Raw genomic sequence first — 56943 nt, 5'->3', positions numbered from 1 at the left:
CGCCGGGATCATTGAGTGTGATGTCACCTTTACCAAGGACAAGGAACTGGTCTGCCGCCACGCGCAAGACGACCTGAACACCACAACCAATATTCTGGCAACCGGGCTTGCCGGCCAATGCACGCAAGGCTTTGAACCCGCTCAAGGTGACACACCCGCCAGCGCGGAATGCCGGACTTCGGACATTACGCTGGCAGACTTCAAAACGCTGAACGGCAAGATGGATGCGGCCAATCCGTCTGCGGCGACGGTCGAAGACTATATGAACGGGACCGCACAGTGGCGGACCGATCTTTACGCCAGCACCGGAACCTTGCTGACCCATGCCGAGTCAATCGAGCTGATAAAGTCTCTCGGGGCAAAGTTCACGCCGGAACTCAAGAGCCCGTCTGTAGAAATGCCCTTCGATGGTTTCACGCAGGACATGTACGCCCAGAAACTGATTGATGAGTACAAGGCCGCCGGCATACCGCCGGAGGACGTCTGGCCCCAGTCATTTAACTTGAACGATGTTCTCTACTGGATAGACAACGAACCGGAATTTGGCAAGCAGGCCGTCTTCTTGGAAGGCCGTTATGCGCTGGATGGTTTTGACCCGTCCGCGCCTGAAACCCTGTCCCCGACCATGGAGGACTTGAAGGCGGCCGGGGTCAACTATCTTGCTCCGCCGATTTGGGTCTTGCTGACGCTTGAAGAAGGAAAGATTGTGCCGTCGGCCTACGCCAAGGCCGCGAAAGAAGCCGGACTTGAGCTGATCAGCTGGTCGCTCGAGCGCTCCGGGCCGTTGGACAGTGGCGGCGGCTGGTACTACCGCACCATTGCCGATGCGATCGAAAATGACGGTCAGATGTATGAGGTTGTCGATGTCTTGGCTCAAGACGTCGGGATTGCCGGACTGTTTTCCGACTGGCCCGCGACGACGAGCTACTATGCAAGTTGCATGGGATTGAAGTAACGGCTTTGTCGTCTGATCAAAAGACCAAGAGAGCGTCGGCAGAAAGGCCGACGCGATCTCGGTTTCAACGCACCTGATCCAGAATGCGCTTGCATTCGAGCAGCTCGAAAAGTGTCGATTGCAGCCGGCGAATGTCTTCCTTCGACAGAGCCTTGTCACTCGCAGTGACCGTTTCCGGATCGGACTGGCCGCGCAGCCGCTCCATCAAACGAAACCCGCCGGATTTCGCTGGTGCGGTCTTGTCGACGGGAGGGTCCGGCAACAGCCCTCTCGGCAAAGGCTCGTCGGTTTCGGGCGCCTCTGCAGCGGCAGGAGCGGTTTCCGCGGCCTGCGGCGGTGCCGTAACTTGGACCGGTTTACGCGGCTCGGCGTTTTTCTCATTCAGGCCTGCCAAAACCTGCACCGGAAGCCCATCGGCCTTCCAGACCTGCATCACGAACCGCGGCCCCTGCTCTTTCAGGATCCGCTGCACACCTTTTATGGTATACCCTTCACCATAAAGCAGGTGCCGGATACCGCGCAGAAGCTCGACATCGTCTGGACGATAGTAGCGGCGGCCGCCCCCGCGTTTAAGTGGCTTGATCTGGCTAAACCGGGTTTCCCAGAACCGCAGCACATGTTGCGGCAGGTCGAGGTCGTCTGCGACCTCGGAAATCGTTCTGAACGCGTCCGGGCTTTTATCCTGGGAACTCATGCTTGTTGGGTATTATCTTTATGAGTGGCGCTCGGTCAGAGCATCATTGATGCGTTGTTTCAAGACGTTGCTGGGCTTGAAGACCATAACACGGCGTGGCGAAATCGGCACTTCTTCGCCAGTTTTCGGGTTCCGGCCAATTCGCTCACCCTTGGAGCGAACAACGAAGGAGCCAAAAGAGGACAGTTTCACAGCCTCCCCGGTGACCAGACAATCAGAAATTTCTGAAAGCACGCGCTCTACGAGCTCCGAGGATTCGGTGCGAGACAGCCCCACCTTCTGGTAAACCGCTTCACACAAATCTGCTCGGGTAATAGTCTTGCCGCCCATAACCCCTCCTTGGCGAAAGTATCGATCTCGCTGAAATTGCTAGAAAACTGCCGTGGGGAGCTACGGTATTGTTTCTGGGGGGGGCGGTCAACAGGAAGTAGGGCCCGTAGCACTATTATCAATTCTGAACACTCATACCGAGAATTCAGAAACACCTACCACCTCAGCAAAATCGATCCCCATGTGAAGCCGCCGCCCATGGCTTCCAGCAGAACAACGTCACCCGGTTTCACCCGGCCGTCCTTGACTGCGGTGTCGAGCGCCAGCGGAATGGAGGCGGCCGATGTATTGCCGTGATCCTGAACGGTGGTCACCACCTTTTCTGCGGCAATACCGAGTTTTTTTGCGCTTGCATCAATGATGCGCTTGTTCGCCTGGTGGGGGATGAACCAGGTCAGGTCGTCCGATGACAGGCCCGTCGCGTCAAAGGCGTCTTCGATGACGTCGGTGATCATGCCCACAGCATGCTTGAAAACTTCGCGGCCTTCCATGCGCAGATGACCGGTCGTTTGCGTCGAAGACGGGCCACCGTCGACGTAGAGTTTTTCCTTGTGCCGTCCGTCGGACCGCAGATGGGATGTCAGCACGCCCCGGTCGGACATTTCCCCGTCGCTTTGCTGGCCTTCGAGAACGACAGCGCCTGCGCCATCGCCAAACAAAACGCAGGTTGTCCGGTCTTCCCAATCAAGGATCCGCGAAAAGGTCTCGGCACCGATCACCAAAGCCCGCTTGCTGAGCCCCGCTTTAATGTAGGCGTCGGCCGTGGCAAGCGCATAAACGAAGCCTGAGCACACCGCATGGACGTCGAAGGCCGCGCCATGAAAAATCCCAAGTTCTGCCTGGATCGTAACAGCCGTCGCCGGAAAGGTGTTGTCCGGGGTAGCGGTTGCCAGGATAATCGTGTCGATGTCCTGCGAATCAACTCCGGCACTCGACAAAGCGGCCTTTGCGGCCTTTATGCCGAGATCGGACGTCATTTCGCCTTCGGCGGCTATATGGCGCCTGCGAATGCCGGTCCGCTGCACAATCCAGTCATCGGATGTGTCGACGATCTTTGACAGATCGTCGTTGGTCATACAGTTTTCAGGCAGATAGCTGCCAGTTCCGATTATGATCGATCGGGTAACGCTCACAAATCACCTGTAGAAGTGGTCGCGGTCTCGCCGAAGCGGCCGCGGTGGTAGTGCACAAGGTCCTGCGCGATCTTGTGGGTCAGTTCGTTGCGCACCATGTCATAGGCAAGATCAATTGCGGCCGCATACCCTTCGGCATCCGTGCCGCCGTGGCTCTTGATCACAATCCCATTCAGACCCAGAAAAACGCCGCCATTGACCTTCCGCGGATCCATCTTGGCCTTGAGCAGATCAAACGCGTTCTTGGCAAAGAGATAGCCGATGCGGGACATGAACGTCCGGCTCATGGCAGACCGAAGATATCCGCCGATCTGTTTTGCGGTGCCTTCAGCGGTTTTCAGCGCGATGTTCCCGGCAAAACCTTCCGTAACAACCACATCGACGGTCCCCTTGCCCAGGTCGTCGCCTTCGACGAATCCGGCATAATCGATCGAACGCAGCGGCGTTTCACGCAGAAGCCGTCCTGCAGTGCGGACCTCTTCAAGGCCCTTGACCTCCTCGACACCGATGTTCAACAAACCGATGGTCGGGCGCTCAATACCGAACAGAGCCCGTGCCATTGCGCCGCCAAGAATGGCAAAATCGATCAGTTGCTGGGCATCGGCGCCAATTGTTGCCCCGACATCGAGCACGACAGATTCGCCGCGCGAGGTCGGCCATATAGCGGCGATCGCCGGGCGCTCGATATTCGCCATGGTGCGCAAGCAGAATTTTGACATGGCCATCAGCGCACCGGTGTTGCCCGCAGACACCGCAACTGCCGCATCGCCGGTCTTCACGGCTTCGATGGACCGCCACATGCTGGACCGCCACCGCCCCTGGCGCAGGGCCTGGCTTGGTTTGGTGTCCATGGCAATCGCGATATCGCAATGCTGGAATGTCGAGGCGTCGCGCACACGCGGAAACTTGTCGAGCAACGGTTTGACGACTTTCTCGTTGCCGAAGAGCTGAAAACGAATGTCGGGATGGCGGACAAGCGCGATCTCGGCTCCGGGAATGACCACTTCGGCACCCGAATCCCCGCCCATGACATCCAAGGAAATTGGAATGGTTTTCGCCATCAACCAGGTCTTTTGAAGTCTCGTTCAGAATGAGCTGCATATAAAGGCAAATCGCGCCGAGCCCTAAGACGGGTGCGTAGAAGCCACGAAACGGGGGCGAACATACCTGTTTCGCCGCGCGACACAACAGTTTTCACAGACAGCGCACCGGCTTTTGCCCGGCGGTTCACGCCTCACCCTGCGGCTTCAGCTTGGCGAGCGCTGCAAAAGGCGACGGCGTTTCGGCATCATCCGCCTCAGTTTCCTCTTGCGGCGCTTCAAAGGCCGCACCGGGCTTGCGCGGAAACGGATCTATGGAAAGCGCAAGCTGTTCACAAATGACAGCTCCCAGATCAATCACCCCGTCGATCATAACGTCCGGCGGGTCGAGTGATTCCAGTTCAATCTCGATTTCACCGTCGGCATTCAAATCGCGCGGTCTGCGGGTCTTGCGGGCCACCGCCTCGAACGTGCGGTCGACCTCATCCTCCAGCACGGTGTCAAAGTCTTCCAGGCTCACCACACAGCGCTGCACGATGTGCGCGCTAATCTTACCGGAGACCCGGGCTCCCGCCTTTTTCCACGGAGCGATGGTCAATTCGGCTTTGAGAGACTTCAAATCCGCCAGACCATAGTCCTTGGCAATCTTTTTGAGCGCCGCCGCTTCCGGCTCTACGACCAGTGTCTTCGTGGCGTCTCCGAAACGTTCGGCGTTGATTTTGTGTGAAAACGGAAAGTCTCGAGTGCTCATGCTTTTGCTTCTTGGATTGCGCGTTCCCTGGCCGGCTACGGCGCACCGGCAGAGATGAACTCTTGCGGGTCGGGCCACCTGAATGTGCCTGACAGCACGTCCTTAAGGTCCTGGGCAGCCAGGTTCCTGTCTGCCTGCAGCATGTACTGTGCCAGCGCCCGTTGTGCAATCGGCTCTTCCGCGTCAGGGTAGACGTTTCGGCCGACGGCTGCTTCCAAGCCGTCAAGGTCCCCTTCATTCAACAAGGGAGAATAGGCATCGGCCCGGCCGTAAAACGCTTCCCCCATCACTTTGACTTTTTTCGGAACACGCGTGTCGGTCACGCCCATCTCGCGCAATGAGGCGTCCATGTCGGCGAAAAAAAGGTCAAAAACATTCTGGCCAAACTCCGCTACCTTTTTATCTTCGCCCTGAAGGCGGCGGAAAAACAGAATTGCATGAATGAGGATCATGTCATACCGGCCATCGATTGTGTCGGGCACAACATTGTCGGTGTAAAAAACCGGCTGCCGCGCTTGAGCCACGATCTCGACATAGACCTTGTGTTCAGCATCGTGAGAACGGCGGCGGAAAAGGCCGAAGACCATTTATGACTCCCTACATGTGGTGTTGCCTTGTGCCCTAACCCACGTTAGGGACGTTGCCAAGAGACCTTTGAGACCATGGCCGGGTTGAAGAACCGGCGCTACAGGAAGACACAAATGACGCTGAAGGCCCACGCTGTAATCATTCCGCTTCTCGTCAGCCTGCCATTGGCCGGATGCTTTACACAGACCTACACCCACGGGCATGTGATCACCAACGACATGCTCTCCCAAGTCCAAGTCGGCTCCAGTAAAGAAAATGTAGAACTTGTTCTAGGAACGCCATCAACCACTTCAAGCCTGAACGGCGAAGCCTACTACTACATTTCACAAAAATCCGAGACCACAGCGTTCCTCGCGCCCGACATTGTCGACCAACGTGTTGTGGCAGTCTATTTTGACGAAGACGGGTTTGTCCGGGACCTTGGAAACTATGGCATGGAGGACGGCAAGGTCGTCGACTTCATCACCCGGACCACCCGGACCGGTGGCACGGATTACGGCTTCCTGACGCAAATATTGCGCGGTGCTGCAAACCCGGGCCTTGGACTTTAGGCGTTTTTCGCAAGCGACATGAGAAAAGCCCCGGATCATCTCCGGGGCTTTTTTGTTGACTGCGCTAATCAGTGGGCCAGAACCGCCAAGAGCAAGAGGGCTACGATGTTGGTGATCTTGATCATCGGATTGACGGCCGGACCCGCAGTGTCCTTGTAAGGATCGCCAACCGTGTCGCCGGTCACCGATGCTTTGTGCGCCTCCGACCCCTTCAGGTGGGTCGTACCGTCCTTGTCGACAAAGCCGTCCTCAAAAGACTTTTTGGCATTGTCCCAGGCGCCGCCACCGGCCGTCATCGAAATGGCGACAAAAAGGCCGGTCACGATCACGCCAAGCAACATGGCGCCCACGGCTGCAAACGCATCGGCCGGCGTTGCCACGGCCCGCACGATGAAAAACACCACGATCGGCGACAGAACGGGGAGCAGCGAAGGCACGATCATTTCCTTGATCGCGGCCTTGGTGAGCATATCAACCGCCCGGCCATAGTCAGGTCGTTCGGTGCCCGCCATGATCCCCGGCTTTTCCTTGAACTGGCGCCGCACTTCCTCAACGACAGAACCGGCGGCGCGCCCGACCGCAGTCATGGAGATGCCGCCGAACAGGTAGGGCAGCAAACCTCCAAACAGCAGCCCCGCCACAACATAAGGGTTCGACAGATTGAACAAGGTTCCAACATCGATGCCCTCAAACACAGACCCAGGAGCCGCGTTGGCAGCAAAGTACTTCAGATCTTCGGTGTAAGCGGCGAACAGTACCAGTGCGCCCAGGCCCGCAGAGCCGATCGCATAACCCTTGGTCACCGCCTTCGTGGTGTTGCCAACGGCATCGAGCGCATCTGTTGTGCTGCGCACCTCGGCCGGAAGGTCGGCCATTTCGGCAATGCCGCCGGCATTGTCAGTCACCGGGCCGAAGGCATCCAGCGCAACCACCATACCTGCAAGCGCCAGCATGGTGGTCACCGCGATCGCAATGCCGAACAATCCGGCCAGCGAATGAGCCACCAGGATGCCTGCGATGATGATGATCGCCGGAAGCGCCGTTGCCTCCAAAGACACTGCAAGACCTTGAATGACGTTGGTGCCGTGCCCCGTAACAGATGCCTGGGCGATGGAACGCACAGGACGGAAGCCGGTCCCGGTGTAATATTCGGTCACCCAAATGATCAAACCGGTTACGACCAAGCCGACCAGGCCGCAGTAAAACAGGTGGCGGGCCACAAAAGTGGTGCCGGAAGTGGTGGTGTATTCGGTCCCCTGCCCCAACCAGAAGAAAGTAATGATTGCCAAGGCGACCGCGGAGAGCAGCGCTGTTGCAATGAACCCTTTGTAGAGCGCGCCCATGATCGATTCATTGGCGCCCAGCTTCACAAAAAAAGTGCCGATGATTGACGTTACAACACAGCTTGCACCGATCACCATCGGTAGCAGCATTAGCTCGATCGCTTGCGCCCCGGAGAAGAAGATCGATGCCAGAACCATGGTTGCGACGACCGTTACCGCGTAAGTCTCGAAAAGATCCGCCGCCATCCCTGCGCAGTCGCCAACATTGTCGCCAACATTGTCTGCGATTGTCGCTGGATTGCGCGGGTCATCTTCAGGAATTCCGGCCTCGACCTTGCCAACAAGATCACCGCCAACGTCAGCGCCTTTGGTGAAAATACCGCCGCCGAGACGGGCAAATATCGAGATGAGAGAGGCGCCAAAACCGAGCGTAACCAATGCATCGATAACGACCCGGTCCGTTGGTGCATAACCCATTCCGGCGGTCAGCACAGCGTAGTAGACCGCGACGCCCAAAAGCGCGAGACCGGCGACAAGCAGGCCCGTCACAGCGCCCGATTTGAAGGCTATTTCAAGCCCGGCGGCCAGCGACTGGCTGGCAGCTTGGGCGGTACGCACGTTGGCGCGCACCGACACCATCATGCCGATGAACCCGGCGACACCGGAAAGAACGGCGCCGATCAGAAAACCGATGGCTGCAGTGCCCGACAAGAGCACCCAGGCAAGAACGAAGACGACAGCGCCTACGATGGCGATGGTTGTGTATTGTCGGGTCAGATAGGCTTGCGCCCCTTCCTGGATAGCACCGGCAATTTCCTGCATTCTCGCATTGCCGGCATCCGCTGCCATCACCGACTGAATTGCCCACGCACCGTAGGCAATGGACAACAGCCCACAGACGATGATCACCAAAAGCTCGCTCATAGTTCCTCCCAAGTCTATGACGAGCTGTGGTTAATTGTGTTTGTCAGCTCGCCCCAGAGCAACCGGTCACGTGACCGGAGCATCGACAGGACTCACGATAGCAGCAAACTTTGCTATGGCGTCAAGTGAGCTTTACAAAATGGGCAAATATGACCAAAAGTCAGACAAAGTTGCGGCGCAGCATATTCGTTAGCAATTGCAATATTACAACCACCCAATACTAAACAGTTGCAACGCCTTTTCTTTCATGGGTGAGCAACCACACCAGCAGCGCAAGGCACAGAATAACAAAAGGAAATACCAGCCAGTTGACGGTAGACCAGCCGAATGCATTGAGCAGTGCGCCAGAGGAAAAAGAGGCTGCTGCCACGAAGCCGAAAACCAGAAAGTCATTGGTTGCCTGAACCATATTCCGCTCTTCTGGGCGGTATGTGTCGGTGAGCATCGCTGTTGCGCCGATGAACCCGAAGTTCCAGCCAAGTCCAAGAAGAATCAGGGCCACCCAGAAATGAGCGAGCTCAATGCCCATCAGGGCAACGATCGAACAGCCCGCCAGAAGCGCCAGTCCAATCGCCACAATCCGCTCCTTTCCGTAGCGGGCGATCAAATTTCCGGTGAAAAAGCTTGGGCCGAACATCGCCAGCACATGCCATTGAATGCCAAGCGCAGCATCGGTTTCGGACAGGCCGCAGCCAATCATGGCGAGCGGCGTCGCTGTCATGACGAGGCTCATTAGCGCGTAGGAGCAGATGCCGCACGCTGCAGAAACGATGAAGCGGGGCTGACGCATGATCTGTGCTAGCGGACGGCCTTTTTTATCGCTAGTTTTTGGTTTGGGCGGCTTTGGAATCTGCAGGAACGCAAGCAGGCACAAGGCGATCAACGACAGCCCGGCTTGAGCCAGATAGGTTCCGGCAAACAGGATCGGAGAAAACAGGTCCTTGGTGGCGATAACCGTTTGCGGACCGACCACGCCGGCAAGAACCCCGCCCGCCAGAACCCATGAGATTGCCTTGGGCTTAAAGGCCTCACTGGCAGTATCGGCTGCCGCAAACCGGTATTGCTGCACGAATGCGCCCGCAAAGCCGCCCAACGCACAAGCGAATACGAATAGAGGCAAAGCGTCCTGGAACACGGCGTAGGAGGCCAGAACCCCGGCAAGAACGCCAAGGAGCGCTGCCCCCATGAAACCAAACCGGCGGCCATAGCGCCGCATGATCATGCCAGCGGGCAGTGTTCCAAAGGCGGTTCCCAGAACCATGGCAGAAACCGGCACTGTGGCGAGCGCCTTGTCTTCGCCCAGCATCATGTAGCCAACCAGCGGTCCAGTCGCGATGACAATCGACGCCGACGCCCCGCCTATGGCCTGCGCCAGCGCGAGCAACACGGCATTGCGGCGTGCAAGGCGGTCGTCAATCAAGGGTGACATATGGGTGGTGGCCGACATTCAAAGACTCAAGGCAGGCTTAGGACGGCCCCTTGACTACACCACAGCGCGGCTCACGGCAGCCCCAAATTACCAGGGAGAGGCGCTTGAGGCCTCAAAAATGCAGAAATCCCTTCGGCCCTGTCGCATCAACTGGAACACCGTCGTCGAGCAAGACCACTTGGCCAGACCCTTCGCGCACTTTGCCAATCCGGCTGACCGGACACTGCGCGGCCTCGGCTGCGAGCCGGAACGCGTCGGCTTTTTCAGCGGGAACGGCTGCAAGGATCTCATAGTCGTCGCCGCCGTTCAGGCAGCCGAGAAAGGCGGCAAAGTCTGCTTTGCGCAGCTGATGCATGGCAGGCGAAAGCGGAACCTGATCCAGTCTAATCTCAATATCGACATTTGAGGCTGCCGAGAGATGCCCTGCATCAGCAAGCAGGCCATCCGATACATCCATGGACGCCGAGGCGTATTCGGCAACAACAGGTGCCAAACGTGTGCGCGGCTGCGGCAGAAGATACCGGTTCAGAACATGATCTGCCTGCGCGGATGAGAAGCCCCCCCGCGACGAAAATCCCTTGTCCAACCGAACCTTGAGGCCAGCTGCCGCATCCCCGATCGTGCCGGACACAAACAGCGCATCGCCGTTTGACGCACCCGACCGGCGCACAGCACGGTTTGTGGGCACCTCTCCAATCGCCGTTATGGAGACCTGAAGGCCATTGCCCGACCGGATCGTGTCACCCCCATAAAGCACCAGATCAAACGCGGCTTGATCCGCGCTGAGCCCGCAGCAAAACCGCTGCATCCATTCCGCCGTCCAATCGCGATGAAGGGCAATGCCAAGAAGATAACCGCGCGCGGCGGCGCCCTTGGCGGCAAGGTCAGACAGATTGACCCGAAGCGCCTTGGCCGCGATCGCCTCGGGTGGGTCTTCAGCGAAAAAGTGTACGTCTGCTGCGAGAATGTCCTTGGTCAGAACCAGGTCCATCCCGGGGCTGGGTTCCAGCACGGCAGCATCATCTGTCAAACCTGCACTGCCCGGATGATGCGCAAGCGGTGCAAAATAGGTCTTGATGAGCTCGAACTCTCCTGGCCGCTCCACGGCCATATCAGGCTCCGCCGTCTGCCTTTGCATTGCCCAGGTCTGCCTCGCGCAGATCGTGGGCAAGACGGTCCAGCACCCCGTTTACAAGACCAGGCTCATCACCTTCAAAGAAGGCTTTGGCAACATCGATATATTCGGTGATGATCACTTTCGGCGGAACATCCTTACGGCGCAAAAGCTCAAAGGATCCGCAGCGCAGAATGGCGCGCAGCAAACTGTCGATCCGCTTAAGCGGCCAGTCTTCAACCAGCGCCTTGTGGATGAACGGATCGATCAGCTTTTGGTCCGATACAACGCCGGAGACGATGGATTTGAACCACTGCTCGTCAGCTTCGCGATATTGCTCGCCGTCGAGTTCCTTGCCCAGCCGGAAGGCGGTGAACTCGCTGATGACGTTTGTCATCGGCACTTCACCGACATCCATCTGATACAGCGCCTGAACGGCCGCAAGGCGGGCCACGCCGCGCTTGTTCGCAGGCTTAACGGATCTCGGTTGTGATTTTTCGACCTTTTCGGTCATGTCAGGTCATACTCCCAGGCGTTCGCGCAGCTGGATCATCTCCAGCGCAGCTTGTGCTGCTCCGCCGCCCTTGTTCTTCTCGCTCACCCGGGCGCGGGCCCAAGCCTGCTCTTCGTTTTCAACTGTCAGGATACCGTTTCCGACGGCCAGGTCGGCATCAATCGCAAGATCCATGACCGCACGCGCGGACTCGTTCGCAACAATATCGTAATGGGATGTTTCGCCCCGGATGACACAGCCAAGCAGAACAAACCCGTCGTAAAATGTGCCATCACCTTCCATGGCTGTCAGGGCCATGGACAGCGCTGCCGGAATCTCCAAGACGCCTGGAACCGAAATCCGCTCATAGCTCGCGCCGGCGGCTTCGATCGTCTGAATCGCACCTTCCGCCAATGCATCGGCAAGATCGGCGTAAAAACGGGCTTCAATGATCAAAAGTTTTGGTGCAGCTGTCATGGGATCCAATCAACTTCCTTAAGGCCGCGAGAGGAACCATGCCCACCGCGATTTGTCTAGCCTGATTCCCGCACAGCAGGCCTGCGCGGGGCACAATCACTTATTCTGGTAAATCCGGAGGCTCTGCCTTACGCCTGCTTTGCAAATTCCGCAAGCCGCGCGGCATATCTGGCCATCATGTCCACTTCAAGATTCACCTTGTCGCCGACATTACGCTCCGACCATGTGGTCACATCCAATGTGTGCGGGATCAGAAAAACGGAAAACAGGTTCCCGTCGGCCTCATTCACCGTCAGCGATGTGCCATCTAGGGCAACCGAGCCTTTTTTGGCAATGAAACGTGCCAGTTCGGCAGGTGCCTCAAACTGGAAATAGACACTGTCGGGATGGTCTTCGCGTTTGGTGATGGTCGCCAAGCCGTCAACATGGCCAAGGACCAGATGACCACCCAGCTCGGCTCCCATTGAAAGTGACCGTTCGAGATTGATCTTCATGCCAGGTGCCCAGCGGCCAACTGTCGTCAGCGCGAGCGTCTCTGCACCCGATTCCACCTCGAACCAGTTACGGTTGTCCCCCTTGCCCTTGGCAACAACGGTATGACACGGGCCGCCGCAGGCGATCGACGCGCCGATATCGATCGTGTCCGGGTCGTAAGTCGTTCCAATGCGGGTTTTCAGGCCGGCCGGGATTTTTTCGACACTCTGGATCTCGCCGAGATCGGTTACAATGCCAGTGAACAAGATTAATCTCCACGCCGTCTGAGATACAGGTAGCGGTCATCGCCTAGGCAGCCCGCGTCGATCCGTGCGAATGTGGGATCTGACAGCACAGCGTCAAGTTCCATGCCGGCAAGCGCTGGAACGCTGCCTTCCCCCAACTCGATATTGCCGGTGACAACGCATAGGTCGTCGACAGCCCCAGCCTCCAGGAAAGCGCGTGCGACACGTGCCCCGCCCTCGACCATGACCCGTGTAATTCCACGGGTTGCGAGCGCCCGCAAGGCCGTCTCGATCTCGATATGGCCGTTGTTTGCCGGAACCCGGATCACGAGCACCCCGCAAGCGCTCAACGCCTGGACACGGTCAGGGTCCGCATCATTGCCGCAAATGAGCCAAACAGGCACCTCCGGGCTCGTGCGGGCCAGTTTCGAATTAAGCGGCAAGCGGGCTTCTCGGTCCAGGACCACCCTCACAGGAGACCGTTTGGCCATGCCGGGAAGGCGGCAGGTCAGCTGCGGATCATCGGCAAGTGCCGTGCCAATACCAATCAGAATTGCATCATGGGTCGCCCGGAAGCCGTGGACATGACGCATGGAAAGATCGCTTGAAATCTTGACCTGTCCGGCGCCCTTTTTGCCGATGTACCCGTCCCTGGAGACAGCAAGCTTCAAAAAAACATGCGGCTTTTGCATGGTGATGCGCGACGTAAATCCGTGGTAAAGCGCCTCGCAGGCCGCCTGATGCACGCCGACGGCCACATCGATACCAGCATCTTGCAGCATCTGAACGCCCCGCCCGGAAACACGCGGGTTCGGATCGCGCATTCCAATGACAACCCGTTCGACGCCGGCGTTGATCAAGGCAAGGGAACAGGGCGGCGTGCGTCCGTAATGCGAACAGGGCTCCAGAGTGACAAAACACGTTGCTCCCATCGCCTGATCACCGGCGGCACGCAACGCATTGACCTCCGCATGGGATCCGTTTGCGCTGCCCGGCGGCGACGTGACACCCCGTCCGGCGATGACCGGCTGGCCCGCCTCGTTTTTGCGGACGATCAGACACGCAACCGGCGGGTTGGGCCAGACCTTTCCAAGGCCGCGGCGGGCAAGCCGCTCTGCTGCGGCCATGTATCGAAGTTCGGTGGTGGCATCAAAGGTCATGGCAAGAAATATGCAAAAGGACAGAAATCAACGGAATGGGTCTAAAGGTCTTGCACCGGCTGTTCCTCCGGGCCGCTCAATTCATCCAGCAGCGCCTCGAAGTCCTTGGCTTCCCGGAAGTTTTTATAAACGGAGGCAAACCGGACATAGGCCACATCGTCAATGCCCTTCAGGCCTTCCATAACGTGGTTTCCGATCATTTCTGCAGGAATGTCGCTCTCGCCCGAGCTTTCAAGCTGACGGACAATGCCGCTGACCATCCGATCGATCCGTTCAGGCTCAACGGGACGCTTCCGGACAGCGATTTGAACCGAGCGCATCAGTTTTTCGCGGTCGAACGGGACCCGTCGGCCGGATCTCTTGACCACCATCAACTCGCGCAACTGAACACGCTCAAAGGTCGTAAAACGGCCGGCGCAGGTGGAACACACCCGGCGCCGGCGAATGGTGGTGTTGTCCTCGGTGGGGCGGGAATCCTTGACCTGGGTATCTTCCCCACCGCAATAAGGACAGCGCATTTACATCTCCAGCAAATCAGCGGCTCGTCATGAGCCTTATGCCGGGTATATCGGGAACCGGTCCGTCAGCGCAATCACCTTGGTCTTCACAGCCGCTTCAACATCGGCATTGCCCTCTTCCGGATTGCCGGCCTTGAGCCCGTCAAGCACTTCGCTGATCAAGAGCCCGACTTCGCGAAACTCAGCCACACCGAAGCCGCGTGTTGTTGCTGCCGGCGTGCCAAGACGGATGCCGGACGTGACCATCGGCTTTTGTGGATCGTTCGGAACACCGTTCTTGTTGCAGGTGATGTTGGCCCGGCCGAGCGCCTTTTCCGTGTCGCGGCCCGTCAGCTCTTTCGGGCGCAGGTCAACGAGCATCAGGTGTGTGTCTGTGCCACCAGAGACGATTTCAACTCCGCCGGAACGCAGCGTTTCTGCAAGAACCTGTGCATTTTGGCGGACGGACTTGATGTAGGACTTGAAGCTCGGGTCGAGCGCTTCACCGAAGGCAACGGCCTTTGCAGCAACCACATGCATGAGCGGCCCGCCCTGAAGCCCCGGGAAAACAGCCGAATTGATCTTCTTGGCAACGTCTTCCTTGTTGGTCAGCACCAAACCACCGCGCGGGCCGCGCAGGGTCTTGTGGGTCGTTGTGGTTGCAACGTCCGCATGCGGGAACGGGCTCGGGTGTTCACCGGCTGCTACGAGACCGGAAAAATGCGCCATATCGACCATCAGGTATGCACCGACCTCATCGGCCACTTCGCGAAACTTGGCAAAGTCGATTTGGCGCGAATAAGCGGATCCGCCGGCAATGATCAGCTGAGGCTTGTGCTCGCGGGCAAGTGCGGCCAGCGCGTCATAGTCGATCAGGCCGGTATCGGTGTCGAGACCGTATTGAACCGCGTTGAACCATTTGCCGGACAGGTTTGGCTTGGCGCCGTGGGTCAGATGCCCGCCTGCATCCAGGCTCATGCCGAGGATCGTGTCACCCGGCTTGATCAGCGCGAGGAAAACGGCCTGATTTGCCTGGCTGCCCGAGCTTGGCTGAACATTCGCGAATTCACAGCCGAACAGTTTTTTTGCACGATCGATTGCCAGCTCTTCTGCAATATCGACAAACTCACAGCCACCGTAATAACGCTTGCCCGGGTACCCTTCCGCATATTTGTTGGTCAGCACCGATCCCTGCGCTTCCAGAACAGCACGGGAGACGATGTTTTCAGACGCAATCAGTTCGATTTCATGCTGCTGGCGGCCAAGTTCCTTTTGAACGGCGCCGAACAGTTCGGGATCTGCCTCTGCAAGACCGCGGGTAAAAAAGTCCGAATGTGTTGTCTGGCCAGTTTCGGCATCGGTCAGGGACATGGCACCATCCTTTTCACGGTGTTGATGGGTCGCCCCGGCTTTGGCAGCGGCGGGCGGTCACGGATTGCAGGCGCAAGACCCTGCGTCGTTAGGCCGTGGGACTAGCATGCTTGCGCAAAACAACCAAGGGCCATACCGACGCAGCGCACTCTCAAAAACGACAACCGACGCCCTGCTGAGCTTTTTTAGTTGCCGGCTCTTTCGTTCACAGGTGGCCGCAGCGCCTCTGCTTTTTCAAGCGCTGCATCCAGGGCACCCATGAAAGGTGCATAGTCTGCATGCAGATAGTGAAACAAGGCGTTTTCGCCGATAACACGGATTGGCATAACGTCATCTGGCAGCACATCTCGGCGCTTGAGTGCGGTGATGGTGGTATCGATCGCCAGCACCGCATCAATTTTTCCTGAAACGAAGTGGGACCACATGTTGGGTCCGTCAACGTACCGCACGAAACTGAAGGTATCTGCGTGCGCCTCCGCGTAATTTTCATGCCATTTCCGGCCGATCACAAAACCGATGCGGCTCGAACGGTCCAGCGCCCCGCGACCTTCCCGGGTCCAGACTGCCTGGTGGAATTGCACAATGGGAACGGAAGAGCGCACAAATGCTGTCTGATAGCTGCTTTCAATCACCGGCAACCGATAGAGTTCGCCGTCAACCTTGCCTGCATTAAACGCCAGAACCCCCCGGCGGCCAGGATATTCAACCACGTCAAGGTCACAACCTAGTTGAGCATAGAGCGGCCTGACATGAGCCAGCAAAATACGGTTCAATGCGGTTTCGGCAACGGTGGCGAGCTGACCGGGGCACTCGTGATCATCTGCCGAAGCCGGAACAACCACCCCGGCAAACACAATAAAGGCAGCAAGTAAGCGCATAAACCCAAGCTCTCAAAAATAGAAAACTCCAAAACACAATTCCGATGCCATGAATTATAAAATATTTACTGAACTTACTTTTACGAGCAAAGCCATCTGACGCAACGTATGAAGATCGCCGACAAATAAGAATTCCGGCTTTAGCGTTCAAAAATGGACCGGCAGGCTCGTCGGCCGTAAACCAATGAGCGCGATACCCTGAAACACTGTTCCATCAAGATAATAATTTTCAAAACGTACCTTTTATTTACAGTTTCGCCGATAGGCTCCCGTTAGGTCAGGGAGACTGCATGAAGCTTGCGTCATGGATAACCGATGCGCGGAATTTGCCGACAATCGCGTACAGCCTGGGTCTCTTGATCCTGGGCCTGCTTGCGTCCGGGATCTGGTATTCCACTTCCCTTCTGATTCAGGAGCAGAACCGGATCGGCGTTGAGGTGAACGTTGCCGGACGGCAACGCATGCTCAGCCAGCGCATCGCCATGGTCTCGCAGGACATGCTCCGTTTTGAAACTGTTCTGAACGCGCAAAGCCGGGACGTGATCAAGGGCTGTGCCGATCTTTTGCTGCGAGCCCATGTCGCGCTTTTGAACGGCAAAGTGGACAGGCTTCAGTCTTCGATCGAAGAGGGATTGTCGTGTCGGTCCGGGGCGCCGGATCCGCTCGTCGCGCGTGATATGGACGAGAGCATAGACAGGGCCTTTTACGGCGGGGTGCCATCTCTCGATGAGCTCGTCCGTGAGTATGTCCGTCTTGCCGACGGGATCTCATCTGGCAGTGAACTGTCTGAAAAGAAGATCGAGGATCTGGTCCAGCTTGCGTATCTGACGCTGCCGCAAAAACTCAACAAACTGGTCTACGAGCTGCAAAAGAAGGGCGAAGTTTCGATCGCCTCGCTGTCACGCTTCAGCATGTTCATGTGGATTGCCACGCTGATCGTGATCGCGCTGGAGGTGATCATCATTTTTCGCCCGATGGCCCGGAAAATCAACACGACGATGGAACAGCTTAACACTGCCCTGGCACGGGTGACCCGCCGCGAAGCGGCCCTTGCCGACGCCAATGAGCAGATATTGGAAAGCATCAATTACGCACGCAAAATTCAGGAAGGCATTCTTCCAGACCTCAAGGAAGCGCGGCAAAGCGTCGGCGACATAGCTGTCCTTTGGGAACCTTTACAGGTAGTGAGCGGTGATTTTGTCTGGACCTCGCGCCGCAATGGAAAGCTTTTCCTGTTCATCGCGGATTGCACCGGTCACGGCGTGCCAGGCGCCTTGATCACCGTCGTCGTCGCTGCGGCCCTGGAACAGCTTTTGGAAGAAGAGCAGAGTGACGATCCCGAGACAATTTTGCTGGCCTTGGACGACAGCGTCCGCAAGCGGCTCAAACAAGACATGCCGGCCGACCCGAACGACCCGACGGCCACTGACGATGGCTTTGAAGCCGCCCTTATGATCTTTGACGAGAATGACGCCACTATTTGCTATGCCGGGGCCGGCATTCCGCTGCTGGTCAAGACAGACGAAGGAGTGGAGCGTATTTCCGCTGACCGGCATCGCCTCGCCTACCGCAGCTTGCGCAAGCCGGACGCGTTCAAAGTCACAACGCGCGCCGTTCAGCCGGGCGAGAGCTATTACCTGACAACGGACGGCACCACAGATCATGTTGGAGGGGCTCCGAAAAGAACGTTCGGGCGCAAACGGTTTGCCAATGTCCTGGCGACCACTTCCAATATCGACCTGACGGGTCAGCTTGAAGACCTGGACCGGCAACTGCATGCCTTCCGCGGCAGCGAACCCCCGCGCGACGATTACACCGTGCTGGCAGTAACGCCTCTCACCGACACTTCGCGCGCCCAAAACGCCGCCTGACGAAAGTGAATCCATGCTTGCACAAGACATTTTGACATTCCGGAACGAGCTGCAAAAGCGCAACACCCTGTTTGCCTATTCTGGATATCTGTCCGAAGCACTCCTGTTTTCCCTTGGTGGCACGGTCAAGCAACAGCTCGAAATCAAGAACACCGAGAGCAAAACCGTCCGGCGGGTGTTCTCCGTATTTGTTGAGCAGGTGCAGAACGTGATCCGCTATTCCGACGAAAAAGAGTGGCACACGGACGATAAACGCGACCGGCAGTCGGCAGGCGTGATCGCGGTAGGCATAGAAGACACCCGGTTTTTCGTAATCTGCGGCAACACTGTCAAGCAGTCGGAAGCCCCAAAACTCGAGGCCCGGCTTAACGAAATCGTCAGCATGGATGAACCGGAGCTGCGGCAGCACTATAAACAAAAGCTCCGGGAAGAGCCGGAGGAACAAAGCGAAGGCGGGACAATCGGTTTGCTGGAGATCGCCAGGCGCGCAAGCGCTCCGTTGCAGTTTGAATTCATGACGCTGGACGAGGAACGGCAGTTCTTCGTGCTGAAAGCCTATATTTGAGGGGAGCAGAAGATGGAAAACACCGCTCTCAACATCGACCAGACTCCCCGGTCCCCCAAGGTGTCCTTTGATCCGGCGACAGGCACCCTCGAAGTGTCTGGTGAAAGCTATCCGGAAGATGCGAGCCTGTTTTACGGCCCGATCCTGAAGACGTTGAAAGGCTGGCTGTCGGACGAAGACGGCCCGTCTGTGACTGTTGATATTCGCCTGATTTACTTCAATTCATCCAGCGCCAAAGCGATCATGAACATGTTTCAGATGCTGGAGGAAGCCGCCGAGGATGGACGCTCCGTTACAGTAAATTGGCACTATGACGCGGATGACGACGCCATGGAGGAAATGGGTGAGGACTTTTCCGAGGATTTCGAAAGTGCGACGTTCAACCTGAAACCGGATCTCACTGCCTGATGAAGTCGGTGCCCAAACGAAAAGAGAAATCGATGGACGCAGATCCGCACGGTCTCAGCACACCTGAAGCCGAACAGGATCAGGCCATGCTCAAGGCCGGCGGCAAGGACGAAGCTGACTTTACTCTGTTTGACGAAGAAGACCGCATCCTTCTGGATGCAGAAGCAGCTCTCGATAATCTCACTCACGCAACCGGTTTGGTGAAGTCGCTCTCCCGCGCCTACAAGCGTGCCGTGCGGGATCAAAAACGCATGGTGCGTCTCTGTGACCGGATGCAGGAAGAACTGATTTCGGTCAAAGAAAAGCTGCAAGGCGAAGTCAAGGCGCGCGCCGAACTGGCTGAACAATTCCGGATCATGGCCACAACAGATGCTCTGACCGGGGTGTTTTCCAGAGGGCATTTTCTGGACCTGTGCGGCTACGAAGTGAACGGCCGCAAAAGAACGCTTGAACCGCTAGCGATAGCCGTTCTCGACGTTGACCATTTCAAGTCAGTCAATGACACGCATGGTCACGCCGGCGGTGACAAGGCGCTTCAAGAGATCACCGAGACACTGCGCTGCAATTTGCGCCCGAGCGATTCGATCGGTCGGATCGGCGGCGAGGAATTTGGCATCCTGATGCCCGCGACACATGCTGAAAACGCGGAAAGGCTGGCAGAACGTCTGCGGCGGCTTGTTGCGGAAACCCCCATCGAGACCGAAAAAACCACATTCAAGGTGACTGCAAGTTTTGGGGTGTGCGCGCTTGAGGGTGCGTTGCCGGACCGCAAGGCCGGCGAAGCGGATCCGGTCGCGAAAATCATAAATGCAGCCGATGAAGCGCTCTATGAGGCAAAGGAAAACGGCAGGAATCAGGTCATCCTCACACGAATGCCCGCCAGTGATTAAGTGGCCAGCGCGTTAAAGACTGCCGGTCTGCCGTAATTGCGGCCAAAGCCTCAAAACGTTCCGAAACCCCGCCCGTCCTGTTTACGGAACGGGTCAACATCCGATTTCTCGCGTTGCAGGCGGCGCTGCAATTTTCGCAAGGCGATTTGTTCCAGATCACGCTGAGGCGCTTGCTGCGGTCCGAAAACGACCACTTCAATCCCGGTCGCGCCATCAATCGCGGCAACCCGGATCTGTTGCCCGACTTGTTGAAACTCGAAATAGACTTCGCCCGCGCGCGGTGTGTTTGAAGACATTCTGGCCGACCTAATGACGATCCCCTGAGTATAGGGCCGACTGCGGCCAAAAAACAGAAGAGGCGGGAAATCATCCCCGCCTCTTCCTCGCCAAATCGCTTCGTATCAAAGCCTAAAGGCGCGCCTGCGTGTCAACCGGCGCTGCGCTGTACAGATCATCGCGGTTGTAGATGTCTTCGCGGAAATGCACCACGCCATCGGAATTCGCCCACGCAGTTACGTAGGTCATGTAGAGCGGGATGGTGGATTTCAGTTTCACATCTTCCCGGGCACCCGTGCGGATGACCTCGTCAACCCGGGCCCGGTTCCAGTCCGGAGTGGTGGACTGCAGAAGCCAGGTCACGAGTTCGCGGACATTTTGCACGCGTACGCAGCCGGACGAGTGGAACCTGTAGTCGGACCCGAACAAGCTTTTTGACGGTGTGTCATGCAGGTAGACCTGATGCTTGTTGTGAAAGTTGATCCGGACCGAGCCGAGCGAATTGATTTTGCCCGGATCCTGGCGGAACCGGTACTTGGTGGCCTCGTCCGTGTTCCAGTCGATCTGCTGCCAGCTCAATTCATCACCGCTGTTCCAGTCAAGGATCCGGATATCATTCTTTTGAAGATACTGCGGATCCTCCTTCATTTTCGGGATGAGGTCCTTGCGGATAATCGAGACCGGAACTGTCCAATAGGGATTGAAGTTCAGTTCATAAATCTTGCTGGTCAGGATCGGCGTCTGGCGGTCGATCTTGCCGACCACCGCGGTATGCCGAGACCGCACCTGGCCGTTTTCGACAGCTTCGATTTCAGCAGCCGGAATATTGACCATCACATAGCGGTCGCCGAGAAAGCCGGACATCGAACGCAACCGGACCAGGTTGGTTTCCAGCTGACGCAAACGAACCTGAGCGGGGATATTCAATGCTTCGATGGTGCCCTGCCCCAGAACCCCGTCGGGGATCAGGCCGTGCCGCAACTGGAACCGTCGCAGACCAGCATCCACGTAGGAGTCGAACGTGTTGGACATACCTGCGGTCTGTTCCAAATCGCCGGAGGCCATCAGACGCTGGCGCAGTTCAACCACGCGCTTGTCCCGGGCGCCAATGCGGATTGGGCGGCCCTCGGTAGAAACTGTGCCCCAACCACCCATCTGCACGATGCGCGAATATTGGTCGATGGCGACCGCAATATGGTTTGCGGTTTCAGGCGACAGCGTGGGCGCGCCGGATTTCATGGCCTGAAGAGATTCAACCGTCGATTGGAAATTGTCTTCCCATTCGACCCGTTGATTGTAGTTGCGAAGTGCTTCGAGAGGAGATTCGGCCAAAGCCACGCCCGGCGCGATCACACTGGCGGACAGGGCTGCAAAGGCAAGCAGCGCAGACCGGCTGCATTCCTTAAAGGAGCCCAAGACAGTTTGAAGGAAATCCGGCTGTTTCCGGAAAGTGACCATGATCAACCTCGTTTCACCCGTATTTGCTGCGCAAAGGTCCGGCAACACTCGCCGTATTTTTCCTCAACGCCAATCCCGTTTGCGCCTTTTTTGGACCACTATGATTAACAAATCACATTCAGACCCGAAAGGTGCGCAGAAACCGTTGCGTTCCGCCATCAACTTTTCGCTAGGGTAAGCCCCGCTTAAGACACCGCAATGTGTCGAGATAATGTCGCGGCCTGCCAAACGGTTTCCTTAAAGGGATCTTCCAACAGGAGACAGACAAATGCAAAACGCCGCCCCGTCTGCCCCGGAGCGGCGTTTTTGTCATCTGGAACTGTGCCTTGCTTAGAGGCGATATAGGATCTGGTCGGTCCAGAAGCGCTCAAGACGGCGCAGTGACTTGTTCAGAACAACAAAATCCTGAGGACCGATCTCACCGACCTGTTCGACCGACAGGATGTGGCGCTCATAAAGATTATTGACGATCTTGGCGACTTCCTGGCCCTTGTCGGTCAGGCTCACACGAACCGACCGGCGATCCATGCGCGAGCGCTGGTGGTGAATGTAACCTGTCTCGACCAGTTTCTTGAGGTTGTAAGACACGTTGGACCCGAGATAGTAGCCGCGCGTGCGCAACTCTCCAGCGGTCAGCTCAGCGTCGCCAATGTTGAACAAAAGCAAAGCCTGGACGCTGTTCACATCGGAACGGCCCATACGGTCGAATTCATCTTTGATTACGTCAAGAAGTCGTCTGTGGAGCCGTTCAACGAGCGTAAGGGCTTCCATGTAGAGCGGCTTAAGCTCCAACTCGCCTTCGCTTGATGCCACTCCATCGACTGCCCTGGTTGCGGTGATCATCTGTCTGCGCCTCTGTTTCCTGTCATTCGGTGGATATTTGTTTTTCCTACCTTGATGACGAATTTACAGAGATGCTTCTAAAATACGTTTAAAAGACACGCTGAATCATTAGTTAATCTTCAAAAACAATCCAGACGTGCCTTTTTAGATTTTGTTTACTACGATCCGCGCAAGTATTTCACGATCGCAGAGAAGTCTGTGCCCTCGCCTCCGGAGTTGCAAAACAGCGCATAAAGCGCGGCCGCCTGCGCCCCGAGAGGGGTCGCAGCCCCGGAACTTCCAGCGGCCTCCTGGGCAAGTTTCAAGTCCTTCAGCATCATCTCTGCGGCAAAGCCCGGCTGATAATCCCGGTTGGCGGGAGATGTCGGAACCGGCCCGGGTACCGGACAATAGGTTGTCAGCGACCAGCATTGACCGGACGCCGTTGAGGAAATGTCGAACAGCTTTTGCGCATCAAGGCCCAGACGTTCCGCCAGAACAAAGGCTTCGCTGACACCGATCATCGAAATGCCAAGCAGCATATTGTTGCAGATCTTGGCGGCCTGACCGTTGCCGCTGCCCCCGGCATGCACAATCGTCTTGCCCATAATGTCGAGAAACGGCCTGGCCGCTTCAAATGCAGTGTCAGAACCGCCAACCATGAAGGTGAGCGTACCGGCTTCAGCACCGCCAACGCCGCCTGAAACCGGCGCATCGACCATATGTATGGCTTTGTCCTTGGCCGCGACGGCAACTGCGCGGGCGCTGTCGACATCAATGGTGGATGAATCGATCAGGACCGTTCCCGGTTTCGCGGTTTCGAGAATACCGCCCGGCTCCATGTAGATTTGCCGGACGTGTTTGCCGGCTGGCAGCATGGTGACGATGACATCCGCATCCCGGGCGAGCTCGGCAACGTCCGATGCGCGTTTGCCACCAAAGCTCTCCAGTTTTGAAAGCGCGGCCTCTGACAAATCAAAGCCGGTCACTGCGTGCCCGGCTTTTAGCAAATTGGCCGCCATCGGCCCGCCCATGTTGCCCAGACCGATAAACCCGATCGATGTTGCCATGGTTTCCTCCCATTTTTGATTGTTCAAAACCGCAAACGACGTCTGCCCGCGCTTTTTAGGACGCTAGGTGTCCCGCGCCTCGCGTTCGGTGAGATATAAAAGCAAGAGATAAATCGCGATGGTCAGCAGATAGAAGGCAATCTCGTAAGGGCGCCGGCCAAACATGTCGGCGAAAGCCGTGTGCATCAAGATCTGGCATCCGGCGCGGAAAAACCACATCACGGTGCCCCAGGACACCGTCAGCCAGAGGCCGATTGCTGCCACGAGGTCCAGGACGGCGAAAAACACGGTTACGGTCTGCCAGCTGAGCGGCATGTCCCAGAACCACGTATCCCGCCAAGGCACAATCCCGATGATGCGCGCCCAATGAATGATGCCGCCGCCCAGCAGCAGCAAGGCCATGCACCGCAAATAGAGCACCATGACGGCGCTCCAGGGCGGACGGCTGCGAAGCAGGTCGGCAAAACTCGTGATCATGGCGCAACCCCGTTGCTAAAGCGGCAAATCACCGCCTTCAGGCTCCTCGAAATACGCTGACAATTCTGCGCTGTCCACCTCGTTCAATCCGGCCGGGGACCACTTTGGGTCGTGGTCCTTGTCGACCAAAACAGCACGAACGCCTTCAAAGAAGTCATGCCCCTGCAGGATCTTGGATACGATCCGGTATTCCAGCGTCATGCACTCTTTAAATGAAAGGTCTGCGCCGCGCTGCATTTGTTCAAAGGCAATGTGAACGCTGGTCGGCGATTTCGCGCGGATCGCATCAGCGGTCTTGCTTGCCCATTCACTTTCATCCGCTGCAAGACACGCAAGTATGCTGTCCACGGACGCCCCGCCGAAAGCGTCTTCGATCAAATCAGCCCGGCTCATCAGGCCAGATTCGCCCGGATCCTGGTGATGTGCACCAATCAGCGCTTCGGTGACGTCCTCTTTTTCGAGATCGGCTAAAAGATCGCTCAACCCGGATCGCTTCACAGTATGGGTTAAGATGCCGGTCGCAAAGGCGTCTGGCTGTTTCAAGCGACCTGCAGTCAAGGCGCAATAAACACCCGTGCGCTGTGGCATGCGCGGCAGAAAATACGTTCCACCAACGTCGGGAAAGAAGCCGATGCCGGTTTCGGGCATTGCAAAAGTCGTGAATTCGGTTCCGACCCGATAGGTGCCATGAACCGAAACGCCCACGCCGCCGCCCATGACGATGCCGTCAATGACCGCGATGTATGGCTTGGGATAGGATTTGATCTTGGCGTTGAGCAGATACTCATCCCGGAAGAAGTCGGTCAGATGGTCTGTCTCACCGGCCCGGCGCGCGTCATATATGCTGCGGATGTCGCCGCCGGCACAAAACGCCTTTTCACCTGCCCCGGTGATCACGACCCGGTGGACATTGCTGTCCTGTGCCCATGCGTCGAGTTTCGCGGACAGATCCTTGACCATGTCATGGTTCAAGGCGTTCAAGGCTTTGGGCCGATTCAGTGTGACAAATCCGGCATGGCCGCGGATCTCGAACAGGATCTCGTCGCTCAAGGCAAATACTCCAGGTGACGGCGGGAAAAGTGGTCAGTCTTTCAACAGCTGGCGGGCAATGATGAGCCGCATGATTTCGTTGGTGCCCTCAAGAATCTGATGGACACGCACATCGCGCAGGAAACGCTCAATCGGGTAGTCACGCAAGTACCCGTAGCCGCCATGCAGCTGCAAAGCTTCATTGACCACATGAAATCCGGCATCAGTGGCCAGCCGCTTTGCCATTGCGACCAGCTTGGTTGCATCCGGCGCCTTGCGATCGACCTGACACGCGGCCTTGTGCAAAAGCAGGCGCGCAGCTTCGAGCTCGGTCGCCATGTCAGCCAGCCTGAACTGAAGAGCCTGGAACTCGGCCAAAGGCTTGCCGAACTGCTTGCGCTCCTGCAGATACGCTATGGAACGGTCCAGGCAGAATTGCGCCGCCCCCAAGGAGCAGGCGCCGATGTTCAAGCGCCCACCATCGAGACCGGCCATGGCAATCTTGAAGCCATCACCCTCCTCTCCGATCCGGTAGTCTTTCGGGATCCGGCAATCCTGAAAATTGACTTGTGCAGTCGGCTGGCTTTTCCAGCCGAGCTTAACTTCCTGAGCGCCGAAGCTCAGACCTGGCGTGTCCTTTTCGACCAATACGCAGGAAATGCCGGACGGCCCGTCGCCGCCGGTGCGCACCATCACGACATAAACGTCAGCGGCTCCCCCGCCTGAAATGAAGGCCTTCGAGCCATTCAGGACATAGTGAGTGCCGTCGCTCTCCGCCTTTGTGCGCAGGCTGGCCGCGTCCGATCCGGATCCAGGTTCGGTCAGGCAATAACTGGCAAACTTGGTCATGGAACACAGGTCCGGCAGGAATTGCGATCGCAGCGCCTGGCTGCCGAAGGTATCGATCATCCAGGCTGCCATGTTGTGGATCGAGATGTAGGCTGCCGTGGAGGTGCATCCCTTGGACAACTCTTCGAAGATCAAGGCGGCGTCCGTGCGGGTCAAAGCCGAGCCGCCAACGTCATCCCGCACATAGATCCCGCCGAAGCCAAGGCTTGCCGCCTTTCTCAAGGTATCGACTGGAAAGGTGCTGTTTTCGTCCCAGTCCTTGGCGAACGGCTCCATTTCATCGCGCGCAAACCCTGCGGCCATGTCCTGAAACGCGCGCTGTTCTTCTCTAAGCGCAAAATCCACGTTTCGTCCTCCCACTCGGCACCGGCAGGCAATTTTGAGGATGCCTTGTCAAAAAGAAGGCTTAGTCACTTTTGACGTGAACGTCAATCAAGCGGAATTTACACAACGTTTTTCGTTAGATTGCAGATACTTGGTTGATGGTTTTCTGCGTGCTAATGTCCGCCCAACTTCACTTGCCAAGGTCTTTTTCACATGTCGTCTCACATCCGCCCCGCCTCCCTGACTCCCAAAGACATGGACGATCTGCTCGGCGGCAGGCGTATGCGGCGCAACCGCAGGACGGACTGGTCCCGGCGGCTGGTGCGCGAAAACCAATTGACCGTTGACGACCTGATCTGGCCACTCTTCGTTGTGGCTGGCACCGGTGTGCGTGAGGCCGTCCCGTCCATGCCGGGGGTCGAGCGGGTCTCGGTGGATGAGGCCGTCCGGGACGCGGAGAAGGCCGCCCGTTTGGGCATCCCGACAATTGCCGTGTTTCCAAATACCGACCCGGACTTGCGCGACCCCATCGGATCGGAAGCCTTGAACGAAAACAATCTTGTTTGCTCCGCCTGCCGCGCGATCAAGCAGGAAGGGCTGAACATAGGCCTGATGACCGATGTTGCGCTGGACCCCTACACCAGCCACGGTCATGACGGCGTTATGGAGGGCGATGCCATCCTCAATGACGAAACGGTCGTGCAGCTCGCCAATCAGGCGGTGCTGCAGGCTCATGCCGGCGCCGATATCATCGGACCGTCCGACATGATGGACGGGCGCATTGCCGCGATTCGCCAAACGCTGGATGAAAACGGCTTCCGCGATCAGCAGATCATGTCCTACTCCGCGAAATACGCTTCGGCGTTCTATGGCCCGTTCCGCGACGCAGTCGGCACCAACGCCACGCTCATTGGCGACAAACGTACCTATCAAATGGATCCAGCCAACACGGACGAAGCGATCCGGGAAGCGGAACTCGACATTCACGAAGGCGCCGACATGATCATGGTCAAGCCCGGCATGCCCTATCTCGACATCGTGCGACGGCTGAAGGACACGTTTTCGGTGCCAACCTTCGCCTATCAGGTATCGGGCGAATTCGCCATGATCGAAGCGGCGGGCGCCAATGGCTGGATCGACAAGGACCGCGCCATGCTGGAGAGCCTGATGGCCTTCAAGCGCGCTGGCGCGGATGGAATTTTGACTTATTTCGCGCCCAAGGTTGCCGAACTGTTCCAGCGCGGAGCATAACCGGTGGCACCCAACAACGCGTCAGTCTCATCCGGCACCGGGACCGTCTGTGAACACGCGGTTCGGCGCGCAGCGGAACTGCTTGAAGGCGCTGTTCTCAAAACGCCTTGCCTTCCAGCGCCGCGCCTGTCGGAACTGACCGGTGCGGATGTGTTCGTGAAATATGAAAACATGCAGGTGACCGGCTCGTTCAAGGAACGCGGCGCCCTGATCAAACTGCTGTCCCTCCCCGAGACGGAAAAAAGCCGCGGCGTGATTGCCATGTCCGCCGGAAATCACGCGCAAGGCGTTGCCCGCCATGCACAGCGGCTCGGCATACCGGCAACCATCGTCATGCCGGTTCTCACGCCCTTCGTGAAAATCGCCTCGACCCGGAGCTTTGGAGCAAACGTGATTTTGGCCGGGGACACGGTGGATGAGGCCAAGGCCGAAGCCGACCGCATCTCCGCACAGGAGGGACTGGTTTGGGTTCACCCCTTCGATGACCCGCATGTGGTCAACGGCCAGGGGACGGTCGGGCTGGAGATGCTGTCGGATGTTCCCAACCTGGAAACACTCGTCGTGCCGATTGGCGGTGGTGGCCTGATCGCCGGTGTCGCAACCGCCGCCAAGGCGGTCAATCCGGCGATTGACATCGTGGGAGTGGAAACCGTGCTGTACCCCGGCATGTGGGGACATTTTTACGGCAAGGACGTGCGCTGCGAGGGTGCGAGCATCGCGGAAGGTATAGCTGTGCGCGATTTCGGCCAGTTGACCCGCAAGATCGTCAAAGACACCGTGGATGACATCATACTGGCCAAGGAAAGCACGATCGAACGGGCCATCAATCTCTACTTGACCTACCAGCGCACCATCGCTGAAGGCGCGGGAGCCGCCGGTCTGGCAGCCCTGCTCACCGATCCGGAGCGTTTTCGCGGCCGCCGGGTCGGGCTGGTTTTGTGCGGGGGCAACATTGACCCGCGCCTCGTCTCCTCCATCGTGATCCGGGAACTTGCCCGCGACGGACGGTTGGTGTCCGTGCGCATCGACACTCCGGACCGCCCGGGTGTCCTCGGTGAAATCGCCGGAATTATCGGTGGTTTGAAGGGCAATGTCGTTGATGTTGCGCACCACCGGCTGTTTTTGAACGTTCCGGCAAAAGGCGCGACCTTGGACGTAACGTTCGAGGCGTTTGATGCCCAGCATGGCACCGAAATCGTCGATGCCCTGCGCACCAAAGGCTACACGGTGCGCCATCTGGACGTCACCGAGTCCATTGAGCAATAGTGCCCGAACATTTGCATTTTTCAGGTGTCTTCCCACATGGAAGGTGTCACCGAGCAGAGGAATCATCATGTCCGCCGACTATTCGAGCACCGAAGGCCGCCAGAACGTTTTTGATCCGGCGATTCGGCCCGATCTTTACGAAGGTGTGCGCACCCGGCGGATATTCGCGTTCTTCTTTGATGCGATTTTCATCACGATCCTGATCGCCCTCGCCGCGATCATCGTCGGCTTTATGGGCATTTTCACCCTGGGGCTGGCATGGTTTGCCTACCTGTTTCTCGGACAGGCAGTAGCGCTTTTATACGTTGCCTTCACCCTTGGCGGCCCGAACGCGGCAACGCCCGGCATGCGCGCCATGGGCCTGGAAATGCGGCTTTGGTATGGAGCACGGCCTTACCCATTGCTGGCCGTCATGCATGCCTTGATTTTCTGGTTTTCGGTAAGCCTTTTGACCCCGTTTATTTTGCTCGTCTCGCTGTTTTCGGACCGCAAGCGATTGCTGCACGATATCGTTCTTGGCACCGTGGTTGTGAATTCCGCGGCTTTGGATCGGTGAGATAAGCTGCTGAATTTGCTCGATTCAAACCGGGCATCCCTGTGAATCTTTCCCCGCCAAATTTGAATGGGCGCTTCCTTTTCCGCCGAAGCATGTTTTAGAGTGCCGCTTCCGGCAGGCAGCCGAGCTGGAAACGGGCAGGTTTATGCAGTCAATTGATATCGCGATGGCGCTGACCTTTTTGGTGCTGGCGTCCACTGTGGTTCTGTATGCAGTTGAAAAATACGCGATTGAGCTCGTTGCGCTCGGGTCGGTGGCAGCCTTCGTGGTTATTTTCACCCTTTTCCCGGTCGAAACAGGCAGCGGGCGCGTCACCACAGACGATTTCCTTATCGGTTTCGCCAACCCTGCCCTGATCACGGTGATCTGCCTGCTGATCATTGGCCAGGGCATGTTCCAAACGGACGCCCTGGAACCAACCGCGAAATACATTGTCAAATGGACGCGAGGCCGCTCCGCACTGGCAATCCTGCCTGTTCTGGTCGTTGTCGCGCTGCTGAGCGCGTTCTTGAACAACACGCCGGTCGTCGTGATGTTTCTGCCGATCCTCAGCGCTGTTGCGGCAACACTGGGCCGGTCGGCAGCACGCGTGCTCATGCCCCTCTCCTTCATGGCGATCCTCGGCGGCATGACGACCTTGATTGGCTCTTCGACCAACTTGCTGGTCGCCAATTACGCCGCACAACATTCCGATTTGAGACTAAGCTTTTTCAGTTTCACGCCGATCGGCCTTATGATCGCCGCCGTAGGCGCCGTTTACGTGCTGGGACCGATGCCGAGGTTGCTTAAAGCCCGCAAGACGATGGCGGAAGAAATTCAGGGCAGTTCCGGAAAACAATTTATCGCCCAGATCGCGATCGGCTACGGCCATCCGCTTGTCGGTGTGGAATCCGTGTCCGGCATGTTTCCCGCCCTCAAGGACATGACGGTCCGGCTTGTGCAACGCGGCGAGCAGCCCATTCTGCCCCCTTTCGAAAACCTTGTGCTGCAGCCCGGAGATACGGTGATTGTCGCGGCCACCCGAAATGCGCTTGCAAATGCGCTTGCGCGCCGGCAGCCGATCATGGACCCGGGTGCTGACGGCCAGGCGGACACAACGGAAAGCCAAGTGGCCCAGGCCGGAAGCAGCATGACACTGGCCGAGGTTGTTGTGGCCCCAGCGTCCCGTCTGATGGGAAGAACCTTGCCGCAGTCTGGTTTTTACCCTGAGACAGGCTGTGTGGTGATGGGGATCCAGCGGCGCAGCCGGATGCCCCGTATGGCCATGAATGACATCCGTCTTGAAGCAGGCGATGTGCTTTTGGTTGCAGGAAATGACGATCGGATCGGGCGCCTTCGCGGAAACCGCGATGTCCTGCTTCTGGACTGGTCGACCGCTGAGGTTCCCCGCAAGGTTTATGCCCCGCGAGCACTGGCGATTTTCGCCGCGGTGGTCGGCTTTGCGGCAACAGGCCTTGTTCCGATCGTCACCTGTGCGATCGCCGGGACCTTTGCGATGGTCGCGTTGGGGTGTTTGAATGTGCGTCAGGCGCTGCGCGCTGTGGACAGCCGTATCTTCATGCTTGTTGGCGCATCACTCGCCGGCGCCGTCGCCCTGGAAACAACCGGCGGCGCCAATCTCATTGCGAGCGGTCTTGTTGAGGGACTGGCCGGGCAATCTCCCGCTGTTCTTCTGTCCGCCCTGTTCTTTATCGTGATGGTGCTGACAAACTTTTTGTCAAATAACGCAGCGGCAGTCTTGTTCACACCCATTGCCCTCAACATGGCCAATCAGCTCGGCTTGCCACCGGAAGCCTTCATTGTGTGCCTGATCATTGCAGCAAACTGTTCTTTTGCAACGCCCATCGGCTATCAGACCAACCTGATTGTGATGGGCCCCGGCCACTACAGGTTTTCCGATTTCCTACGTGCCGGCGTACCGCTTGCGCTGATTTTATGGTTGACGTTCTCCCTGGTCGCGCCATGGTATTATGGTCTCTAGGCAGACATTCGAGATCCACGGACAAACGGTTTGACGCGGCACCCAACTGAGCACCCGCAATTTTATCTGACCGCACCCGCCCCTTGCCCCTATCTGGACGGGCGCCAGGAGCGCAAAGTGTTTACCCACCTGATCGGCCACCATGCCGCAGCGCTGAATGATGTCCTGACCCAGGGGGGGTTCCGGCGCAGCCAAAACATCGCGTATCGCCCGGCCTGCGAAAACTGCCGGGCCTGCGTATCCATCCGTGTACGCGTCGCGGACTTCAAATGGACGAAATCGTTCAAGCGCACCTGGAAACAGTTCAAGGATGTTGTGGGCGCGCGTCTGCCGGCCAGCCCATCGGCCGAACAATACGACCTGTTTCGTGACTATCTTCAATCGCGCCATGAAAACGGCGGCATGACCGAAATGAGCATTCTTGACTATGCCATGATGGTCGAGGACACGCATGTCGACACGATGGTGCTTGAATACCGCCGCCGCGGCCCGGACACCTTCATGACCGGAACCGGCGAAGGGCCCCTTTTGGGCGTGGCCCTCAGCGATCAGCTCGCCGACGGGCTTTCGATGGTCTATTCGTTCTACGAACCGGGCCCGGAAGGCGATGGCCTTGGAACCTATATGATTCTCGAACACATCGAACGCGCACGGCGCATGCGGCTTCCCTATGTCTATCTCGGATACTGGGTCGATGGCTCGCCAAAAATGGCTTACAAGGCCCGCTTCCAGCCCCAGGAACACCTTAGCGGCGACGGTTGGATCGAGGCTGAATAAGCCCTAGAGCTTCTGAGAATCCAGATAACGCCGGATGTCTGCAAACACGGATTTGAACATCTCGGGCGTCAAGCGCCCTGTATTCGTGTTGTATCTCGAGCAGTGATAGCTGTCGAACAGCTGCAGGTTCCGGACCCCAAGATCAAAAGAGGCTCCATGCGCAAACGGATAGCTTGCCCGGCGCAGGGACAGAGTGCTCAAGAAAGTGTCATGGGCGATCCGCCCAAGCGCGAGTACGGTTCGCACGCTGGCGTTCTGCTCCAGGGTCGACAGCAAAAAAGGCCGGCAGGTCCTGATTTCGGGACCTGTAGGTTTGTTTTCAGGCGGTAGGCAACGAACCGCGTTGGTAATCATTGCGCCATGCAATGTAAGCCCGTCTCCGGGGTCTGCATTGTACTGCCCCGACGCAAAACCGAATTCCAACATGGTTTCGTACAGCAAGTCTCCGGCATAATCGCCGGTGAACGGCCGCCCTGTCCGGTTTGCCCCTTTCAGCCCGGGCGCAAGCCCGACGATCAGCAATTCCGGCGGATCGGCGGATGCAAAGCTGGGAACCGGCGCATTAAACCAATCCGGATACGCGGTGTTCAAATCGTTCCGCAAGGACACCAATCTGGGGCACAGGTTGCAATTGAGCGGCGGGTCGGCCGGCACAGTTCCGGCAACAGACGTCATGACCACAGACCTGATCAGTAGTCATCATCCTCATCGTCCATGTCGTCGGACACAGCCGGACGCATGGGACGTTCCGCGGGATCCCGGCCGATCTTGTTGGCCAGTGTCGCCAAATCAATGAAATGGTCTGCCTGACGGCGCAGGTCGTCGGCGATCATTGGCGGTTGCGTTTTCAGGGTCGACACGACACTCACCTTGCGGCCCTTGCGCTGAAGGGCTTCGACGAGCGAACGGAAGTCGCCATCACCGGAAAACAAAACCACGTGATCAACATGATCAACAAGCTCCATGGCATCCACTGCCAGCTCGATATCCATATTGCCCTTCACCTTCCGGCGTCCGGCGGAATCGATAAATTCTTTCACGGGCTTGGTGATTACCTTGTAGCCGTTGTAGTCGAGCCAGTCGATCAATGGCCGAATAGAGGAATATTCCTGGTCTTCGATGAGTGCTGTGTAGTAGTAGGCGCGCAAAAGATAGGCTTGCCCTTGGAACTCCTTCAAAAGCCGTTTGTAATCGATATCAAAACCGATTGCTTTTGCTGTTGAATAGAGATTGGCGCCGTCAATAAACAAAGCTACTTTTTCACGTGCATCAAACATCTTCTTTGAAACCTTTCACGTTGAGCCGATTCCTCCCCGGACGTTAAGCGGCACGCCATACGTCGGCGCTCACATCACAAATATTTTGTGATGCGATCATATAGTGCCGTTTGGGAAATCAGCGACCCGTAATGTCAATCTTTTATCATACCCAACCCGGGTTGGCCTTATTTTGTGGCCTTTGCCGGACCGTTTGGGTACACCAAAGCACCCTGTTTCTGCAATGTATAAAGCCATTGCCGAAACACCGGAATACAGTGCAGAACCGCTTTTCTGTAGATAAGCCATTTGCGGCTCGGGGGTTGCTTTCATCTGGTCCCACTATTATACGCTGATCAATCAAGGTTCCCTAACTTATGGAGACGTCGTATGGCGCGCGTGACCGTCGAGGACTGCATCGACAAGGTCGAAAACCGGTTTGAGCTGGTTTTGCTGGCCGCTCATCGCGCTCGCATGATCTCAAGTGGCTCCCCGCTCACTGTTGAGCGGGACAACGACAAGAACCCCGTTGTTGCCCTTCGAGAAATTGCCGAGCAGACCGTGAGCCCGGAAGACATGAAGGAAGATCTGATTCACTCTCTGCAGAAATATGTGGAAGTGGACGAACCTGAAGCTGATGCCGTTCCGCTGGTGCCTTCGTCTCAGCCGCAGCAGCAAACGACCCAGGTCAATCAGGTTGACGACAGCGCGGTCGAATTCGACCGTATGTCCGAAGAAGACCTGCTTCGCGGCCTTGAAGGCCTTGTACCGCCGGAGCGGACTGACGACATCTAAGCTGAGACTCCAGCCGGGGACGAAGGCGTCCCCTTGTTGTTTTAAGTTGAACCGGGCGCACCAACGACTGCGCCCTTTGGTTCCGGCTTGAGGTATGGTCGGTTCCAGCCATGATGCGCCAATACGAACTCGTCGAACGGGTCAACCGCTACAATCCTAACGCTGACGAAGCCTTGCTGAACAAGGCCTACGTCTACGCGATGCAAAAGCACGGCCATCAGCGCCGCGCTTCGGGCGACCCGTATTTTTCGCATCCGCTGGAAGTGGCCGCCATTCTGACCGATCTGCGGCTGGATGACGCCACCATCGCCGTTGCCCTTCTTCACGACACGATTGAAGACACGGACGCCACGCGCGCCGAAATCGACAAGCTTTTCGGTGAGGAAATCGGCAAGCTTGTAGACGGATTGACCAAAATCAGCCGGCTGGATCTGGTCTCGCGCAAAGCCAAACAAGCGGAAAACTTCCGCAAGCTTTTGCTGGCCATCGCCGATGATGTGCGGGTCCTCCTCGTCAAGCTCGCCGACCGGCTGCACAATATGCGTACGCTGGAGCATATGCCTGAGCACAAGCGCGGCCGGATAGCGGAAGAAACCATGGAAATCTATGCCCCGCTCGCCGGGCGCATGGGCATGCATGATTTGCGCGAAGAGCTTGAGGATATCTCGTTCAAGACACTCAACCCAGACGCCTATGAAACCATCGCGGAGCGGCTGCACGGGCTGCGCGAACGCAATGCAGGCCTGATCACCGATATCGAAAACACATTGACCGAACGGCTCGCTGAACGCGGTATGGCAGCGGTGGTGCGTGGGCGGGAAAAGCGCCCCTACTCGATATTCCGGAAGATGCAGCAAAAATCACTCGGGTTCGAGCAGCTGTCTGATATCTACGGCTTCCGTGTCACGGTCGGCACCGTTGAGGCCTGTTACCGCGTGCTGGGCGTCATCCACACGACATGGCCAACCGTGCCGGGCCGGTTCAAGGACTACATCTCCACCCCCAAACAGAATGATTACCGGTCGATCCACACCACGATTGTGGGCCCGTCCCGGCAGCGCGTGGAGCTGCAGATCCGCACAATCTCGATGGACCGGGTAGCGGAATACGGCATCGCGGCCCATGCGCTCTACAAGGACGGCGAAACCGGTGGCCGGGACATTTCCCAGCACACGGAAGATTGCCGCGCCTATGACTGGCTGCGGCGGACCATCGATCTGTTATCGGAGGGCGACACGCCCGAAGAATTCCTGGAGAACACCAAACTGGAACTTTTCCACGATCAGGTGTTCTGCTTCAGCCCCAAAGGACGGCTGATCGCCCTGCCGCGCGGTGCCACACCGATTGATTTTGCCTACGCGGTTCACACCGACATCGGCAACACATGCGTCGGCAGCAAGATCAACGGCAAGATCATGCCGCTGGTCACGGAACTGAGAAACGGCGATGAGGTGGAAATCATCCGTTCGCCGGCTCAGACCCCTCCTCCCGCGTGGGAGGCAATCGCCGTCACCGGGAAGGCCCGCGCAGCCATCCGCCGCGCAACGCGTGAATCCGTCCGCAAGCAGTACGGTGCGCTTGGCGAGCATATTTTGAAGCGTGCCTTCGCGCGCGCGGACAAGACCTATTCCGAAGACCTGCTCGAGGCGGCGCTCAATGATCATGCGCAGGCGTCGGTGGCAGAACTCTTGGCATCGGTCGGGCGCGGCAATATCAGTGCGCAGTCGGTTCTGAAATCCGCGCATCCCGACTACCAGGATGAGCGCGCTGCTCCTGCACAAACGACCAATGAAGAAGGCTGGTTTGGACTGGAAAAAGGCGCAGGCCTCAAGTTCCGAATTCCCAATGCCGCACAGGCCGCTGCGACATCTGCCGATCCAAATGAGCCGGGCGAGACCGGTTTCGGACCGGCGCTTCCTATTCGCGGGCTGACAGGCGACATACCCGTATCCTTTGCCCCTGACGGGGGTGCCGTTCCGGGGGACCGGATCGTCGGCATTCTGACGCCGTCGGAAGGCTTGACGATTTATCCGATCCAATCACCGGCCCTGAAGGAATTCGATGATCAAACCGAAAGATGGGTTGACGTCAGATGGGATATTGATGTCAACAATCCCGAGCGTTTTCCCGCGCGGCTGTCGATTTCTGCCGTAAACGAGCCTGGATCCCTTGCTACAATTGCTCAGATCATCGGCGAAAACAGCGGCAATATCGACAACGTGAAAATGGTAAGGAAAGCGCCAGACTTCCATGAGATGGTCATTGACCTTGAAGTATGGGATTTGAAACACCTCAACCGGATCATCAATCAACTCCGGTCGAAGCCGAACGTGTCGAGCGTCACACGCGTCAATGGCTGACACCGTTTACAAGGATACTTGCATATGACACGCGACGAAGTGCTGGACCTGTTTCGGGAGGCAGGCGCAATACTTGAAGGGCACTTCATTCTGTCATCTGGCCTCAGGAGCCCTGTGTTCCTGCAAAAGGCGCGCGTCTTCATGCATCCCGACAAGACAGAAACACTGTGCAAGGCACTGGCCGACAAGATCCGGGCAGCCGGTCTTGGCGAAATCGACTACGTCATCTCTCCGGCCCTTGGCGGGCTGATTCCGGGCTACGAGACCGCGCGCCACCTGAACGTTCCGGCCATGTGGGTCGAGCGCGAAGACGGAGAGTTCCGGCTGCGCAGATTTGATTTGCCGAAAGGGGCCCGGGTTGTTGTGGTCGAAGACATCGTCACCACAGGCCTGTCGAGCCGCGAGACCGTTGACGCGCTGAAGTCCCTTGGCGCCGAGGTTCTGGCCGTTTCCTGCCTGATCGACCGGTCCGCTGGAGAGGCCGACACCGGTGTGCCGCTGATCGCTCTGACCGACTACAAGGTACCATCCTACCCGGCCGACAGTCTTCCACCGGAATTGGCTGCAATTCCAGCTGCAAAACCCGGCAGCCGCGGGCTTTCCTAGCTTTAACCGGCCTCTTTCAAGGACCATCAGCACGCCATGCTGTTTCGCCGCCGAGACAAACCAACACGACTTGAACGGATCCGCGTTGCGGTTTGGCCGCGGCACAGCTGGGTCCGTTCAACGCGGTATTTTAGCAAACGTGTGCTGCGCCTGTCCGCGACACCCCATGCCATTGCATTGGGCTTTGCCTCCGGTGCCTTTGCCTCGTTTACCCCCCTGATCGGTTTTCACTTTCTGATTTCGTTCGCGCTTGCCTATCTTCTGCGCGGCAACATGATTGCGGCGGCACTAGGAACATCCGTCGGAAACCCGCTGACATTTCCGTTTATTTGGGCATCGACATTCAAGATCGGGCAGATGATCCTGAGCGGAAAGACCTCAGATGCGAACGCCCAAGAGGTTCACGCGCAGTTCCAGGAGCGACTTCTGCAAAACTCGCTCGATACATTGCTGCCGATGCTCAAGCCGATGGTGGTTGGCGCGATCCCGCTCGGTTTGATCGTTGGAACGGTTTCCTATGTGGCGGTCTACAAATCGGTGGAGGTGTATCAGAGGCGCCGGAAGCAGACCATTGCCGCCAAACGCGGGCCGTTGCTGTTCAGAACTGCAAAAACCAAAGACCAAGACGGCGATTGACACCATCGCCTCACAAGCTACACCGGACTTGACGGCAGCCCTACAAGACGGACCCCCCCAATGATCCTTGGAATCGGCAGCGACCTGTGCGACATCCGGCGCATCGAAAAAACGCTCGCCCGCTTCGGTGACCGTTTTACCAACCGGGTTTTCACGGAAATCGAGCGGCAAAAATCGGATCGCCGGGCCGAGCGGGCAGCATCCTATGCGAAACGGTTTGCGGCCAAGGAAGCCTGTTCAAAAGCGCTTGGAACCGGGCTGCGTATGGGCGTGGCTTGGCGTGAAATGGGCGTAGTCAATCTGCCAAGCGGAAAACCGACTGTCGCTCTGACGGGCGGTGCCGCAGACCGCCTCATCTCCATGACGCCAAATGGCTTTACGGCTCGCCTCGATCTCACAATTACCGACGACTATCCCCTGGCACAGGCATTCGTCGTTATCACCGCGTGGCCTTCCGATTGGCCCGAGCCACCGCAAGTTGATTGAGCAACTGTGTTGAATGCGCTGGCGCACGTTGCCAGTGCGGAAACGAGGGGATAAAGAGGGGGCGCAGCGGGGGCTGCAGCGCGGCGGGAATCAGGGGAAGGCACAGCCCGGTTCCGAACCGTCTGCCGAAAACATGTTGAAGGACAATATGAGCGTGAGTGACAGCAAGAAGTCCAAGGACGGCGGCGTCCTTGAAACCGTGAAGATCATCGTCCAAGCCCTGCTGCTTGCGTTGGTTGTCCGCACCTTCCTGTTCCAGCCGTTCAACATTCCGTCAGGCTCGATGAAGGACACGCTGCTGATTGGCGACTATTTGTTCGTGTCGAAATACAGCTACGGATATTCGCGCTACTCGTTCCCGTTCGGTCTCGCACCGTTTTCCGGCCGTATTTGGTCGGCGGAGCCCGAACGCGGGGACATTGCGGTTTTCAAGCTGCCACGGGACAATTCCACCGACTACATCAAACGGGTCATCGGCCTGCCCGGCGACAAGATCCAGGTGCGCGAAGGCGTCGTCTACATCAATGACGAGCCGGTCAAACGCGAACAAATCGACGATTATATCGAGCCGACGCCATTTGGTGGAGTGCACCGGGTCCCGCGGTACCGTGAAACCCTGCCCAACGGCGTGAGCTACGACACGCTCGACATCAATCCGAACAGCACCTGGGATAACACCCGCGTTTATGAAGTGCCGGAAGGCCACTATTTCATGATGGGCGACAACAGGGACAATTCCATTGACAGCCGCGTCCTTTCCTCGGTTGGCTATGTTCCGTTCGACAACTTCATCGGCCGGGCCGAAATCCTGTTCTTCTCGGTCAAGGATGGCGATCCGGCCTGGCAGATTTGGAAGTGGCCCTGGAGCGTCCGCTGGGACCGGCTCGGCAAGACCCTTTAGACCTTTAAGGATCACGGCATGACCCGTGAAAGAAACGGAAAGGCCTTCCGGACTCTGCTCGCCAACGTCGGGCATGAGTTCAAGGATCCCAATCTGCTGCATCGCGCACTCACCCACGCGAGTGCTCTTGCGCCTTCTGAATCCGTACAGGGCAGCTATCAACGGCTCGAGTTTTTGGGCGACCGGGTGCTTGGTCTGGTGGTCGCAAGCATGCTGCACGCCCAGTTTCCCAAGGCCGATGAGGGCGAGCTTGCCCGCCGCTTCAATCAGATGGTCCGCCGCGAAACCTGCGCTGAAATTGCCGAGGAAATCCAGATCGGTGACGCCATGCAAATTGGCCAGGCAGAAGCCCAGACCGGGGGCCGGAAAAAAGTCGCGCTTTTGGCTGACATGTGCGAAGCGGTGATTGCAGCCATTTATCTGGATGGCGGCTTTGAAGCGGCAAAGGCATTTGTAGAGCGCCTTTGGAGCCCGCGTATGCTATCGTTCAGCGGTCCTCTGCGCGATGCCAAGACAACGCTTCAAGAGTGGGCGCAATCCCGTGGTTTGCCGACCCCGCATTACGATGTGTTGTCGCGGGATGGCCCGGATCATGCTCCGCGTTTCGTCGTTGGCGTCACCGTAAAGGGGATGAAACAAGGGCAAGGACGCGGCGGCTCGAAACGCATGGCGGAGCAGGACGCGGCCGAAGCAGTTTTGCGCCGGGAAGGCGTTTGGAAAGAATAGAAAGACCTGATTTGTCCTCACAAGACGACAATTTCGACGACAACGCCGAAGAACTGCGGCCGGCCCGGTTCGACATCCCCCTGCCCGATCCATTGGACGCGCCCCCTGCGGATGGCCGCGCCGGTTTTGTGGCCCTTATAGGGGCTCCGAATGCCGGCAAGTCCACCTTGATCAATCAGCTGGTCGGCACGAAGGTGTCGATCGTGACCCACAAGGTTCAGACCACCCGTGCGATCATCCGCGGCATTTCCATGCACGGCAAGTCGCAGATCGTATTCGTCGATACACCGGGTATTTTCAAGCCGAAACGACGTCTTGACCGGGCCATGGTCGACACGGCCTGGGGCGGCGCACGCGATGCGGATCTGATCGCCCTTTTGATCGACGCCCGCAAAGGCATTGACGAAGAAGTCGAGGCGATCGCCGAACGGCTGTCAAAGCTCACGACGCCCCGCGTTTTGATTCTCAACAAAATTGACCTGGTCAAACGTGAGAAGCTTCTCGACTTGGCGCAAAAGGCCAATGCGCTTTTGGCGTTCGACGAAACATTCATGCTATCGGCGCTCAACGGCGACGGGGCCGAGAACACACTCGACTATTTCGCCAGATCCGTGCCGGAAGGTCCGTGGTTGTTTCCCGAAGATCAGCCGTCCGACTTGCCGCTTCGGGTGCTGGCCGCGGAAATCACGCGTGAAAAACTGTTCGAACGCCTGCACCAGGAACTCCCGTATATCTCGACGGTCGAGACCGAACGCTGGGAAAGCCGCAAGGACGGCTCTGCGCGGATCGAGCAGACCATCTATGTGGAGCGGGACAGCCAGAAAAGCATCGTCCTGGGCAAGCGCGGCCAGACAATCAAAGCGATCTCGCAGGCCGCCCGCGAAGAGCTTTCGGACATCATCGAAGCCCCGGTGCACCTCTTCCTGTTCGTCAAAGTCAGGGAAAACTGGGCCGACGACCCGGAACGCTACCGCGAAATGGGCCTTGAGTTCCCAAGCTAACCGGAGAGGGTCCCAGGCACGGTGGAGTGGACAAGCCGCGGGATCGTTCTTGGCACCCGCAAGCACAGCGAAACAGATGTCATCCTGGAAGTCATGACCCCCGACCGGGGCCGGCATCTCGGGCTCGTGCGCGGAGGCCGCTCAAAGCGCCACCGCCCTGCCCTGCAACCGGGCAATGAGCTGCAGTTGACCTGGAAAGCGCGCCTGTCACAGCATTTGGGCGCTTTTACGATTGATCCGGTCCGTTCCCGGGCCGCGGAATTGATGGCCTCCTCGCTGGCTCTCCACGGTGTGCAGCATCTCGCCGAACTGCTGCGCAGTCTTCCAGAACGCGATGCCCATCAGCGTCTCTACGAAGCGCTACAGGTGGTGCTCGACCACCTCGGCGATGCCGAGATCGCAGGGCCACTGATCGTCCGTTTTGAACTGGCGCTGTTGGAAGAACTCGGTTTCGGCCTGGACCTTTCAGCTTGCGCCGCCACGGGCCGCATGGATGATCTGGCCTATGTGTCGCCAAAATCGGCACGCGCCGTTAGCCGGGAAGCCGGGCGCCCGTATCACGACAAGCTCTTGCCCCTACCGCCCTTTCTCGCCGACGGCCAACGCCAGCCAGGCAGTGAGATCCCGTTTCACGACATTCGCGATGGGCTCACGCTGACTGGTTTCTTTCTGGAACGCAACCTGTCAGCAAATGACAGCCGGTCTGCCGGTGGGTTGCGGACGCAATTGCAATCCAGCCTGGAGGCGCATTTCCGCAAGCACAGGCCGTGGGAGTTTCTTTGAACACCACAGGTGCGTTGTTTGGAAACCGCTGTCCAGACCTTAGGAGGCCTTGACCACGTCCCCCTTCAACACCGGGCGATAGTCCGCAACATAGCTCCCGACCTCTTCGGCCTTGATTGGCTTGGAAAAGAAATAGCCTTGTATGTACTCTGCTCCGAGGTTTTGGAGCACGAGCAATTCCTCTGCGGTTTCAACGCCTTCGACCACACAGCTTATGCCCATGTCGCGGCTGAGGTTCAGCAGCGATTTGACAATGCCATAGCTGGTTGAGTTGGGACGGATATTGCGCACAAAACTGCGGTCGACCTTGATTTTGTCCAGTGGCAGCAAATGGATGTGTTTCAGGCTTGAATAGCCGGTGCCGAAGTCGTCTAGCGCAATGCCAATCCCGACTTCCTTCAACACTTCAATTGCCGCTTTCGCCTGCTCGAAGTCCCACATCACTGCGGTTTCGGTGATTTCCACTTCCAGCCGTGAGGCGGGAAACCCATGCTTCTTAACAAGTTCGAGCATCTGATAGATGAAGCCCTTGGAGGATAGGTTCGACGGCGACAAGTTGAACGACAAATGCAGGTCCGACGGCCATCTGTGAACCTCTTTGAGCGCCTTTTCCAACAGAAGCAGGGTCAACCGGTTGATCAAGCCGGCACGCTCTGCAACCGGAATGAAAAGTCCTGGCGGCACCTGCCCGAGATCCGGACTGTTCCAGCGTGCCAAACACTCCAGACCGGTCACCGTGTTGGTGCGGATGTTCATTTGGGGCTGGAACGCGCAGTAGATTTCATCGGTGAGATCAGGCGCCAAGAGCGCGCGTTCGAGGAGCACAGTCTGGCGCATTTCATCCGCCTGTGCGTTGCCGAATACGGCAAACGGGCATGACGGATCGCGCTTGGCGGTCTGGAGCGCGTAAAGCGCCTGCTCATGCAGTTCCGTTGACGTGGTGCTGGTCTGTGGCCACACGGCAACTCCTACATAGCCGGAAATCCGCACCGTTCCTTCCGGAAGCTTGAAACCGGTTTCAAATACGTTCAGTACCCGCCGGCCTCTTTGTTCGGCGTCTGCGGGCGACGAGGCTGTGTCGATCACCACCGCAAACTCATCGCCGCCCAGCCGCGCTGCGATGCCAACGCCCGGTACCGAGTGTCTCAGCCGGTTGGCGATTTCAACCAAAAGGCTGTCACCAACCTCATGGCCGTAAATGTCATTGATCGGCTTGAAACCACCGAGATCAAACACGCAAACGGCGATCGGCCTTGCCTCACGGCGGGCTTTTTCATACCGATCGGAGAGCTCGGCGAAATAAAGCCGCCGGTTCGGCAGCCCGGTCAGGGGGTCATGCTTGGCCAGCCAGTCATTCTCGGAATTCAGCCGCTGCAGCTCGGTATTCTTTTTTTCAAGCTCTGCCTGCTGATCATGCAGTTTCTGGCCTGCCAAAACCAGACGCACAAAATCCTTGTAGTGAAAGTTTGAGATCGCGACAGCGACCAGGGACACCACAATTCCGCACAGGGCAAAGTAAATGAAAACACCATCGCCAGCCCAGGCGAAATACGAAAAATAAACTGGATTGACCACCAACGCGTTCATGATCGTCGCCGATCGCAAGTGCAGCATGCAAAACGTGCAGGCGACGTTACAAATGCCAACCGTAAAAACGATCTGCCCTTGAGCAAACGGATCACCGTAGGGGAACAAGGCCATGGCCCAGGCACCGTAAAGCACCGGGTTCAGCACAGCCATCCGGTTCGCACTGCGCAAACGCCTCAGCGCGTGGGTCGGATCTTCAGCGCTGGCGAACCCGGTGGACCAGATCGACAAGCGGTAAATCGCAAAGGCCGTCACAGCTACGGGGTAGTAGAGCACAAGTGCCAGTGGGGCCTGCCCCCACATGTTGGCAACAACCGTCCAGCCGCCAAACAGGCATACAAAATAAACAAGCGGAATCTGCCGGTGCAATGCCCGAAACTGCGCGAGCGTCAGTTCTGGATTACCGGAAGGAACCATGAAAAACCCGGAAAGGGTCCGATAAAGTCCGTGCACGTCAATTGCGCCCCAATTTCTGCAGCTTTTCAGCAGAACCCGTGTATTTAGCCGATGGCCTTCACGTTTTCGCCTGAAAGATACATATAAAAATTTGAAAAGCTCTTAATTCGAGTTGAAAAATACCGTAAATATTTAAAATCAGACTGTTAAACGGCTAAACGAAAACTATCAAACTCTCATTGCCTTAGAAAACGCTGGCGGCATTGAGACCACCTAACGCTTTGGCAATCAGCCTTTGACAGTAGACACCAAAGACTGCGTGTGGCTGACCCGCGGGCCGCCTCGGGGATGGCGAGCAAAAAACAGTTGAAAGCGGTGGGATAACCGCCGCAGCACGTTCGGGAAGATTGAGAAAAACCGCGCAAAACGGTAGTTCTGCCGGGATGGGAAAAGAAGTGACACCGCCGGAAGGCGTCGAAGGGATTGAGCTGCGGGCAGCGCTTGAAGAGCGCTATCTCGCCTATGCGCTTTCAACAATCATGCACCGCGCCCTGCCTGATTTGCGCGATGGCCTGAAACCGGTTCACAGGCGCCTGCTCTATGCCATGCGGCTGCTGAAACTGGATCCCGGTTTTGGCTTCAAAAAATGCGCCCGCGTCGTCGGTGATGTCATCGGTAAATACCACCCGCATGGTGACCAGGCTGTTTATGACGCCCTCGTCCGGCTGGCCCAGGATTTTGCACAGCGTTACCCCCTAATTGACGGTCAGGGCAACTTCGGCAACGTGGACGGCGATAATGCCGCGGCCATGCGGTACACCGAAGCCCGGATGACCGACACAGCCAAGAGGCTGCTCGACGGTCTTGACGAAAACGCGGTCGACTTCCGGGAGACCTATGACGGGGAAGATAAGGAACCGATCGTTCTTCCCGGCGGGTTCCCGAACCTTTTGGCCAACGGTTCATCCGGCATTGCCGTCGGCATGGCAACGTCCATTCCGCCGCATAACGTGCATGAGCTATGCGAGGCGTCGCAGCATCTCATCAAGAACCCGTCGTGTGAGGCCGAGGAGTTGTTGCAATTCGTCAAGGGGCCCGATTTTCCCACTGGCGGCCTTCTGGTTTCAGATGCAGCTGCTACGCGGGAAGCCTACCTGACCGGCCGCGGCAGTTTCCGCGTGCGAGCGCGGTGGGAGGTTGAGGATCTTGGCCGCGGTCAATGGGCGATCGTGGTGACGGAAATCCCCTATCAGGTTCAAAAGTCACGCCTGATAGAAAAGATCGCGGAGCTTTTGACCGCGCGCAAGCTGCCCCTTCTTGAAGATGTTCGCGATGAATCGGCCGAAGATATCCGCGTCGTTTTGGTTCCGCGCTCGCGCAATGTCGACGCAACGCTGTTGATGGAATCGCTGTTCAAGCTGACTGATCTGGAAAACCGGTTTTCCTTGAACATGAACGTGCTGTCCGGCGGCAAGGTGCCGATGGTGATGGGGCTGAAGCAGGTCCTGCGCGAATGGCTGGACCACCGGAAGGACGTCTTGATCCGGCGCTCGGAACACCGGCTTGGCCAGATCAACCACCGGCTTGAGGTTCTTGAGGGCTATCTGATTGCTTATCTCAACCTTGATGAAGTCATTCGCATCATTCGCGAGGAAGACGACGCCAAGGCCGAGCTGATCAAGGCTTTTGAACTGACCGACGTTCAGGCCGAAGCCATTTTAAACATGCGCCTGCGGTCCTTGCGCAAGCTTGAAGAACTCGAGATCCGCAAGGAACATGACAAGCTAACGGAAGAAAAAGACCAGCTTGAAAAGCTTCTGGGGTCCGACGCACGCCAGTGGACGAAGATCAGCAAGGAAATTGCCGACATCGCCAAGGTTTACGGGCCAGAGACAGAATTGGGCCAGCGCCGGTCCGGTCTGGTGGAAGCACCGGACCATGACTTTGGCGATATCCAGCAAGCGATGATTGAAAAAGAGCCGATCACCGTGATTGTCTCGGAAAAAGGCTGGATCCGGGCGTTGAAGGGCCATCAGAGCGACCTGAGCACGCTGTCCTTCAAACAAGGCGATGCCCTCAAACTGTCGTTCCATGCAGAAACCACAGACAAAATTCTGATTTTCTCGACCGGTGGCAAATTCTTCACTCTGGGCGCCGACAAATTGCCCGGTGGACGCGGGCATGGTGAACCAATCCGCCTGATGGTGGAAATGGATGAGGCGCAGGACGTTGTCAGCGCTTTTGTTCACAAGCCCGGACGAATGTTGCTTTTGTCCAATGACGAAGCGCGCGGTTTTGTGGTCGGCGAAGACGACGTGATTGCCAACACCCGGAAAGGCAAGCAGGTCCTCAACCTGTCTGACGGCAATGAAGCCCGGCTGTGCGTTGAAGCCAGCGGTGATCAGGTTGCGATTATCGGCGAGAACCGCAAGCTGTTGGTCTTCCCCCTCGGCCAGATCGCGCAGATGACCCGTGGCCGTGGCGTCCGGCTGCAGCGTTACCGGGACGGCAAGGTGTCCGATATCCGCGTCTTCAAGGGCGAAGACGGCCTGACTTGGACCGACAGTTCCGGGCGCTCCTTCACCCGGACCCTGGACGACCTGATGGAATGGCGCGGCGATCGGGGTCATGCAGGGCGTTTACCGCCCGCTGGCTTCCCAAGGTCGAACAAGTTCAGACCCACCCGGCTCTAACCACATCCGAGCGGGCGGCATTGGCCGCCCGTTTTCGTCAGCTCGCCTCTCGACCTTCCACTCCAACCCCGGCATTCTTGAAACTGGAAGAGTTTCGGGGGAATCATGATCAACGCGTTTTCATTCAACACCAGCAATCGGATCGTGTTTGAAAACGGCAGCGCCTGCGCCTTGGCTGACCATGCCGGGCACCTCCTGGGTGAGCGGCCGTTCGTTGTCACCGACGAAGGAATTGTTGCCGCAGGGTTGATAGACCAACCCCTCGGGTTCGTAACAGAAAGCGGGCGTCAGATTGCCGTGTTCGACCGGGTTACGGCCGACCCGGCGGTCTCTGTCATCATGGCAGCATGTGACGCGGCCAAGGCACACGCGCCCAGCTCGATTATCGGGTTCGGCGGCGGATCTTCTCTGGATGTCGCAAAACTCGTTGCCTTGCTTTGCAAGTCGCATGAACGTCTGGACGACATTTGGGGCATTGGCAATGTCGCAGGCGACCGCCTTCCGCTTGTTTTGGTGCCTACGACTGCAGGCACCGGATCGGAAGTGACCCCAATCTCGATTGTCACAGTCGGAGCCGATGAAAAACGCGGTGTTGTGTCTCCCGTTCTTCTGCCGGACCTTGCGTTGCTCGACCCATCGCTCACATTTGGCCTGCCCGCGCATGTAACGGCGGCGACGGGCGTCGACGCCATGGTGCATGCCATCGAGGCCTATTCATCGCGCAGTGCAAACAACAACCCCGTGTCCCGAGCACTCGCTGTTGAAGCCTTGAAACTGCTCGGCGGCAGTATCGAAACCGCCGTTTACACTCCTACGGATTTAGACGCGCGCGGCGCCATGCTGCTGGGATCCATGCTTGCGGGTATGGCATTTGCAAATTCGCCAGTTGCCGCAGTGCATGCCCTCGCCTATCCGATTGGCGGCACATTTCATGTCCCTCACGGCCTTTCAAACGCGCTTGTCCTGCCGCATGTCCTCAAATTCAATGCACCGGCGGCGCACCAGCCTTATTCAGATATGGCGCCGCATGTGTTTCCAGAGCTTGCCGAAACCGTCGACACGGAGCAGCGCGCGATAGCATTTGCAGAGCACCTGCAGGACCTCACCCGCAAACTCGGTCTTCGCACGCGGTTGACAGATGTCGGCATCACCGCCTCTGACCTCCCGAAAATGGCCCGTGATGCGATGAAGCAGACGCGTCTCCTCGTGAACAATCCCCGCAATCTCTCGGAAGCCGATGCGCTTGCAATTTATCAGGCCGCCCTATGACCGCAGCATCGGAAAAACCAGCCCGGCCCACACCTTTAGCGCGCGGACACTTTCGCGCGTTCCGAAAAATCCCGACCAGGTGGATGGATGTGGACATTTATGGCCATGTCAACAACGTGCAATATTTGAGCTTCTTCGACACCGCGGTGAACGGCTGGTACATCGACAAAGGACTGCTTGATCCACGCAGCTCGCAGCAGATATTTCTCGTTGTTGAAACCGGTTGCAACTATTTTGCCGAACTTGTCTATCCCGAAACAGTCGAGGCTGGACTATTGATCGAAAAAATCGGTTCTTCGTCCGTAACTTATCGGGTTGGCCTGTTTCGCGAGGGACACGGCAACACCGCAGCGCACGGGCGTTTCGTTCATGTGCTCGTTGATCGCCAGACACGGCGGCCGACGCCGATACCGGCACATTTCAAGGCGGCTTTCGATGAGCTCTCCAGCTCACGCGAAAAACCTTGACGGCTAATCAGTGTTCACAGGTTGTCCACACCCTGCCCCCAAGCCGTGCACAAGTTGTTCCGCACCCGACCTGCCGCCAGTGACTAACCGAGGTTTTTCATGAGGCGTGATTTTTCACGCTGCCAATCGCGTTTCTTTTCGGTCTCGCGCTTGTCGTGGACCTTTTTTCCGCGCGCGAGTGCGATCTCGAGTTTGGCGCGCCCTTTGTCGTTGAAATAGAGCTTCAGCGGAACAATCGTTTTGCCTTCCTTCTGGACCGCGCCAGCAAGCTTGCCGATTTCGCGCTTGTGCAAAAGGAGTTTACGCGGTCTGCGCGGCTCGTGATTAAACCTGTTCCCTTGAAGATACTCTGGAATATAGACGTTATAGATCCAGATCTCACCCTGGTATTCGGCCGCGTAAGATTCGCCGATATTCGCCTTTCCCGTGCGCAGGGACTTGACCTCCGTCCCCTTCAGCTCGATGCCGGCCTCCAGCGTATCCTCGATCTCGTAGTTGAACCGGGCCTTCCGGTTATCGGAAATGATTGCCCGACCCGGAGGCCCATCCTTTTTGGGGGCCATTTCTTGTTATCCTTGTTCAGTATCCGCGAAACGCCGATTGCACACTGATCAGTTGATCAATCCGGCATGGCGCATTGCTTCTTGTATTTCTATCTGTGTCTCACCCGAGACCGGCACAAGAGGAAGCCTTACTTCGTTTTCCATGCGGCCAAGCAAGGATAAGGCATATTTCACACCGGTCGGGTTCGGTTCAATGAACAAGGCGCGATGCAGCGGAGCGAGCTTATCCTGATACGCCAGGGCCTTGACAAAATCGCCGGCCAGGCAAGCTTCTTGGAATTCGTGCGACAGGCGCGGTGCCACATTTGCTGTCACCGTGATGCAGCCCACCCCGCCGTGAGCGTTGAAGGCCAGCGCCGTAATGTCTTCGCCCGACAATTGAACGAAATCAGGTCCGCAGAGGTGGCGTTGACGGCTGGTTGTCGCGAGATTGGCCGTCGCATCCTTGACACCAATGATGTTTTCACAGGTCTCATAGAGTTCAGCCATGGTCTCCGGGTGCATATCGATCACCGAACGCCCTGGAATGTTGTAGATGATGATCGGCAAGCCGACGGCATTGCTCACCGCTTTATAATGCGCCTTCAAACCGGCCTGATTTGGCTTGTTGTAGTAAGGTGTCACAACGAGCAAGGCATTTGCACCGGCTTTTTCGGCGAACTGCGCCAGGTCAATCGCCTCGGCGGTGTTGTTTGAGCCCGCCCCTGCAATGACCGGAACCCGGCCATTTGCCGCTTCGACACATAGTTCGACAACGCGCTTATGTTCGTCATGGGTCAGTGTTGGGCTCTCCCCGGTTGTTCCCACGGGGACCAATCCATGACTGCCTTCTGCGATTTGCCATTCCACAAACTCTTGAAACCGTTTCTCATCAAGCGCTCCGTCCTTGAACGGCGTCACAAGCGCTGGAATCGATCCCTTGAACATCTTCGGTTTCCTTAAGATTTTTAGTCGTTTTGTGGCAGACTGTGGCTGGCTGGACCGGCAACATAATGCTTGGCGGAACGCGGAGCAATGGCAATACAACGCAGAAACAAAGAACAGACGGTTCTGGAACAAGATTCGTGTGACGGATAAGGATCTCTCCCGACTGGCGGGAGTGCGCGCGGCATCATAAGTTCAGAAATAACAACCAATAAGACACATTTGAGGAGGAACAATCTATGGAGGTAGCCCTCGATAAGGCGGAACATCGGGCATCCGGTCCGGCAAATACATCCAGCCGCTTTTCCTGGAAAAGCAGGGATGGTCTGACCTTGTCCGGCTGTATCTGGGAACCTGCTGCCGGCACAACAGCCCCAAAGGTTCCTGTTTTGTGTCTTCCCGGACTGTCGAGAAACACGCGTGATTTCAATAGGGTTGCCGATTTCCTTCAGAAACAAGGTCATAGGGTAATAGCGCTTGACTACCGGGGGCGCGGACAGAGCGACTGGGACGCAGACTGGCAAAACTATGCCCTGACCGTGGAAGATGGCGACATCGACGACGCCATTGCGAAGCTTGGCCTGGACAGATTTGCCGTCTTGGGCACGTCCAGGGGCGGACTTCATGCCATGATGATGGCCCAACGCTACGAAAAACGCCGCTTAGCCGCTGTGATCCTCAATGACATCGGCCCTCACATTGAAATGCGCGGCGTGCACCGTCTTGCGGCAACCATTGGCCGCAACATGACGTTTGCTGACAAGCACGCCCATGCAGCGCTGATGAAACACAATATGGAGCATCAATTCCCAAGGCTGTGCGAACAGGATTGGCTGGACTGGGTCGACCAACTGGCGAGCGGGTCAGACGGCAAGTGGAAACTCGATTACGACCCTGCTCTGGGGCATACGCTGGCAACCCTGGACGAGGGCGCGCCCTGGCCTGACTTGTGGCCACTCTACAAAGGTCTTGAAGGCATCCCGGTGCTGATCATACATGGCCAAACGTCCGATCTCCTGACTGCAGAAAGCTGTCAGAAAATGCTGGATGAGCTTCCCGGCGCCAAACTGCATGTAGTGCCTGACGAAGGCCACGCCCCCCTGTTGTGGGACAGGCCCACACAAAGCGCGATTTCCAATTTTATAGAGACGGCGGAAGCTAAAAACCAGCAAGCGGCAACAGGAGAATCCTAGCCCTCAGGGGCTCCGGTTCTGCATGGGCCCTGCAGGACATTATCCCGCCAGCACGGTGCGGGCCGGCGTCGGTCCTCCGCCTTGTGCTGGCTGGTGCTCCCAACAAAAAACCCGGCGTTTCCGCCGGGTTTTTCATCTAACCTGCAATCAGGTAAGATTAGAATGTCCGCTGAAGACGGATACCTGCACGCCAGTCTTCGACGTCAGTTGCTGTACCGTCGTAATCGGTGTCAGCGTAACCCATGTCAACACCGACCGCGAAGCCGGAAACCGGGGAGTACTGAACCGAACCGTCGATTGCCCAGCGGGTTGCGCCGTTGATGGTGCCGCCGCCGTCGATGTCGGACCAGGAACCGTCAAGTGCAAGACCGATGGTCTCTGTTGCCTGGTGGTAGATACCAGCAGACAGCGAGTAACCGGAAGACGTGTCGGAAGAACCGGAACCGATCACAAAGTCGTAATCAGCAACACCAGCAGCGTTTCCGATGTAGTCCAGTTTGCCGTCGGCATACTGAGCCTGGAAGAAGATGTTGGAGTCGGAAGACAGCATCGGCAGGTTGAAGACAACACCAGCGCCGATGGCCCAGCCAAAGCTACCGGACTTGGAAGCGCTGATCGGACGTACGTCGTAAACAGCACCGCTCAACTGAGCAGAACCCCAACCCTGGTCAACACGCAGGTTGGCAACCAGGTCAGGCCAGCGCTGGCCAGCGTAGATTGCTGCGCTGCTCTCGGTGAAAGTGGAGTCTTCCAGAGCAACTGTTGCGGAGAAACCGTTGCCGAATGCAGCGGTGTAAGCAAGCAGGTTGGTCGTGGTATCAGCCCAGTCACGCGTGATCACACCGATGAAGGCCTGACCAGTAGCGAACTGGAAGAAGGATGTTGTACGACCAGCAGTGATGCCGCCCCACTGGATGTAAGCTGCTTCGAGGAAGAAGCTCTCAGAAGGACCGGTGTCGCCAGTCATGTACATGGAAGTGTATGTACGCAGCAGGCCGAACTCGGTGTTTGTGCGGCTGTCGAGGTAGACATAACCACGTGCGCGGAACGTAATGTCGTTCGCGGTGCGGTCGCCCCAGGAACCATTGTCGGCGAAGTTGGTGGTCTTGTATTCTACGCGAACACGGCCGCCAACGCGCAGGCAGGTTTCGGTGCCTGGGATGTAGTAGAAGCGTGAGCCGTAAGCGTCACAGACGCGAACGTAATCGATCGGCTCCGGAGCAACCGGAAGATCGGCTGCTTGGGCGGTTGTAGCGGCAGCAGCTGCTGCGGCGCCGAGCATCAAGCTCTTGAGTTTCATTTCTGACCTCCAATCAGTCATTTCTAGCCAACATTCCGAGGCGGTCGCCCAAATTAGAATGTTTTGTCCCCGCGAAATTCTCTGCGTTTGCTTCCTGCCGGAGGTTGGAATTCCGTGGTGGGCAAAGCAGTGCGGCCCGAAGCCGCTCGCAAAGTGACCATACGCATCCCGATCATTGGTTCAACAACGAAACTGCCCTTGGGTAGGTTGAGCAGCCTATTTGCAATACCGGTGTTGCGACAATGTCACAGCTTTGGTGAGGTTCTTAAGAAATGAGTAAGAATTGAAGGCCTGAAAGCACGCAGATTACCGGATATGGCGGGAATCTAAAGAAGAATCGCCCCATGCCGTAGAATGGGGACGGCCCGATGGTTTGGTGCCACCGGGCCGCTAGACTGATCGAAGGTCAGAAACAGACTTTCGTCAGAGCTCTAAACCGTCAGACGGATTAGAATGTGCGCTGAAGACGAACACCGAAGCGGATATCGTCCTGGTCGCCAGCACCGTCGGTGTCTGTGTTCGCGTAGCCCATGTCGGCGCCAACTGCGAAGCCGGAAACCGGGGAGTACTGAACCGAACCGTCGATTGCCCAACGGGTTGCGCCAGCAACGTTGCCGCCGCCGTCGATGTCGGACCAGGAACCGTCAAGTGCAAGACCGATGGTCTCTGTTGCCTGGTGGTAGATACCAGCAGACAGCGAGTAACCGGAAGACGTGTCGTTCGAGCTGCCGACAGTTGCGTCGTAGTCAGCAACACCTGCAATGTTTCCGATGTAGTCCAGTGCGCCGTCAGCGTACTGAGCCTGGAAGAAGATGTTGGAGTCGGAAGACAGCATTGGCAGGTTGAAGACAACACCACCGCCGATGGCCCAGCCGAGGCTACCTTCGTTCGCAGCAATCGCCGGACGAACTTCGTGGAGAGCACCGCTCAACTGTGCAGAACCCCAACCCTGGTCAACACGCAGGTTGGCAACCAGATCAGGCAGGCGCTGGCCAGCGTAGATCGTGGAGCTGCTTTCGGTGAAAGTGGAGTCTTCCAGAGCAACTGTTGCGGACAGGCCGTTGCCGAATGCAGCGGTGTAAGCGAACAGGTTGGTCGTGGTGTCAGCCCAGTCGCGAGAAACAACACCCATGAAGGTCTGACCGGTAGCGAACTGGAAGAATGAAGTTGTACGACCAGCGGTGATACCGCCCCACTGGATGTAGGCAGACTCGAGGAAGAAGCTGTCAGACGGGCCGGTGTCGCCAGTCATGTACATGGAAGTGTATGTACGCAGCAGGCCGAACTCGGTGTTTGTGCGGCTGTCGAGGTAGACGTAACCACGTGCACGGAACGTAACGTCGTCCGCAGTGCGGTCGCCCCAGGAACCATTGTCGGCGAAGTTGCTGGTCTTGTATTCTACGCGAACACGGCCACCAACGCGCAGGCAGGTTTCGGTGCCCGGGATGTAGTAGAAGCGCGAGCCGTAAGCGTCACAGACGCGAACGTAATCGACTGGCTCTGGAGCAACCGGAAGATCGGCTGCCTGTGCAGTGGTTGCAGCAGCTGCAGCTGCAGCGCCGAGCATCAAGCTCTTAAAGTTCATTTCTGACCTCCTAAGTCAAATTCTTTTGCGGCACAGACCTAGTCCGAAAGGAACCAAAACTGCACCTGTCCCCGCGATACGCCCAATCATTCGATTGCATAACCAAACGGAATGTTTCGGGATCAGCTAACCGCTGTTCGCAGGCTGCAAAAAACCAGAATCGGCTGACCGCTTCAAGCTGAAAGCGCGCCTGCAAAACGCTTCCCGGCACACTGTTGCAGAGATTCAACATATTGAGTTTTCGTGATATTTTTACGTTAAGGAAGTTTTTTTACATGAGTCATTTTTTTCAATGAGTCAGATTTGATCAAATAGACGAACCCAGAAAGAGACGATCTCAAAAATATATTATAATTTATTTGATATGAAATTTTTCAAATTTGCGTATTCGTAGCTTTGATTCCAAACCTCTCTCTTAGTGAGAAAATTCTGCACCAGCGTAAGTTTGATTTTTTGATCGCTAAAAATCTCGACCTAACCAAAAGTAAGCTTGTAAAAATCAGACCCCACGCCGTGCCGCCTGTCGGCGATGCGGTGGAACAGACACGCGTCAACTGCAAATCGAAAGTGTTTTTTGGATGTAAACCGGCTTCAGCGGATGTTGATCAGCACTGATTCACTGGCACCCGCTGCGTCGATGACCGTCAAATCAACGAATCCCCCGCTTTCAGGCTGAAATGTGAATCGGTGCCGGACATCCTGAAGTCCGGTTGGCCTGCCATTCACCAGCAGGCGAAACGGCCGTAAACCGCCTGTCAGCTTCACGATTACCGGTTGCCGGCCCGTATCTTGCGACACGCCTGCAAGGATTTCGGCACCATCTGGTGGATAGAGAATGCGCAATCCGTTTTGATCGCCGGCAAACGTGTTCCGGCGCACGCGCGCGTATCGGAGTGGTTCCGGCAGTGCCTGTCCCGCCCCTACCGGCAACCCCGGTGGCGCATGAGGGAGTGGAACCGGTTCGCTCCCCATCCGCCGGAACACCCCAAACAATAGCGGTGTTGCAGTGGTCGCGCCGGTAGATCCCGGCACCGGGGTGCCGTCCACACGTCCGGTCCACACGCCGACAACAAACCGGCCGTCAAAGCCTATGGCCCACGCATCGCGATGACCGTAGGCCGTACCAGTCTTATAGGCGATTGCCCGTGTTTCAGCCGCAAGGGGCTGCGGCAGTCCTGCCAGGATGTCGCCAACCTGCCATGAGGCGATTCGAGACAAGACAGGTGCTCTGTTACGAGCCGACGCCTCACTGCCACCCGCACCGTCCCTGTTGATTCTCGGTTGAACCGGCGTCCCGCCATTTGCAACGGCGCCATAAAGAACTACGAGATCTTCAAGCGTCAGTCCAAGTCCACCGAGCGCGGTGGCGAGGCCCGGTGCCTTGCGCACCGACATATGCGGACGAACGCCTGCCCGTTTGAGTCGCGCCATCAATCGGGCGGAACCAACCGAATCAAGGAGCTGAACTGCCGGCGTGTTCAACGACAGCTGCAACGCCTGCCGGACCGATACGGTGCCCTGATAGGCTTGATCGAAATTGGTCGGGCGGTATCCGCCGAAATCTATCGGCCGGTCCTCAATCAAGCTGTCGGGATGCGCGATCCCCTGTTCGAATGCCAATCCGTAAATCAGCGGTTTGAGCGTCGATCCCGGAGACCGGACAGCCTTGGTCATATCCACATGTCCAAGACGGCCTTCATCCAGCAAATCTGGCCCGCCGGCGGCGACGCGGACAGCGCCTGTTTTGTGATCCATGACAACCACAGCCGCAGACACCTTGTCACCGAGCGTTTGAACCCGCGCCTTGAGGAGATCTTCGACGCTGGCTTGCAGTGCCCGGTCCAGCGTCAGCCGGTGCACTGACCGAGCAGGATGTTCCAACACCGCATCGCGGCTTTTGTGCGCGGCGATGAGCGGCATTCTGCGCCATTTTTCCGGCAAGATGTCCCTTGCAGCTGCCGCCGCCTCGTCCGCTCGAATAACACCCGCCTCGGCTGCCCTGTCCAACACCCGCTGCCGGGCGCGGCGCGCTGCTCCGGGAGACCGGTCGGGACGCCGTGCTTCCGGAGACTGCGGAAGGGCAACGAGCAACGCGGCCTCCGCCAGTGTTAAACGCGATGGCTCCTTGCCAAACCACACCAGACTTGCGGCCCTTACACCCTCCAGATTGCCGCCGAATGGCGCCCTGAGGGCATAAAGCGAAAGAATGTCCTGTTTCGACCGTCCACGTTCGAGGGCCAGCGCACTGATGACCTGATCATATTTTGCATTCAGCGTCTTTGTCGGGGACTCATTCAAAAGCCGGGCGGTTTGCATGGTGAGGGTCGACGCTCCAGAGACAACACGTCCCCGGCTGACGCCCTGCCACAGCGCACGCGCCATGGCTGTCCAATCGACGCCCGCATGGTCGTAGAACCTTTTGTCCTCATATGCGATCAGCAGTTTGAAGTAGACCGGGTCGATCTCATCGAGTTCGACCGGAAGGCGCCATTTATCATCGGTGGTCAAAAACGCCCGCAGCAAACGATCATCCCGGTCCAGAACCACCTTAGAAACCGGTAGCGGCCCTGATGCAATGACCGCCTGGCGGGCCTCAATGTCACGGTTGATCTTGGTCAGCACACCCGCGGCCGCAAGCAGCCCAACCGAGACAACGGCGCCACCCAAAAGGGCGGCGATGCGTTTTGCTGACCTGGTTTTGCTGCCACGTGTCACGACCGGCGCCCCTACCGATCCCGGTCAAGGATCGTCATGCGTCCGGTCGCCGTATTGGCCCGCCTGTCCGGACGGTACATGTCCTCGACCGAAGCCGCCGGATGCAAGTAGTCACCTGGTGTTACGGCACGCGCCAAATAGGCGAAATGCATTTCGTCGCCGCCCGATCGAGTCTCGTCAACCGCCACCTCGAAACGGTCTGCCTTGAACACCGCATGCTCCGGCTGATCGATGGTGGCCAGAAAATCAAGGCCACCCAGATCCCCGGAGCGGACCAGACGCGGATTGTCGATCGCAAGACCAGCCGGAATCCGATCGACGATCATCAACCTGCCCGGCGTATCGGACAGCGCCCGCACTGTTACCACAACGGCGATCCGCGTGTTCAGCGGCACGGAAGATGACGGCAGCGGGGTGCCTTCGAGATCGTAGAGCGTGCGCTCG

At 57.5% G+C, this 56943-nt stretch carries 56 protein-coding genes (2 of these 56 running past the window's edge); 24 read left to right on the top strand and 32 right to left on the bottom strand.

Going from position 1 to position 56943, the window contains the following annotated elements; translation table 11 throughout:
* Positions 1–955 carry the 3' portion of a glycerophosphodiester phosphodiesterase family protein gene (locus tag JM93_RS00820; protein WP_145340164.1) on the top strand. The gene continues 257 nt to the left of window position 1, outside the view, so only the last 955 of its 1212 coding nucleotides appear in the window; its start codon lies off the left edge, out of view; it ends in the stop codon at positions 953–955.
* A 64-nt stretch (positions 956–1019) separates the two neighbouring features.
* On the opposite strand, the gene JM93_RS00815 is transcribed toward JM93_RS00820, so the two are convergent.
* The 6 genes from JM93_RS00815 to JM93_RS00790 all read right to left on the bottom strand — a co-directional run bounded on the left by JM93_RS00815 (position 1020) and on the right by JM93_RS00790 (position 5490).
* Complete coding sequence (locus JM93_RS00815; RefSeq protein ID WP_145340163.1) at positions 1020–1649, bottom strand: MerR family transcriptional regulator; 630 nt, start codon at positions 1647–1649, stop codon at positions 1020–1022.
* Between the two features lie 18 nt (positions 1650–1667).
* Positions 1668–1979 carry an integration host factor subunit alpha gene (locus JM93_RS00810; RefSeq protein WP_145340162.1) on the bottom strand — a complete coding sequence of 104 codons (312 nt, stop codon included), beginning with the start codon at positions 1977–1979 and terminating at the stop codon, positions 1668–1670.
* Positions 1980–2134: 155 nt separating this feature from the next.
* The gene (locus tag JM93_RS00805; protein WP_145340161.1) at positions 2135–3112 is read right to left on the bottom strand and encodes a beta-ketoacyl-ACP synthase III; all 978 of its coding nucleotides are present in this window, start codon (positions 3110–3112) and stop codon (positions 2135–2137) included.
* Complete coding sequence (gene plsX, locus JM93_RS00800; RefSeq protein WP_145340160.1) at positions 3109–4173, bottom strand: phosphate acyltransferase PlsX; 1065 nt, start codon at positions 4171–4173, stop codon at positions 3109–3111. The genes JM93_RS00805 and plsX overlap by 4 nt, the downstream gene beginning before the upstream one ends.
* Positions 4174–4339: 166 nt before the next feature.
* Positions 4340–4903, bottom strand: a complete 564-nt coding sequence (locus JM93_RS00795; RefSeq protein ID WP_145340159.1) for a YceD family protein — start codon at positions 4901–4903, stop codon at positions 4340–4342.
* A 35-nt stretch (positions 4904–4938) separates the two neighbouring features.
* Complete coding sequence (locus tag JM93_RS00790) at positions 4939–5490, bottom strand: ubiquinol-cytochrome C chaperone family protein (RefSeq protein WP_145340158.1); 552 nt, start codon at positions 5488–5490, stop codon at positions 4939–4941.
* 114 nt (positions 5491–5604) lie between these two features.
* On the opposite strand from JM93_RS00790, the gene JM93_RS00785 reads away from it, so the two are divergent.
* A complete protein-coding gene (locus tag JM93_RS00785; protein ID WP_145340157.1) occupies positions 5605–6042 on the top strand; it encodes an outer membrane protein assembly factor BamE in 438 nt (145 codons plus the stop codon).
* Between the two features lie 68 nt (positions 6043–6110).
* On the opposite strand, the gene JM93_RS00780 is transcribed toward JM93_RS00785, so the two are convergent.
* From JM93_RS00780 to JM93_RS00735, 10 genes are all read right to left on the bottom strand, one after another.
* Positions 6111–8249 (bottom strand): sodium-translocating pyrophosphatase, encoded by a 2139-nt coding sequence (locus JM93_RS00780; protein ID WP_145340156.1) that lies wholly within the window; start codon positions 8247–8249, stop codon positions 6111–6113.
* Positions 8250–8469: 220 nt separating this feature from the next.
* Complete coding sequence (locus tag JM93_RS00775; protein ID WP_145340155.1) at positions 8470–9696, bottom strand: MFS transporter; 1227 nt, start codon at positions 9694–9696, stop codon at positions 8470–8472.
* 94 nt (positions 9697–9790) lie between these two features.
* On the bottom strand, positions 9791–10789 hold the full coding sequence (gene thiL, locus JM93_RS00770; RefSeq protein ID WP_145340154.1) for a thiamine-phosphate kinase: 999 nt from the start codon (positions 10787–10789) through the stop codon (positions 9791–9793).
* 1 nt (position 10790) lies between these two features.
* On the bottom strand, positions 10791–11306 hold the full coding sequence (nusB, locus tag JM93_RS00765; protein WP_145340153.1) for a transcription antitermination factor NusB: 516 nt from the start codon (positions 11304–11306) through the stop codon (positions 10791–10793).
* Between the two features lie 6 nt (positions 11307–11312).
* Positions 11313–11762, bottom strand: a complete 450-nt coding sequence (gene ribH / locus JM93_RS00760) for a 6,7-dimethyl-8-ribityllumazine synthase (protein ID WP_145340152.1) — start codon at positions 11760–11762, stop codon at positions 11313–11315.
* A gap of 128 nt (positions 11763–11890) precedes the next feature.
* Complete coding sequence (locus JM93_RS00755) at positions 11891–12505, bottom strand: riboflavin synthase (RefSeq protein ID WP_170230522.1); 615 nt, start codon at positions 12503–12505, stop codon at positions 11891–11893.
* Entirely contained in the window at positions 12505–13641 is a 1137-nt protein-coding gene (gene ribD, locus JM93_RS00750; RefSeq protein WP_145340150.1) for a bifunctional diaminohydroxyphosphoribosylaminopyrimidine deaminase/5-amino-6-(5-phosphoribosylamino)uracil reductase RibD, read from the bottom strand. The genes JM93_RS00755 and ribD overlap by 1 nt, the downstream gene beginning before the upstream one ends.
* A gap of 41 nt (positions 13642–13682) precedes the next feature.
* The gene (gene nrdR / locus JM93_RS00745; protein ID WP_145340149.1) at positions 13683–14159 is read right to left on the bottom strand and encodes a transcriptional regulator NrdR; all 477 of its coding nucleotides are present in this window, start codon (positions 14157–14159) and stop codon (positions 13683–13685) included.
* A gap of 36 nt (positions 14160–14195) precedes the next feature.
* Entirely contained in the window at positions 14196–15509 is a 1314-nt protein-coding gene (glyA, locus tag JM93_RS00740) for a serine hydroxymethyltransferase (RefSeq protein WP_145340148.1), read from the bottom strand.
* A gap of 185 nt (positions 15510–15694) precedes the next feature.
* Positions 15695–16387 carry an ABC transporter substrate-binding protein gene (locus tag JM93_RS00735; protein WP_145340147.1) on the bottom strand — a complete coding sequence of 231 codons (693 nt, stop codon included), beginning with the start codon at positions 16385–16387 and terminating at the stop codon, positions 15695–15697.
* 290 nt (positions 16388–16677) lie between these two features.
* Between JM93_RS00735 and JM93_RS00730 the strand changes: the two genes are divergently transcribed.
* Genes JM93_RS00730 through JM93_RS00715 form a run of 4 tightly spaced genes read left to right on the top strand, consistent with a single transcriptional unit; the run spans position 16678 to position 20121 of the window.
* On the top strand, positions 16678–18258 hold the full coding sequence (locus tag JM93_RS00730) for a SpoIIE family protein phosphatase (RefSeq protein ID WP_145340146.1): 1581 nt from the start codon (positions 16678–16680) through the stop codon (positions 18256–18258).
* 13 nt (positions 18259–18271) lie between these two features.
* A complete protein-coding gene (locus JM93_RS00725; RefSeq protein ID WP_145340145.1) occupies positions 18272–18823 on the top strand; it encodes a SiaB family protein kinase in 552 nt (183 codons plus the stop codon).
* 12 nt (positions 18824–18835) lie between these two features.
* Positions 18836–19231 carry a DUF1987 domain-containing protein gene (locus JM93_RS00720; RefSeq protein ID WP_145340144.1) on the top strand — a complete coding sequence of 132 codons (396 nt, stop codon included), beginning with the start codon at positions 18836–18838 and terminating at the stop codon, positions 19229–19231.
* Between the two features lie 32 nt (positions 19232–19263).
* Positions 19264–20121: a GGDEF domain-containing protein gene (locus JM93_RS00715; protein WP_170230457.1), complete on the top strand. Its 858-nt coding sequence runs from the start codon at positions 19264–19266 to the stop codon at positions 20119–20121.
* Positions 20122–20171: 50 nt separating this feature from the next.
* On the opposite strand, the gene JM93_RS00710 is transcribed toward JM93_RS00715, so the two are convergent.
* The 7 genes from JM93_RS00710 to JM93_RS00680 all read right to left on the bottom strand — a co-directional run bounded on the left by JM93_RS00710 (position 20172) and on the right by JM93_RS00680 (position 26447).
* Positions 20172–20417: a DUF6898 family protein gene (locus JM93_RS00710; RefSeq protein ID WP_145340142.1), complete on the bottom strand. Its 246-nt coding sequence runs from the start codon at positions 20415–20417 to the stop codon at positions 20172–20174.
* A gap of 112 nt (positions 20418–20529) precedes the next feature.
* On the bottom strand, positions 20530–21855 hold the full coding sequence (locus tag JM93_RS00705; RefSeq protein WP_145340141.1) for a L,D-transpeptidase family protein: 1326 nt from the start codon (positions 21853–21855) through the stop codon (positions 20530–20532).
* A gap of 330 nt (positions 21856–22185) precedes the next feature.
* Positions 22186–22698 carry a transcriptional regulator LdtR gene (gene ldtR / locus JM93_RS00700; protein WP_145340140.1) on the bottom strand — a complete coding sequence of 171 codons (513 nt, stop codon included), beginning with the start codon at positions 22696–22698 and terminating at the stop codon, positions 22186–22188.
* 158 nt (positions 22699–22856) lie between these two features.
* The gene (mmsB, locus tag JM93_RS00695; RefSeq protein ID WP_145340139.1) at positions 22857–23747 is read right to left on the bottom strand and encodes a 3-hydroxyisobutyrate dehydrogenase; all 891 of its coding nucleotides are present in this window, start codon (positions 23745–23747) and stop codon (positions 22857–22859) included.
* A 63-nt stretch (positions 23748–23810) separates the two neighbouring features.
* Positions 23811–24224 carry a DUF6163 family protein gene (locus tag JM93_RS00690; protein ID WP_145340138.1) on the bottom strand — a complete coding sequence of 138 codons (414 nt, stop codon included), beginning with the start codon at positions 24222–24224 and terminating at the stop codon, positions 23811–23813.
* 15 nt (positions 24225–24239) lie between these two features.
* On the bottom strand, positions 24240–25274 hold the full coding sequence (locus JM93_RS00685) for an enoyl-CoA hydratase/isomerase family protein (protein WP_145340137.1): 1035 nt from the start codon (positions 25272–25274) through the stop codon (positions 24240–24242).
* Positions 25275–25307: 33 nt separating this feature from the next.
* Complete coding sequence (locus tag JM93_RS00680; protein ID WP_145340136.1) at positions 25308–26447, bottom strand: isobutyryl-CoA dehydrogenase; 1140 nt, start codon at positions 26445–26447, stop codon at positions 25308–25310.
* 234 nt (positions 26448–26681) lie between these two features.
* Between JM93_RS00680 and hemB the strand changes: the two genes are divergently transcribed.
* The 5 genes from hemB to JM93_RS00655 all read left to right on the top strand — a co-directional run bounded on the left by hemB (position 26682) and on the right by JM93_RS00655 (position 32257).
* Positions 26682–27677, top strand: coding sequence for a porphobilinogen synthase (hemB, locus tag JM93_RS00675; RefSeq protein ID WP_244300750.1), 996 nt, complete (start codon positions 26682–26684; stop codon positions 27675–27677).
* A 3-nt stretch (positions 27678–27680) separates the two neighbouring features.
* On the top strand, positions 27681–28943 hold the full coding sequence (locus tag JM93_RS00670) for a threonine ammonia-lyase (protein ID WP_145340134.1): 1263 nt from the start codon (positions 27681–27683) through the stop codon (positions 28941–28943).
* A gap of 67 nt (positions 28944–29010) precedes the next feature.
* Complete coding sequence (locus JM93_RS00665) at positions 29011–29499, top strand: RDD family protein (protein WP_145340133.1); 489 nt, start codon at positions 29011–29013, stop codon at positions 29497–29499.
* Positions 29500–29644: 145 nt separating this feature from the next.
* Positions 29645–31480 (top strand): SLC13 family permease, encoded by a 1836-nt coding sequence (locus tag JM93_RS00660; protein ID WP_145340132.1) that lies wholly within the window; start codon positions 29645–29647, stop codon positions 31478–31480.
* A 30-nt stretch (positions 31481–31510) separates the two neighbouring features.
* The gene (locus tag JM93_RS00655; protein WP_145340131.1) at positions 31511–32257 is read left to right on the top strand and encodes an arginyltransferase; all 747 of its coding nucleotides are present in this window, start codon (positions 31511–31513) and stop codon (positions 32255–32257) included.
* A gap of 3 nt (positions 32258–32260) precedes the next feature.
* Here JM93_RS00655 and JM93_RS00650 read toward each other — a convergent pair whose 3' ends face one another.
* A complete protein-coding gene (locus JM93_RS00650; RefSeq protein ID WP_145340130.1) occupies positions 32261–32932 on the bottom strand; it encodes a uracil-DNA glycosylase in 672 nt (223 codons plus the stop codon).
* Between the two features lie 14 nt (positions 32933–32946).
* The gene (locus tag JM93_RS00645) at positions 32947–33534 is read right to left on the bottom strand and encodes a LabA-like NYN domain-containing protein (RefSeq protein ID WP_145340129.1); all 588 of its coding nucleotides are present in this window, start codon (positions 33532–33534) and stop codon (positions 32947–32949) included.
* A 369-nt stretch (positions 33535–33903) separates the two neighbouring features.
* On the opposite strand from JM93_RS00645, the gene rpoZ reads away from it, so the two are divergent.
* The 9 genes from rpoZ to recO all read left to right on the top strand — a co-directional run bounded on the left by rpoZ (position 33904) and on the right by recO (position 41807).
* Positions 33904–34308, top strand: a complete 405-nt coding sequence (rpoZ, locus tag JM93_RS00640; RefSeq protein WP_145340128.1) for a DNA-directed RNA polymerase subunit omega — start codon at positions 33904–33906, stop codon at positions 34306–34308.
* Positions 34309–34418: 110 nt separating this feature from the next.
* Positions 34419–36668 carry a RelA/SpoT family protein gene (locus JM93_RS00635; RefSeq protein WP_145340127.1) on the top strand — a complete coding sequence of 750 codons (2250 nt, stop codon included), beginning with the start codon at positions 34419–34421 and terminating at the stop codon, positions 36666–36668.
* A gap of 24 nt (positions 36669–36692) precedes the next feature.
* Complete coding sequence (gene pyrE / locus JM93_RS00630; RefSeq protein WP_145340126.1) at positions 36693–37274, top strand: orotate phosphoribosyltransferase; 582 nt, start codon at positions 36693–36695, stop codon at positions 37272–37274.
* A gap of 36 nt (positions 37275–37310) precedes the next feature.
* Positions 37311–37910, top strand: coding sequence for a DUF2062 domain-containing protein (locus JM93_RS00625; protein WP_145340125.1), 600 nt, complete (start codon positions 37311–37313; stop codon positions 37908–37910).
* 60 nt (positions 37911–37970) lie between these two features.
* Positions 37971–38396, top strand: a complete 426-nt coding sequence (gene acpS, locus JM93_RS00620; protein WP_145340124.1) for a holo-ACP synthase — start codon at positions 37971–37973, stop codon at positions 38394–38396.
* Positions 38397–38544: 148 nt separating this feature from the next.
* On the top strand, positions 38545–39297 hold the full coding sequence (lepB, locus tag JM93_RS00615) for a signal peptidase I (protein WP_145340123.1): 753 nt from the start codon (positions 38545–38547) through the stop codon (positions 39295–39297).
* 18 nt (positions 39298–39315) lie between these two features.
* Positions 39316–40023 (top strand): ribonuclease III, encoded by a 708-nt coding sequence (gene rnc / locus JM93_RS00610; RefSeq protein WP_145340122.1) that lies wholly within the window; start codon positions 39316–39318, stop codon positions 40021–40023.
* A 74-nt stretch (positions 40024–40097) separates the two neighbouring features.
* Positions 40098–41024 (top strand): GTPase Era, encoded by a 927-nt coding sequence (era, locus tag JM93_RS00605; RefSeq protein ID WP_208994933.1) that lies wholly within the window; start codon positions 40098–40100, stop codon positions 41022–41024.
* 21 nt (positions 41025–41045) lie between these two features.
* A complete protein-coding gene (gene recO, locus JM93_RS00600) occupies positions 41046–41807 on the top strand; it encodes a DNA repair protein RecO (RefSeq protein WP_145340121.1) in 762 nt (253 codons plus the stop codon).
* A gap of 39 nt (positions 41808–41846) precedes the next feature.
* Here recO and JM93_RS00595 read toward each other — a convergent pair whose 3' ends face one another.
* A complete protein-coding gene (locus tag JM93_RS00595) occupies positions 41847–43847 on the bottom strand; it encodes a putative bifunctional diguanylate cyclase/phosphodiesterase (RefSeq protein WP_145340120.1) in 2001 nt (666 codons plus the stop codon).
* Between the two features lie 386 nt (positions 43848–44233).
* Between JM93_RS00595 and parC the strand changes: the two genes are divergently transcribed.
* From parC to JM93_RS00580, 3 genes are all read left to right on the top strand, one after another.
* Complete coding sequence (gene parC, locus JM93_RS00590; RefSeq protein ID WP_145340119.1) at positions 44234–46483, top strand: DNA topoisomerase IV subunit A; 2250 nt, start codon at positions 44234–44236, stop codon at positions 46481–46483.
* A gap of 105 nt (positions 46484–46588) precedes the next feature.
* Positions 46589–47752: an iron-containing alcohol dehydrogenase gene (locus JM93_RS00585; RefSeq protein WP_145340118.1), complete on the top strand. Its 1164-nt coding sequence runs from the start codon at positions 46589–46591 to the stop codon at positions 47750–47752.
* Positions 47749–48219 carry an acyl-CoA thioesterase gene (locus JM93_RS00580; RefSeq protein ID WP_145340117.1) on the top strand — a complete coding sequence of 157 codons (471 nt, stop codon included), beginning with the start codon at positions 47749–47751 and terminating at the stop codon, positions 48217–48219. Before JM93_RS00585 ends, JM93_RS00580 begins: the two co-directional genes overlap by 4 nt.
* A gap of 83 nt (positions 48220–48302) precedes the next feature.
* Here the strand turns inward: JM93_RS00580 and smpB are convergent, their stop codons facing one another.
* Both smpB and dapA read right to left on the bottom strand, forming a co-directional pair.
* Positions 48303–48782 (bottom strand): SsrA-binding protein SmpB, encoded by a 480-nt coding sequence (smpB, locus tag JM93_RS00575; protein WP_145340116.1) that lies wholly within the window; start codon positions 48780–48782, stop codon positions 48303–48305.
* A 48-nt stretch (positions 48783–48830) separates the two neighbouring features.
* The gene (dapA, locus tag JM93_RS00570) at positions 48831–49709 is read right to left on the bottom strand and encodes a 4-hydroxy-tetrahydrodipicolinate synthase (RefSeq protein ID WP_145340115.1); all 879 of its coding nucleotides are present in this window, start codon (positions 49707–49709) and stop codon (positions 48831–48833) included.
* 236 nt (positions 49710–49945) lie between these two features.
* Between dapA and JM93_RS00565 the strand changes: the two genes are divergently transcribed.
* The gene (locus tag JM93_RS00565; protein ID WP_145340114.1) at positions 49946–50899 is read left to right on the top strand and encodes an alpha/beta fold hydrolase; all 954 of its coding nucleotides are present in this window, start codon (positions 49946–49948) and stop codon (positions 50897–50899) included.
* A gap of 157 nt (positions 50900–51056) precedes the next feature.
* Here JM93_RS00565 and JM93_RS00560 read toward each other — a convergent pair whose 3' ends face one another.
* The 4 genes from JM93_RS00560 to JM93_RS00545 form a co-directional block, all read right to left on the bottom strand.
* Positions 51057–52199: a porin gene (locus JM93_RS00560; RefSeq protein WP_145340113.1), complete on the bottom strand. Its 1143-nt coding sequence runs from the start codon at positions 52197–52199 to the stop codon at positions 51057–51059.
* Between the two features lie 448 nt (positions 52200–52647).
* On the bottom strand, positions 52648–53784 hold the full coding sequence (locus JM93_RS00555; protein WP_145340112.1) for a porin: 1137 nt from the start codon (positions 53782–53784) through the stop codon (positions 52648–52650).
* Positions 53785–54375: 591 nt separating this feature from the next.
* Positions 54376–56499 (bottom strand): penicillin-binding protein 1C, encoded by a 2124-nt coding sequence (pbpC, locus tag JM93_RS00550; protein ID WP_170230456.1) that lies wholly within the window; start codon positions 56497–56499, stop codon positions 54376–54378.
* Between the two features lie 11 nt (positions 56500–56510).
* On the bottom strand, positions 56511–56943 hold the 3' portion of the coding sequence (locus JM93_RS00545) for an alpha-2-macroglobulin family protein (RefSeq protein ID WP_155197513.1). The gene runs 5090 nt beyond the window's last position; 433 of the gene's 5523 nt are visible here — the last part of the coding sequence; its start codon lies off the right edge, out of view; the stop codon is at positions 56511–56513.

It is taken from the genome of Roseibium hamelinense, from assembly GCF_007830545.1.
GTDB lineage: Bacteria > Pseudomonadota > Alphaproteobacteria > Rhizobiales > Stappiaceae > Roseibium > Roseibium hamelinense.
The sequence above is the reverse complement of the archived record's forward strand: the minus strand, read 5'-3'. Positions and strand labels throughout refer to the sequence as shown.

What these genes read in the sequence shown, in the direction of transcription:
- JM93_RS00710 (WP_145340142.1), bottom strand. Translation starts at nt 20,417, where the DNA reads ATGTCTTCAAACACACCGCGCGCGGGCGAAGTCTATTTCGAGTTTCAA.
- JM93_RS00555 (WP_145340112.1), bottom strand. Translation starts at nt 53,784, where the DNA reads ATGAACTTTAAGAGCTTGATGCTCGGCGCTGCAGCTGCAGCTGCTGCA.
- glyA (WP_145340148.1), bottom strand. Translation starts at nt 15,509, where the DNA reads ATGTCCCTGACCGATGCCGAAACTGGCCAGACAACACATTCGGACTTT.
- JM93_RS00665 (WP_145340133.1), top strand. Translation starts at nt 29,011, where the DNA reads ATGTCCGCCGACTATTCGAGCACCGAAGGCCGCCAGAACGTTTTTGAT.
- JM93_RS00645 (WP_145340129.1), bottom strand. Translation starts at nt 33,534, where the DNA reads ATGTTTGATGCACGTGAAAAAGTAGCTTTGTTTATTGACGGCGCCAAT.
- pyrE (WP_145340126.1), top strand. Translation starts at nt 36,693, where the DNA reads ATGACACGCGACGAAGTGCTGGACCTGTTTCGGGAGGCAGGCGCAATA.
- ribD (WP_145340150.1), bottom strand. Translation starts at nt 13,641, where the DNA reads ATGACCTTTGATGCCACCACCGAACTTCGATACATGGCCGCAGCAGAG.
- JM93_RS00585 (WP_145340118.1), top strand. Translation starts at nt 46,589, where the DNA reads ATGATCAACGCGTTTTCATTCAACACCAGCAATCGGATCGTGTTTGAA.
- mmsB (WP_145340139.1), bottom strand. Translation starts at nt 23,747, where the DNA reads ATGGCAACATCGATCGGGTTTATCGGTCTGGGCAACATGGGCGGGCCG.
- rnc (WP_145340122.1), top strand. Translation starts at nt 39,316, where the DNA reads ATGACCCGTGAAAGAAACGGAAAGGCCTTCCGGACTCTGCTCGCCAAC.
- JM93_RS00560 (WP_145340113.1), bottom strand. Translation starts at nt 52,199, where the DNA reads ATGAAACTCAAGAGCTTGATGCTCGGCGCCGCAGCAGCTGCTGCCGCT.
- nusB (WP_145340153.1), bottom strand. Translation starts at nt 11,306, where the DNA reads ATGACCGAAAAGGTCGAAAAATCACAACCGAGATCCGTTAAGCCTGCG.
- JM93_RS00565 (WP_145340114.1), top strand. Translation starts at nt 49,946, where the DNA reads ATGGAGGTAGCCCTCGATAAGGCGGAACATCGGGCATCCGGTCCGGCA.
- JM93_RS00810 (WP_145340162.1), bottom strand. Translation starts at nt 1,979, where the DNA reads ATGGGCGGCAAGACTATTACCCGAGCAGATTTGTGTGAAGCGGTTTAC.
- JM93_RS00790 (WP_145340158.1), bottom strand. Translation starts at nt 5,490, where the DNA reads ATGGTCTTCGGCCTTTTCCGCCGCCGTTCTCACGATGCTGAACACAAG.
- JM93_RS00720 (WP_145340144.1), top strand. Translation starts at nt 18,836, where the DNA reads ATGGAAAACACCGCTCTCAACATCGACCAGACTCCCCGGTCCCCCAAG.
- lepB (WP_145340123.1), top strand. Translation starts at nt 38,545, where the DNA reads ATGAGCGTGAGTGACAGCAAGAAGTCCAAGGACGGCGGCGTCCTTGAA.
- JM93_RS00715 (WP_170230457.1), top strand. Translation starts at nt 19,264, where the DNA reads ATGGACGCAGATCCGCACGGTCTCAGCACACCTGAAGCCGAACAGGAT.
- nrdR (WP_145340149.1), bottom strand. Translation starts at nt 14,159, where the DNA reads ATGCGCTGTCCTTATTGCGGTGGGGAAGATACCCAGGTCAAGGATTCC.
- JM93_RS00660 (WP_145340132.1), top strand. Translation starts at nt 29,645, where the DNA reads ATGCAGTCAATTGATATCGCGATGGCGCTGACCTTTTTGGTGCTGGCG.
- JM93_RS00785 (WP_145340157.1), top strand. Translation starts at nt 5,605, where the DNA reads ATGACGCTGAAGGCCCACGCTGTAATCATTCCGCTTCTCGTCAGCCTG.
- smpB (WP_145340116.1), bottom strand. Translation starts at nt 48,782, where the DNA reads ATGGCCCCCAAAAAGGATGGGCCTCCGGGTCGGGCAATCATTTCCGAT.
- hemB (WP_244300750.1), top strand. Translation starts at nt 26,682, where the DNA reads ATGGACGATCTGCTCGGCGGCAGGCGTATGCGGCGCAACCGCAGGACG.
- JM93_RS00795 (WP_145340159.1), bottom strand. Translation starts at nt 4,903, where the DNA reads ATGAGCACTCGAGACTTTCCGTTTTCACACAAAATCAACGCCGAACGT.
- JM93_RS00815 (WP_145340163.1), bottom strand. Translation starts at nt 1,649, where the DNA reads ATGAGTTCCCAGGATAAAAGCCCGGACGCGTTCAGAACGATTTCCGAG.
- JM93_RS00705 (WP_145340141.1), bottom strand. Translation starts at nt 21,855, where the DNA reads ATGGTCACTTTCCGGAAACAGCCGGATTTCCTTCAAACTGTCTTGGGC.
- JM93_RS00625 (WP_145340125.1), top strand. Translation starts at nt 37,311, where the DNA reads ATGCTGTTTCGCCGCCGAGACAAACCAACACGACTTGAACGGATCCGC.
- ribH (WP_145340152.1), bottom strand. Translation starts at nt 11,762, where the DNA reads ATGACAGCTGCACCAAAACTTTTGATCATTGAAGCCCGTTTTTACGCC.
- thiL (WP_145340154.1), bottom strand. Translation starts at nt 10,789, where the DNA reads ATGGCCGTGGAGCGGCCAGGAGAGTTCGAGCTCATCAAGACCTATTTT.
- JM93_RS00775 (WP_145340155.1), bottom strand. Translation starts at nt 9,696, where the DNA reads ATGTCGGCCACCACCCATATGTCACCCTTGATTGACGACCGCCTTGCA.
- JM93_RS00690 (WP_145340138.1), bottom strand. Translation starts at nt 24,224, where the DNA reads ATGATCACGAGTTTTGCCGACCTGCTTCGCAGCCGTCCGCCCTGGAGC.
- parC (WP_145340119.1), top strand. Translation starts at nt 44,234, where the DNA reads ATGGGAAAAGAAGTGACACCGCCGGAAGGCGTCGAAGGGATTGAGCTG.
- JM93_RS00780 (WP_145340156.1), bottom strand. Translation starts at nt 8,249, where the DNA reads ATGAGCGAGCTTTTGGTGATCATCGTCTGTGGGCTGTTGTCCATTGCC.
- JM93_RS00725 (WP_145340145.1), top strand. Translation starts at nt 18,272, where the DNA reads ATGCTTGCACAAGACATTTTGACATTCCGGAACGAGCTGCAAAAGCGC.
- acpS (WP_145340124.1), top strand. Translation starts at nt 37,971, where the DNA reads ATGATCCTTGGAATCGGCAGCGACCTGTGCGACATCCGGCGCATCGAA.
- JM93_RS00635 (WP_145340127.1), top strand. Translation starts at nt 34,419, where the DNA reads ATGATGCGCCAATACGAACTCGTCGAACGGGTCAACCGCTACAATCCT.
- JM93_RS00650 (WP_145340130.1), bottom strand. Translation starts at nt 32,932, where the DNA reads ATGACGTCTGTTGCCGGAACTGTGCCGGCCGACCCGCCGCTCAATTGC.
- dapA (WP_145340115.1), bottom strand. Translation starts at nt 49,709, where the DNA reads ATGTTCAAGGGATCGATTCCAGCGCTTGTGACGCCGTTCAAGGACGGA.
- JM93_RS00730 (WP_145340146.1), top strand. Translation starts at nt 16,678, where the DNA reads ATGAAGCTTGCGTCATGGATAACCGATGCGCGGAATTTGCCGACAATC.
- JM93_RS00580 (WP_145340117.1), top strand. Translation starts at nt 47,749, where the DNA reads ATGACCGCAGCATCGGAAAAACCAGCCCGGCCCACACCTTTAGCGCGC.
- JM93_RS00735 (WP_145340147.1), bottom strand. Translation starts at nt 16,387, where the DNA reads ATGCGCTTACTTGCTGCCTTTATTGTGTTTGCCGGGGTGGTTGTTCCG.
- rpoZ (WP_145340128.1), top strand. Translation starts at nt 33,904, where the DNA reads ATGGCGCGCGTGACCGTCGAGGACTGCATCGACAAGGTCGAAAACCGG.
- ldtR (WP_145340140.1), bottom strand. Translation starts at nt 22,698, where the DNA reads ATGATCACCGCAACCAGGGCAGTCGATGGAGTGGCATCAAGCGAAGGC.
- plsX (WP_145340160.1), bottom strand. Translation starts at nt 4,173, where the DNA reads ATGGCGAAAACCATTCCAATTTCCTTGGATGTCATGGGCGGGGATTCG.